The organism is Mycobacterium sp. ITM-2016-00317, assembly GCF_002968295.1.
Lineage (GTDB): Bacteria > Actinomycetota > Actinomycetes > Mycobacteriales > Mycobacteriaceae > Mycobacterium.
Map to the genome: position 1 here is coordinate 854,451 of NZ_CP134399.1, position 57,671 is coordinate 912,121.

Genomic DNA, 57,671 nt, shown 5'->3' on the forward strand with positions numbered 1-57,671 from the left:
TGCGCCGGCTTTCCAGCCTCGCGTCGGCCCGCGAGCCGGCGGCCAAGGAACTAGTCCTCACTGCTCGTGAGGTCGAGATTCTCCGGTTACTCGAGATGGGCATGTCCAACCGGGACATCGCCGACCGGCTGTGCATTGCCGTCCACACGGTGAAGAACCACGTGCACAGCGTGCTGACCAAGCTAGGCGTCACCAATCGGGCAGAGGCCGCCGCACGCTTCCGGACGGTACGCTTCGCGGGCGCCGGAGCAGAGAACTAGTCCTCTGCCGGGCCGAGATTGGCTCCAAAGGTCTATGTACCCCTCATCGCTATCGCCGGATAGTGGGCATGGTTGGTTGGGTCGTTAGCTGAGACATTCGCAAGGGCGTCGCTCACGGATCCACTCGGATCGGCTTGCAGGAGAGGGGTTTCGCCCAGCATGGAATGTCCCACGTGTTTGCCGGGCGGCTCCGCCGATACCGATGGAACGGTCTGAGCACGGATGGCGCGGATCGCGGTCTTCGGCGCCGGCCACCTCGGTGTCACGCACGCGGCCTGCATGGCCGAACTCGGGCACGACGTCGAAGTGGTCGACGCCGATCCCGCCCGGCTGGGGCGTCTACGCGACGGTGAATTCCCTTTCTACGAACCAGGATTGCAGGAGCTGCTGCGGCGGCACCAGGCGGATGGCCGGCTGTGTTTCACATCCTCCTACGACGAGGCGACTGCATTCGCGTCGATCCACTTCATCACGGTGGCGGTCCCGCCGACGCCCGGTGGCCCCGGCGCGGACCTCAGTGGACTGCATGAGGTCGTCGAGAATCTGGCCCCCCGATTAACGGGGCCGGCGGTGGTCATCGGGAAGTCGACCGCACCGGTGGGCACGGCCAGGCAGGTGAGCGCCCGGATTCGGCAGCTGGCGCGGCCGGCTACGCCGTCAACGTGGGCTGGAATCCGGGTTTTCTGCGCACGGGTCGTGCGGTGCAGGACGCGTTGGCGCCGGACCGGATCGTGCTGGGCATCGAAACCGACCGGCTGGACTACGCCGAGCGGGCGCTCAGAGGTGTCTACGCCAGGTTCGTCGACGCGGGCACGCCGTTCCTGGTGACCGACCTGACCAGCGCGGAAATGGTCAAGTCGGCCACGAACGCCTTCGTGGCGATGAAGCTCTCCTTTGCCAATGCGGTGGCGGACATGTGCGACGGCGTCGGGGCGGACATCGGCTTCGTCGCGGACGCGGTGGGCCAGGACAGGCGTATCGGGCGGGATCTGCTCGACGCCGGCGTCGGTTACGGCGGAGCGCTGCCCGGCGAGGTCCGCGCGCTCATGGCCCGAGCCGGCGAGGTCGGGTCTGACGAGATGCTGACGCTGCTTCGGATGGTGGACAGCATCAACGTGCGCCGCCGCTCCAAGATGGTGGAGCTGACCCGCGGTGCGCTGGGCGGCCGGCTCGTCGGTTCGCGGATCGCGGTACTCGGGGCGGCATTTACGGCGGACTCCGACGACGTCCAAGAATCGCCCGCGCTCAACGTCGCGGGCCACCTCCACGCCGAAGGCGCCTCGGTGAGCGTCTTCGACCCGCGCGCGATGGACAACGCGCGCCGTGTGTTCCCGAACTTCGACTATGCGGCGGACGCCGTCGAGGCGTGCCGCGGCGCCGACGCGGTGCTGGTGCTCACCGAGTGGCAGCAGTTTCGGGACCTGCATCCGGCAGATCTGGACGGCGTAGTGGCGGGACGCAGGATCATCGACGGCAGGAACTGCCTGGATCCCCAGCTCTGGCGCGGGGGCGGGTGGGAGTACCGCGGGATGGGCAGGCGGGTGGCCGCTGTCGGGGGTGGGAATCCCGTACGGAGCCAGTCGATCTCGACGTCGAAGGTGTGGAGTGAGATCGTCCGGCAGCGCTTCGAATCGTGGGGTGAGACGGCCGACACCGGGTAACCGCTCGCAAACGGAGTTCGTGCGCAGCGCGTCACACCGACAGGACGTGGCCTTCGCGCGCGGGGACCGCTCCGTCCAATAACGCGGTGTAGCAGGCGGTGACGGCGTCAGGGCCGTGGCCCGGCACCACGGTCATCCACGGGTCGTCGGCGCGCGTGACCGGTTCCATGAATGCGAGCCAGGCGCCCGCGAGGCGCTCCAGCAGGCCGGCCGGGCCCCAGTCGGCGGCGCGCTTGGTGGCCCAGTCGGGGACGAAGAACAACGTCGGGGCGGGGCCGGGCAGATTGTCGTCGCCGCCGAGGGCGTCCCAGTGGGTGCCGCCGACCGCGCAGTCGTAGGTCAGCCGGTCGCCCAGCCGGTGGTGGACCGCGGCCCGCACGGATGCGCTGCCGCTGAAATCGACGTAGACCGCGGACGTCTCGGGCAGGGCGCCGATGTCCTCGTAGGTCAGGACGTCGTCGTAGCAGCCCAGCGAGCGGGTGAAGTCCAGGTTCGCCGCCGAGGTGAGCCCGACGGTGCGCGCCGCGCCTGCGCGGCGCGACAGACAGAACGCGGTGCCGTATGCGGTCTTGCTCGACGCGCTGGACAGGATCGCGGTGTCGGCGCCGAAGGACCGGTTCTCGGTCAGGAAGTCGTCGAGCAGGAACGACGTGGAGAACAGCGGCCTCAGCAGGGCTTGTTGGTCCTCGTAGGCGGCGACGTATCCGGGGTCGGTGCTGCAGCGCACGTAGCGGTTGTAGATCGGGTGCAGGCCGTTGCGGTGCTCGGCGGCGTCGGTGAATCCGGTGTCGTCGACCGGGCCGGGCTGGAGGACGACCTCGCCGGCCACGGGGTAGTAGCCGTAGAAGCGGTCTCCCGCTTCCACGCCGGGCCGGCGCGACTCCGCGACGGTGCCGAATCCCCATGCCGGCAGCGAGCCGGTGGCCGGATCGCCGGTCGGGAAGAACTGCCAGTAGTTCATCAGTTCACCGAAGCCGGCGTAGGTGATGTTGTTCGACGTGAGCGCGAACTTGTCGATGCGCATCCGGACCGCGCCGTCGGTCAGGGCGGGGGAAGGGACGTCCCGCCAGTGCGTCTGTCGGATATCACCGCGCTGGATCTCAAGCCGGGTCGTCATCGACCCGATGGTAACCCCGATGTGCCCGACGAAACAGGACGTAGACCGGTATCCCGGACCCGCCGTACCGTGGTCGGACTATGACCACCGCACAGAATCGATCCGTTCTGCAGGTCGGGCCGCTGATGCCGTCGCTGGCCCGCACACTGGCCGACGACTACGCCGCGTGGCGGCTGCCCACCGACACCGCCGAACGCACAGCCTTCCTCGCCGAGCACGGCCCCGAGATCACCGCGGTCGTCACGTCGGGGCGCACCGGTGTGGATGCCGCGCTGATGCAGTCGCTGCCCAACCTGGGTGCGGTGGTGAACTTCGGCGTCGGTTACGACACCGTCGACGTCGACGCCGCGGCGGCCCGCGGGATCGCGGTGAGCAATACGCCGGACGTGCTCACCGACTGTGTGGCCGACACCGCGGTGGGACTGATGATCGACACGCTGCGCCGGTTCTCGGCCGCGGATCGCTATGTGCGGGCTGGGCGTTGGCCGCTCGACGGTATGTATCCGTTGACCCGCCAGGTCAGCAACACCAGCGTCGGCATCATCGGGCTGGGCCGCATCGGCACGGCGATCGCGTTGCGGCTCAATGCGTTCGGCTGCGCCATCAGCTACCACAACCGCCGCGAGGTAACGGATTCGCCGTACCGCTACGCGGCGTCGCCCGTGGAGCTGGCCTCGGCAGTGGACGTGCTGATCGTGGCCGCCGCCGGCGGTGACGGCACCAGGGGGCTGGTCGGCCGCGATGTGCTCGACGCGCTCGGCCCGCAGGGGTACCTGATCAACATCGCCCGCGGCAGCGTCGTCGACCAGGACGCACTCGTCGCGGCGCTGGTGCAGGGCAGGCTGGCCGGGGCCGGTCTCGACGTCTTCGCCGACGAACCTCAGGTGCCCGAGGAGTTGTTCGCCCTCGAGAGCGTCGTGTTACTGCCCCACGTGGGCAGCGGCACGGTGCAGACTCGGGCGGCGATGGAGGCGCTCACCCTGCGCAACCTCGACAGCTACCTGAAGACGGGCGAACTCGTCACCCCCATCTGACCCCGCCGCCGAAATTGCATTCCAGTCGGCGCAAACCGGCGAAAGTCCACGGGGAATGCAATTTCGGCGGAGATCGCCCCGCCGTCAACCCGCGCGACGCCGCACGGTCACCGGCAGTCCGTCCGCCGGTGTCGGTCCCGTACCCCACGTCAGCCGCGGGTAATAGCCCTCCGGAACCGACCATTCGAAACGTCGCAGTATCTGATGCATGGTCGCCTTGACCGTCATGTCCGCGAACTGCTGACCGATGCACTTGTGCGCGCCGCCGCCGAACGGCGCGAACACGTACCGGCTGACGGCGTGGCCGGCGCTGCCGTCGGTGAACCGCCCGGGATCGAACTGATCCGGGTCGTCCCACCAGTCGGGCAGCCGCATCGACGCATAGACGCTGATGGCCACCTGGCTCTTTGTCGGAATGTAGTGTCCGGCAACCTCGGTGTCCTTGACGGTCTGACGGAACAGGGTGCCCGCCGGCGCGTACATGCGCAGGATCTCCTTGAACGCGGCGTCGAGCAGCGGGTAGTTCTCCAGGGCGGACAACGTGGGGGAGTCGTCGGGGCGGCCCAGTGCCTCGTCGCGTAACGCATTCTGCCACTCGATGTTGCGACCGAGTTCGTAGGCGAGCATGGACAACGCGATCGCGCTGGTGTCGTGGGCGGCCATCAGCAGGAAGATCATGTGGTTGACGATGTCCTGGTCGCTGAAGCGCAGGCCGTCGTCGTCTCGGCTGCGGCACAGCATCGAGAACAGGTCGGTGCCGTCGCTGCCGCGGCGGTCGGGAAGCTGGGCGTGGAAGTACTTTTCGAGTCGTTCGCGCGCCCGGAGGCCGCGGGCCCATAGGCCGCCGGGGACGTCGACGCGCACGACTGCCTGCCCGCCGCGCACCGTGGCGTGGAAATCGTCCGACAGCCGCTCGGATTCGGGACCCAGCCGGGCGCCGACGAACACCTCGGTGGCCTGCTCGAGCAGCAGGCCCTTGATGGCATCGTAGAACGGAATCGTCTGTGCGGCAGGCCAGGTGCGCAGCATTCGGTCGATACTGGGCTGCATGAGCTCGAGATAGCCGTTCAGCGCGGTGCGGGTGAAGGCCTGCTGCATGATCCGGCGGTGATCCCGGTGCTCGTCGAAATCGAGAAGCATGAGGCCCCGGTGGAAGAACGGGCCGATCATCGGTGCCCAGCCGCGGGTGCTGGAGAACGCTTTGTCCTTGTTGATCCACGCGGTCTCGAGTGCCTCGGGGCCCATCAGAGTGACCACGCGGAAGCCGACACCGCCCGCCCAGGACACGGGGCCGTACTGCGCATAGCGGCGCCGTGCGAACTCGAGGGGCTCGACGATCGAGCTCATGATGTGTCCGAGAACGGGGACTCCGTAGTCGCCCATGACCGGTTTGAGCCCGGAACCGGCCGGGGGTACGGCCAACGGGTGTGCGGTGGCGGGATATCGCGTCGCCAAGGACGCGCCGAGTACCTGTAACCGGTGTTTGACGTCGAGGGTGTCGGTGACCGTCATGGCGTCCTCCAGCATCGGTTCGGAGCCGTGTCCGCTATCTGGTACGAAACCGTCCCAAAAAGCTCCGCGGGTGTCAAGAGTGGTTGGCGGACCGGCCTGTCTGGGTGCGACCATCGTGCAATGCACGACACGCCCCAGCGCAGTTACGGCGGGCAGTCTGCCGAGGCCCGCCGCGAGCGCAGACGCGGGCTACTGCTCGATGCCGCCATCGCGGCCATGGCGGCCGGTGAGTGGCGCGCGGCCACGGTCGAGAAGCTCTGCGCCGCAGCCGGATTGAACAAACGCTACTTCTACGAGAGCTTCGCCGGTCTCGACGAGGTCGGCGCGGCGGTCGTCGACGACATCGCCGACGAGGTGCGGGAGTCGACGTCGGTGGCGTTGGCGGGAGCCCCCGCCGACGACGTCGCGGCACAGGCGGCCGCGGTGGTCGACGCACTGGTGCGCGCGCTGGTCGCCGATCCCCGCCGCGCGCGGGTGCTCCTCGGCGGCGTGGCGAGTTCATCTGTGCTGCACCAGCATCGCAGCGCGGTGATACGCGACCTGACCGGGATCCTGATGGCGCACGCCCGCACGATCCACGACGTCGAACTGGAACGGGACCCGTTGGCCCAGGTCGCCCCGGCCTTCCTGATCGGCGGGACCGCGGACGCCATCCTGGCCTTCGTCGACGGGCGGGCGAAGGTCTCGATCGACGATTTGATCAGCAGCCTGACCGCGCTGTGGCTGATCACCGGCAACGGCGCCGCCGAGGTGGCCCGCCTCCGCCTGTCGGACTGACCTCTTTCGCCGAAATTGCATTCCACGCGGCCTCCAGGCGCAAAACCCCTGCTTGGATGCAATCTCGGCGAGAACGCGGACAGGGGCGACGGGGGCCGGGGTGACGGCGACTGTGCGGTCGCGGGCGGTCGCGGTAATGTCGAGGACCAGTCTCAGGAAGATTGGTAGCTAATACATGGACCTCGTACTCGGTTTGTCGATGACGCCGTCATCGATCCGCTGGGTCCTCGTCGACGACGCTGCGGGCGCAGAGAGCCGCACCGTCGACCGCGGCACCGCCCCCGTCGACCCCGATTTCAGCGCTGACGCCCTGGTGGGCGCGCTGCTGGACCGGCCGGTGCACGCCATCGGGTTGACCTGGACCACCGACGCGGAGCGCGTCGCGAGCGCAGTCTGGCAGGCGCTGACCGATCGCGCGGTCGAGAACGTGATCGCGGTGTCCGACGTGGAGGCAGCCGAAGCGCTGGCCTGCGGTATCGCCGACCTCGCCGGCCTGGAGCGGGTCGTGGTGTGCGTCGCCGAGCAGGGCGCCTCGGTGATCGCCGCGGTGACCCCGGACGGGGTGACGGCCGACCGTGTGGACCCGTCCGCGCTCGCCGAGGTCGACGGGCTGGATCCCGACGCGGTCTTCGTGCTCGGTTCCGGTGACGTCGCGGGTGTGATGGCCGCCGTCGAAGAGCGTCTCGAGGTTCCGGTGGTCTCCGCCGACGAGGCCGACCTCGCGCTGGCCCGCGGCGCGGCGCTGGCATCCGGTTCGGCGGTGTCGCTCCTGGACGCCGAGGCCGCGCCCGGTCGGCGCAGGTTGTCGCCGACGGCGACGCTGGTGTCGGTGCTGGCAGCCGCGGTGGTGACGTTCGTGGTGTCGCTGTCGGTCGCGGTGGGCATGAGCCTGGCGCCGGACGATCCGGCCCCGCAGATGGCCCGCGCGGTGACCGAGCCGACCGTCGAGCGTGTCGCGCCGCCGAAGCCCGCCACCGCAGCTCCGCGTGCCCCCGAGCCGGAGGCGCCACCGCCGCCGGCCGCACCCCCGGTCGCCGAACCTGTCGCCGTTGAACTTCCGGCCCCCGCCGCGGTGCCGCCGCCACCGCCGGAGGCGCCGCCCGTGTACGAGGAGCCCGCCGCCCCGCCGCCGGTGATCCCGCCAGCGCCGGCCTATGTGCCGCCGCCCCCGCCGGCCAACTTCGTGCCGCCCGCCCCGGCGGCGCCGGCCTACGTTCCCCCGCCGGTCCAGGCTCCGGCGCCGATTCCGCCGGTGCCCCAGCAGCCGCGTCTGCGCGACCGCATCATCGAGCGCCTGCCGATCATCAACCGCTTCCACGAACCGCAGTTCTGAGCTGCGGCCGCATCGCGGCGCCCAGAAGACCGATCATCTCCGGTGATGACGGCTGCCCGCTTCATGGTTTAGGCTCACCGAAACATTGATATCGTCTACTCGAAAAGTGGGCGGGACGTGTCGGAGGTGGCGTGCGGGTGCGGATCCGGTTTCGGGCGGCCAGAGGCGTGGCGGCGCTGGTCGCCGCCGCGGCGGTGGTGGCGGCGTGCGCACCGGACGGCGACTCTGGAGCCGACCAGCGGCCGGTGGTCCTCACGACGTTCACGGTGCTGGCCGACATCGCGGCCAACGTGGCCGGTGAGCATCTGACGGTGGAGTCGATCACCAAGCCGGGCGCGGAGATCCACGGGTACGAGCCCACCCCGGGTGACATCAAGAAGGCCGCCAAGGCGGACCTGATCCTGGACAACGGCCTGAACCTGGAGGCATGGTTCGCGCAGTTCGTCGACGGTCTCGACGTGCCCCATGCGGTGGTCAGCGACGGGGTGCAGCCGATGGACATCGCCGACGACGCCTATGCAGGCATGCCCAACCCGCATGCGTGGATGTCGCCGCTGAACGTGCAGATCTACGCGGACAACATGGCGGCCGCGTTCGCCGAGCTCGACCCGGAACACGCGCAGGATTACCGGGCCAACGCCGACGCCTACCGCGCCGAGTTGCAGGCGGTGCAGGACGACCTCGTCGGACGCCTCGAGGGGCTTCCCCCGGCGCAACGGGCGTTGGTCACCTGCGAAGGCGCGTTCTCCTATCTCGCCCGCGACGCCGGGTTGACCGAGAAGTACATCTGGGCGGTCAACGCCGAGCAGCAGGCCACGCCGCAGCAGATCGCCTCGACCATCGAGTTCGTCGACGCCAACGACGTCCCGGCGGTGTTCTGCGAGTCCACCGTCTCCGACGCGGCGATGCAGCGGGTGGTCGAAGCCACCGGCGCCCGGTTCGGCGGCGTGCTGTTCGTCGACTCGCTGTCCGGGCCTGACGGGCCGGTACCGACCTATCTGGATCTGATCCGCCACGACGCCGCCACCATCGCCTCGGCTCTGACCGCGCCGCGCAGCCCGTGACAACGCCTGCGCTACAACTGGATTCGGTCACCGTCCGCTACGGACCGGTGCTGGCCCTGCAGGACGCGACGGTGACGGTGGCCCCCGGCCGGGTATGCGGGCTGGTGGGGATGAACGGCTCGGGGAAGTCCACGCTGTTCAAGGCGGTCATGGGACTGGTGCGGCCCGAGGCCGGGTCGGTGGCGGTGCACGGCCACAGCTCGGCGCGGGCCCGCAAGTCGGGCGCGGTGGCCTACATGCCGCAGAGCGAGGCCATCGACTGGGCGTTCCCGCTGTCGGTGCGTGAGGTCGTGCTGGCCGGCCGGTACGGGCGGATGGGCCCGACCCGGCGCGCCCGCCCCGCCGATCAGCAGGCAGTGGACGAGGCGCTGGACCGCGTCGAGCTCACCGACTACCAGCACCGCCAGATCGGGCAGCTCTCCGGTGGACAGCGCAAACGCGCGTTCCTGGCCCGCTGCATCGCCCAGGGCGCCGACCTGCTGCTGCTCGACGAACCGTTCGCCGGCGTCGACAAGCGCAGCGAAGCGACCATCAGCCGCCTGCTGCGCGAGCTCGCGGCCGGCGGGGCCACCATCGTGGTGTCCACCCACGACCTGCATGCGCTGCCCGCGCTCGCCGACGAGGCGATCCTGCTGATGCGCACCGTGCTGCTGCACGCGGCGCCCGACGTGGTGCTGCAACCCCGCAATCTGGCCCGGGCGTTCGGGCTCGAGACCGTCGACGACCCGGCGGATACGCCGTGAACATCCTGGAGTTCCTGCTCGAACCGCTGCGGTTGGAGTTCATGGTCCGCGCCACCGTCACGACGCTGATCGCGTCGGTCGTGTGCGCGACGCTGTCGTGCTGGCTGGTGCTGATCGGCTGGTCGCTGATGGGGGACGCGGTGTCGCACGCCGTGCTGCCCGGCGTGGTGCTCGCCTACATCGTGGGCGCCCCGTTCGCGTTGGGGGCCATCCTGTTCGGCTTCGCCGCGGTCGCGCTGATCGGCCTCGTCCGCGACACCAGCCGCACCAAGGAGGACGCCGCCATCGGGGTGGTGTTCACCACGCTGTTCGCGCTCGGGCTGGTCCTGATCTCGGTGACGCCGAGTCAGGTCGATCTCGGGCACATCATCTTCGGCAACCTGCTCGGCGTCTCCCGCGCCGACCTGATTCAGGTCGTCGTCCTCGGCGCGGTGGTGCTGGCCGTGCTGATCGTCAAGCGCCGGGACTTCACGCTCTACGCGTTCGACCCCAATCACGCCCATGCCATCGGCCTCAATCCGCGCCTGCTCGGCGCCGCGCTGCTCGGGCTGCTCGCGATGACGGCCGTGGTGGCGCTGCAGGCCGTCGGGGTGGTGTTGGTGGTGGCCCTGCTGATCACCCCCGGTGCCACCGCCTACCTGCTCACCGACCGGTTCGGCCGGATGCTGTTGGTCGCGCCGACGATCGCCGCGGCCTGCGCGCTGATCGGGCTGTACTCCTCCTACTACCTGGACACCGCGTCCGGCCCGATGGTGGTGCTGGCCAACGGGGTGGCGTTCGCGCTGGCCTACCTCTTCGGCCCGCGCCACGGCCTGCTGGTCACGCGCGGCCTGCTGCCGACCCTCGGGCGCTGACGCCGACTTGCATGGTCAGCCAGGTGGCAGCGCGTGCCGTTCGGTACCTCAGCGTGGTAAGAATGCTGCACCCATGAAGCACGCCGCCGTGTCGCACTGACCCCGGTTCGCCCCCGACGGGCAACCGATCACAAAGGCGACTGAGAGGCGTCCGGGCAGCCCCGGCAAACGTGACGTCACTCCGATCGACAGACCGATTGGCCGCAGCCGAGGAGAACACCGGTGAATGCGACACCTTTCGGGCGCTACCGGCTTGAGAAGCTGATCGGCCGCGGCGGCATGGGCGAGGTCTACCGGGCCTACGACACCAAGACCGACCGCGTCGTCGCCCTCAAGGTGCTGCCGCACAGCATGGCCCAGGACGAGACGTTCAAGGCGCGCTTCCGCCACGAATCACAGGCCGCCGCGGGCATCAACGATCCGCACGTCGTCCCGATCCACGGCTTCGGCGAGATCAACGGCCGGCTCTACCTCGACATGCGCCTGATCGAGGGCCGCAACCTCGGCACGATGCTGTCCGAGTCCACCAAGCCGCTCGGCCCGGCGTTCGCCGTGTCGATCATCGAGCAGGTGGCCAACGGCCTGGACGCGGCGCACCGGCTGGGCCTGATCCACCGCGACATCAAGCCGTCGAACATCCTGATCACCGGCCGGGATTTCGTGTACCTGATCGATTTCGGGCTGGCGCGCAGCGCGGGGGAGCAGGGGCTGACCACGGCGGGAAGCACGCTGGGCACGCTGGCTTACATGGCCCCGGAGCGGTTCGAGGGCGGCGAGGTCGACGCCCGCTCCGACATCTACGCGCTGACCTGTGTGCTCTACGAATGTCTCACGGGCTCAAGGCCTTACCCCGCAGACAGCCTGGAGCAGCAGATCGCCGGGCACATGGTCTCGCCGATCCCGCGCCCGTCCGACGTCGACCCGAGGCTGGAGGCCTTCGACGAGGTCGTCGCCAAGGGCATGGCGAAGAAGCCGGCGCAGCGGTACCAGAGCGCCGGCGAACTGGCCCAGGCCGCCAGACGCGCCCTCACCGCGCCGGTGCGCCGCGACGGCCGCACCTCCCGGCACGCCGCCCGGCCGAAACGCGTGCGGGTGCCCAAGGTGGCGTGGGCCGTCGCGGCGGCGGCCGTGGCCGTCACGGTGGCCGGGATCGGGTTGTGGCAGTGGGCGCCGTGGCAGGGCGGCGACGGCGCGGGGTCGGCGCCCGCCGGTGCCGTGCCGGAGATCGCCGCATCGGTGCCCGCCGACATCCGCGACACCGGTCGCCTGGTCATCGGGGTGAACGTGCCGTACGCGCCGATGGAGTTCAAGAATGCCGACGGGCAGCTGGTCGGGTTCGACGTGGAACTGATGAACGCGGTGTCGCGGGTGCTCGGCCTGGTTCCCGACTACCGCGACACCCCGTTCGACACGATCCTGCCGTCGGTGGTCGACGGCACGTTCGACGTCGGGGTGTCCTCGGTGACCGACACCCGGGAACGCGAACAGCTCGTCGACTTCGTCACCTATTTTCAGGCGGGCACCCAGTGGGCCCGCAGACCGGGGGTCTCGCTAGGTCCGGCCGCCGCGTGCGGGCTGCGAGTCGGTGTGGCAGAGGGGACGCTGCAGGAGACCGAGGAACTGCCCGGCAAGAGCGACCAGTGCACCGCCGCCGGGATGGCCCCGATCGAGTTGGTGGTGTTCCGCAGCCAGGACGAGGTCACCACCGCGCTGATCAAGGGCGAGGTGGACGCGATGTCGGCCGATTCGCCGGTGACCGGGTTCGCGATCAAGCTCAGCCGCGGCGGGCTGGTGCAGGCCGGCGACGTGTTCGACTCGGCGCCGTACGGGTGGCCGGTGGCCAAGGGGTCGGGGTTGGTCGAGTCGCTGACGCGAGCGCTGGAGCACCTGATCGACACCGGCGAATACCGGGCCATCGCGACGATGTGGGGCGTCGAGCGCGGCATGGTCGATGCTCCAGCCGTCAACGGCGCCACCCGCTGATCCGTCACACTGCCGTGTAAACGGCTCCCTGGGCGGGTACGTCGGCAGTTCACGACGATCCCGAGGAGACGCCGATGAGCGACGACAAGGCAGCCCAGACCCGCGAGAGCTTTGCGGATTCTGTGAAGGGCAAGGCCAAAGAGGTGGCCGGGGCGGTCACCGGAAACGATTCATTGACTGCCGAAGGCCAGCTGCAGCAGGCCGAGGCCAAGGAACGGCGCGCGGCCAGCCGAAACGAGGCCGAGGCAGACGCCGAGGCCGCGCAGGCGCACGAACGCGCCAGGGAGGCCGAACTCGAGGGTGCCCAGCAGCGTGCCGCGGCGGAAGTGCAGGCCGCGGCCGCCGAAAGCCAGGTCCGCAGCGAGCAGGCCGCACAACGGCAACGCGCCGAGGAGGCCGGCCGCCAAGACGTCGCCCGGGCCCAGAACGCGTTCGACGCGCAGGCCGAACAGCAGGCGCGGCAGGCCGCGGCGGAGCGGCGCGCTGAGGTCGCCGAAGCCGCCGAGGAGTACCAGGAGGCGGCCGCCGACTACCAGCAGGAGACGGCAGAGGCCGCCACCGCCGAGGCCCAGGCGGAGCGGCTCCGTGCCCGCGCCGAGGGCAACGACTGACACGCAGACGACATCAAGGAGATGACGATGAGGATCACGGACATTCCGTTCGCCGTACTGCGGTTTCAGTACCGGCTGGCGCGCACGCCGCTGCGGGTGCTGGAGAGCACGGTCATGACGAGGGTGGACGACGAGGCCCCGGCGAAGCTGTTCTACGAACGCGCGATCGGCGCGGTGGACGCCGGCGCCGGAAGCTTCCTGCGCGACAGCGAGTTGGAGCAGGAGGGCATCGTGCGGATCGAGAAGGCCGCGGCGCTCGGTGAGGCCGCCCGCCTGGAGGAAGTCGCCGCGCAGAAGAAGCAGCAGGCCGCCGAGGACCTGAAAGACAAGCAGGAGAAGGTCGTCACCGCGCCGCAACGGGCGGGTCAGGAGGCGCGCCGTAAGGCGCAGGAGGCCCAGGACAAGGCCGACCAGCGGACCCAGGATGTGGCCGAGAGCGTCGCGTCGCGCACCGCGCAGGCCAAGCAGAACGTCGACCAGGCGGCCGCCCAGCGAGTCGAGGCTGCCGAGAAGGCCAAGCGCAGCGCACAGAACCGGAGCCGGGCCGCCGAGAAGGTGGTCACTTCGGCGGCGGACAAGGACCTCGACGACGCCGCGGCCAAGCGCGGTGAGGCTGCGGAGGCGTTGGCCCACGCAGAGCGTCTCGACGATTTCGCGGACACCGAGAAAGAGAAGCGGCAGGCGGCCCGGAAGAGCCAGCTGTGACCGCGCTGCCACCGGATCCAGATCCGAAGGACACCCCCGGCGTGGAGACCGCCGGGGGTGTCCGCCCGGGTGACACCCCGCCGGACTCCGCGCAGACCCGCGCGACCGCCAATCCCGATCCGACGGCCGGGCGCAACCTGAATCCGCGCGCGGTGATCACGTTCGTGGTGATCGGGCTGTTCGTGCTGCTGTTCGTGGCGACCGCGGTGTACCTGCTGGTCGACGCACTCGGCTGAGACGGGCCGGCTTACGGCCTTTTACCTTTTACGGCTTTTCACGGGCCGCAGCGGTAGTCGAGGCACACAATGGTGCCGTCCTCGCGTCCGCTGATGGTGCAGTGGTCGGCCAGGGCGTGCATCAGCGCGACCCCGCGACCGCGACGGTTCAGCAGGCGCTGAGGTGCGTGCGGCGGGGGTCGCCAGCATCCGTGGTCGGTGATGCACACGCTCAGGCAGTGGTTGCTGGGTTCGTAGTCCGCCCGCACGGTCATCGGGCCTGCCACGGCTTGATCGGCGTAGGCGTGGTCAACGCAATTCGCCAGAGCTTCGTTGACGGCCATCAGGATGTCGTTGCGCAGCAGATCGGAGATCCCGCGGTCGCGCAGCCACTCGCTGAACTGCCTGCGCAGCTGTGCGGCCTCCGTGGCTGTCGCAGCGCGGCTGACCGTCAGCTGTTCGGAGGTCTGTGCCGTCAGCGGCGCTGTAGCAGTCATGAGTTCGGGCTACCCGACTTGCCGCGTCTCTAGTCGCTCGCCGCGGGAATTCCCGCAGCCGTCACCGGACTGCGATGTTTGGCCTCCAGCGCGGTGCCCTCGATGTCGAGATCGGGCACGTATTTGTCGAACCACTTCGACCGAACCCACATCTTGTCGCCGAGCATCGCCATCACCGCCGGGATCAGCGTCAACCGCACCACGAACGCGTCCAGGAACACGCCCACCGCCAGCGTCAGGCCGATGGACTTGATGATCGGATCGCTGCCGGCCAGGAACGCGATGAACACGCCGAACATGATCAGTGCCGCGGCCGTCACCACCCGGGCCGACAGGCCCACGCCGTTGCGGACCGCGGCCAGCGCGGCCTCCGGTCCCGAGCCGCTGCCCAACTCCTCCTTGATCCGCGACACCACGAACACCTCGTAGTCGCTGGAGAGGCCGAAGATGATCGCCAGCACGATGATCGGCAGGAAGCTGATGGTCTCGCCCGGGGTGATCCCGAGAAGGTCAGCGCCCCAGCCCCATTGGAACACCGCGACCTGTACCCCGAGCGCGGCGAACACCGACAGCAGGAAGCCCACGATCGAGGTCAGCGGCACCATCGCGGTCCGGAACGCGATCGCCAGCAGCAGGAACGCCAGCCCGACGACCACGACGACGAACACCGGCAGCGCGGCGGCCAGTTTGTCGGAGGTGTCGATGTTGGAGGCGGTGTTGCCGCCGACGAGGATGGTGGCGCCGGTCTCGGCCTGGATCGCATCGCGGTCGGCGCGGATCTGATTGACCAGGTCGGCGGTCTCGGTGTCGTTGGGTCCGGTCTCAGGGATCACCTGGATGACCGCGGTGCGTGCGTCACCGCCGGCCGGTGCGGCGGCGACGACGCCGGGTTCGCGGCTCAGGTTCGCGGCGATCGTCTGGGCCGCGGCGGGGTCGGTCGCCTCGGACAGGTCGGCGACCACCACCAGTGGTCCGTTGAACCCGGCGCCGAGGTGCTCGGCGGTCAGGTCGTAGGCCTGCCGCGAGGTGTTGGTCTCGGGTTGCGAGGACCCGCTGGGCAGACCCAGCTGCATCGACAGGGCGGGCAAGCCGATCACGAGCAGCGCGACGGCTCCGCCGAGCAACAGCGGCTTGCGGAATCGCACCACGAACCGGGCCCACGCCGCGCCCAGCGTGCGTTGCGGGGTGTAGGCCGCCACCTGGGCGACCTCCCGGGGACGGTTGGGCTGCAGCGGTGGTTCGATGAACTTGGCGACCTTGCCGCCGGCGAACCCGAACATCGCGGGCAGCAGCGTCAGCGCGATCAGCATCGCGATCAGCACGGACGCCGCCGCGGCGACACCCATGTAGGTCAGGAACGGGATGCCGACCACGGACAGCCCGCACAGCGCGATCACGACGGTCAGCGCGGCGAACACCACCGAACCGCCCGCCGTGCCCACCGCCAGTCCGGCGGCCTCTTCGCGGGGCATCAGCAGTAGCAGGTTGTTGCGGTACCGGTTCAGGATGAACAGCGCGTAGTCGATGCCGCAGGACAGGCCGAGCATCAGGGCCAGCGACAGCGATGCGGTGGGCATCTCGACGAACGCCGCGACCACGAAGATGCCGAGCGCGCCGACGCCGACACCGATGGCGGCGGTCAGGATCGGCAGTCCGGCGGCGACGACCGCGCCGAAGGTGATCACCAGGATCAGGAACGCCACGCCGAGGCCGATGATCTCCGGCAGGTGCGGGACGGCGATCTTGTAGCCGGGGAACACGGCGCCGGAGTACTCGACCTGCACACCGGCGTCCTGCACCGGCTGCATCGCCTCCTCCAGCGCGGTGAGCGCGGGATCGCTGACCTCGCCGATCGGGGCCTTCCACTGCACGGTGCCCAGCGCGACCCGGCCGTCGGGGGAGACCTGCCGGGTCTGGGCGGGGCCGGCGGCGCCGGCGACGTCGGGGATCTCCGACAGGCCGGCGACCGCCTGCTCGATGGCCGGCGCGAACGCCGGGTCGGTCACAGAGCGTCCCTCCGGAGCGGCGAACGTGATCTGTGTCTGCGCCCCGGCGAACGCGGGCAGGTTCTGCTGCAGCTGCTCGACGGCGCGCTGCGATTCGGTGCCCGGGATGGTGAAGTTGTCGCTGGGTTCACCGCGGAACCCGACGAAGGCCACCGCGACCGCGGCGAGCACCGCCAGCCAGGCGCCGAGGACGACCCAGCGGCGGCGGAAACTGAACGCTCCGAGCGCATAGAGGTAGCGCGACATCGTGTTCCTCACGTCTGTTCACAACGGATGAAGATGCCTGTAGGTGCCCACTGTGCTGGGTGTTCATGCGCACATGTCCTGTGATTTCTGCGACCGCGTTCGTCCGCCGCGCCCTTGTTCGCTGGTTTTCCCCCCGTCCACCCAGTTGCCGAAGGGCGGGATGGACGCGCAGTTCGCGTGCGGGGCGCATTGTGCGCCCGGTCGAGGGGCATCGCACCGCCGCGGGACGCATTAACCCGGGTCAGGGGCCGGATGCCGACTCCCTGGACGGTGGACACGATCGCCCCGACTTGTCCGGTCGGCCCTCGCGAATGAGGGAGGGCGTGTACTCTCGAGAGCAGGCCGAGTTCGCGGACAATGTGTCCGCCCTCACGATGTGACAGAAAAGCACTCGACCCGCGACGCGATTTTCTTCGCGCGGACAATGTGCGGGCACGCCCCGCACCACCCAAGGATTTTCATATGGATACGTCTGACTTGTTCTCGCATCGGCAGACTCCGCAGGCCCAACCGCAGGGCAACACCTCCGATGAGCGGGTGCAGAACCCCGTCTTTTCCGACCTTCAGCAGAACGGGCGTCCCACTGAATCGCGTTCGCAGTGAACGGGATTCCGCTCGCGCGGCGGGCGGCGAAGCCGATCCGGGTCACGCTGGCCAAGGAACTCGGCGCCGGTATCGACGGCGCCTGGTGGCCGCATTCGGCCGCGATGGCAAGGGAACTGCCTGACCTCATCGGTGCACTGCACCCGCAGTTGGGCGAGGTCGTGGCCATTCGGGTGAACTGGTCGGCAACCGAGGGGCAACTCGACCTCGAGACCATCGCCAGCGCGGCGCACCAGAAACTCGCCGGTGAGCATCACCGCCGACCGCGCCTGATGAACATCGACGGCCGCACGGCGTGTGTGCAGTTGCTGGTGATACCGAGTATGACCTCTCAGGCATTGGGCGCCATGATGTTACGCACTGCCGCGGGGTTGCCCACCGGCAGTGGGGTGAGCGACGGCCGGCTGTTCGACACCGCGTGTGTCGTGATGCGGCTCGCCGAAGCCGAAAGTAAGAAGTGGAGCGAGGCCGTCGGTGCATGACGTGCTTGATCCCGTTGCCGCACAAGCGTTTACGTGGCAATAAATAGGAAAACTAGGCGTAGCGCACCTTTTCGTGCTAGCCTGATCATGGGTGTCTGTCTGACATTCGTACAAAGTGAGAGAAGAAATGTATGGCACAGGGAACTGTGAAATGGTTCAACGGCGATAAGGGCTTCGGCTTCATCGCTCCCGATGGCGGCGCACCGGATGTGTTCGTTCACTACTCGGAAATCGGCGGCAGCGGATACCGCTCACTCGACGAGAATCAGCGCGTCGAGTTCGAGGTTGAGCAAGGGAACAAGGGGCCGCAGGCCGTCCGAGTGACCGCGATCTAACAGACTTCAATACCGCAGTGTGGGCTGGCAGGATTTCCTGCCAGCCCACACTCGTTTGTGGGGGCCTGATTCTGGGCGCACGCCAGAACTGACTCGCCGGTAGTAAAAATTTCGGCGAAGGGCTCCGCGTGGCCGCCGTCCGGGGTAGACACGTACGACATGGGGGCCGGATCGTACGTAGGGCGAGTGGGCGGGTTGGCGGTCGCGCTGGGGATCGGAGCGGCGGTCCTCCTGGGCGCGGGGGCCGCGCACGCCGAGGACGACACCGGCGGTGCGGAATCCCGGACGTCGCAGACCGCCGCGACCGAGGCGTCGTCGACAGCAGCGAAGGCTGACGAAAAGGACTCGGCCACATCCGATTCTGAGAATTCGCCGACATCGGAGAACGACGACGATGCCGCCGAGGACACCGACGATGAGGCCACTGACGATGAGGCCACCGACGAAGCTCTTGATGAGGCCGTAGACGAGTCTGAGGCCGACGAAGCCCAGCCCGTCGAGACCGAGCCTGTCGAGACCGAGGTCGTCGAGACCGAACCCGTCGAGACCGAGACCGTCGAAGCCGAGCCCGCACAGACCGAGACCAGGGAACTGTCCGACGCGACCGTCCCCGAACTGCCGGCCACCGAGCCCGACGCGCCCACCGCGCCGGCGCAAGCGTCACTGGTCATGTCGGTCGTGGGCGCCGGCCGGGAGGCAACCGACGAGGCGCCGCAACCGGTCGCGGGCCGGCCCACCACCAGCCTGGCCGCCGACAAGTACCCCATCCCGACCGACGTCGTCGTCGAGGACTTCCGGCCGCCGTTCGAGTGGCTGCAGCACATCCCGCTGCTGGGCCGGTTCGTGGTCACCCCTCTGGTGTACCTGGCGCACGCGCTGCCGTTCGTCGGAGAGTTCCTGCACCCGCTGATCGGCTGGCCGGTCGACCATGACGCGGCGCCGGGCGACCCGAAGCCGCGCACCGTGCGGGTCACGTCGTTCGACGGCGCGAAGATCTACGTGCACTTCATGCCCGCCACCGGCCTGAAGGCCGAGCAGAGTGCACCGACGGTGCTGTCCGGTCCGGGGCTGGGCCTGCCGGGGGCCACCACGCTGGGCATCGACATCGACGGGTTCCTGCCCAACGACGTCGTCGGGGTCGGCATGCTGCGCAAGGCCGGCTACAACGTCGTGACCTGGGACCCGCGCGGCGAATGGCATTCCGAGGGCACCATGTTCCTCGACTCGCCCGACTACGAGGGCCGCGACATCTCCCACATCATCAGCTGGCTCTCCACGGTGGACGCAGTCGAGAAGGTCGACGGCGACCCGAAGATCGGCATGGTCGGCGCGTCCTACGGTGGCGGCATCCAATTGGCCGCTGCGGCAATCGATCGACGTATCGATGCGATCGTGCCGACCATCGCGTGGAACAACCTGGTGGACGTGCTGTTCCCGCGCCAGGCCGTCAACAGTGGCTGGGGCACGCTGCTGCCGACCGTGCTGGCGTTGACGCTGGCCCGCGAGCATCCGCGGATCTTCCCGGTGGCGATCGCCGGTGTGCTGTTCGGCTACGCCGACCCCGCCGACATCGCGCTGGTGGAGAGCTTCGGCTATCAGGATCAGTTGGCGGACATCAAGATTCCGGCACTGTTGATCCAGGGCACCGTGGACACCTTGTTCACACTGGATCAGGCGCACCGGAACGCGATGGAGCTGATCGCCAACGGCACCACGACGAAGGTGCTGTGGTACTGCGGCGGTCACGGTGCCTGTCTGAGCAGCTTCAACGACGGCCGCAAGGTGTGGGGCGAGACCCTTCAGTGGCTGGACCGCTACGTCAAGGGCAACGAATCCGTCGATCCCGGACCGCAATTCGAGTGGGTGGACCAGCGCGGCCAGTGGTACTCGTCACCGACGTACCCGGTGGGATCCGCCGGTGCGCCGGTCGAGGCGACCACCACGGACCCCAAGACCCTGCCGTTCGTGCCGTTCATCGGCGGTTCGGGCCCGAACCCGGCGATCCTGTTGCGCGGGTTGGTGCGCACCCTGGTCGGATTGCCCTCGGCGGCCCCGGCGTTGAACGCGGCGAACCTGCACGTGCCCGACGTCACCGAGGACACCCACATCGTGGGCGCACCGGAGCTGACGCTGACCTACTCCGGGACCGGCACGGCCAGGCACGTCTACGCCCAGATCGTCGACGACGAAACCGGGTTGGTGCTCGGCAATCTGGCCACCCCGATCCCGGTCGAGCTGGACGGGCAGTCGCGCACAATCACGGTATCCCTGGAGCAGGTGGCCCATACGCTGAAGCCCGGCCAGTCGGTGACCGTGCAGGTGGTCACCTCGACGTTCTCGTTCCTGAACTTCTACTCCTGGGGCAGGGTGACCGTGGAGGGCATGTCCGTCAGGTTGCCCACGGTGGTGGCCGCCGCGGCTCAGGACGCCGTGGCCGCGGCGTAGCTCGACGCCGTTTGCCGATTGGTATTTCCGGGGTGGTGGCCCGGGTACAGTAGGGCCATCGGCGGAATGTCGTACGCGGCTCTTTTCAGATCGCGTCGTCGCCGGATCAAATCGGGTCAGCACGCCGGCCCAGTCGGGATGCCACATGGCGCAACATGACAGGGGCGCCGGCTTCGGCCAGCCCCACAACGGACCCCAGAACACCCCGCGGCTACGACTCAAGCGGAAGTCCCCCATCACCGGATTCGTCGACGGAGCCTGGTGGCCGCACAGTGACGATCTCGCCGCGGAGCTGCCGGATCTGCTCGCGGTGCTGTCGGTCCGGCTCGGCGCCGTCTCCCGGGTGACCTACAAGCGCTCCGAGTGGGCGACCGCCCCGCGGAAGCTGGTCGTGGACGATCAGTTGATCAGGCTCGACGGCTACGACCGCCAGCCGGCCAGCACCGTCGGCGTCGTCGACTCGCGGGGAGCATCGATCGTGCTGCTCGTCGTTCCCGCGCACACCGACAGCGACCACGCGCATGCGGTGCTGATGGCCGCGGCCGCCCCCGACGACGCCACCACGGTGGACATGCTGCTCACGCCGGCAGCTCACTGAGTGCGCGTCGAAACATCGTGATGCTCAACGGGTTTACGGCCGGCCGGAGGCAACGTTTCACGGCCCGGTGCAGAACGTCACCCGCCGCGCCCACCCCGAAACCGGTTACCGCATCGGCGATCTCGATATCCGATACACGCAGGCCCGAGGGCTGGGCGCTGAGCCGCACGCCCACCTCCAGAACTGACGTCATGGAAGTGAGCGCGACGGTACCTCAGGTCAGCGCTTCTTGGCGTCCTGGATCGAATCGGCGGCCGAGGTTTTGGCTGCCGACTTCGCGTGCTTGTCGGCGCGCTTCTCTTTGAGAGACTTGCCGGACTTTTTCGTCATCCCCTGACGGGGAGATTTATCGGACATTGTTGGCCCTTCATCAGAGGCCCTGAGTGGTCCCGATAGCCCGACCCTACTCCAGCCGGAGGGCTCCGTCGGGTGTAACCTGGGAGCATTGGGAACCCAGCCGGTCTGGGAGGTCCAGCCGACCGCTGCTGATCTCGACGAGCAACCGCTCACTCCGCCGCGCCGGAACCACCGTACGTCTGGATTGTCTTGAACGCTCTGTCCGCCTTTGATTCTCTTTACCCGCCATCGGGGCGAACGCCGTCCGGCAAGGCCAAGTTCGGTCTCCTCGGCGCCTACCCTCCCACGCAGGGAGGGCTCGCGAACTACAGTGCGTCGCTGTCCGACGCGTTGCGCGCCCGCGGGTCCGAGGTCGACGTCATCCGGGTCGCCGACAGCGCGCCGTCGACCGGCGCCGGGGTGGTCGGTGAGCTGGTCAACGGCTCTGCCGGCTCGGCTGCCGACTGTGTGGAAATGCTCAACCAGAACGACGTCGTCGTGGTCCAGCACGAGCACGGACTCTATGGGGGCGCGCACGGCGACGACGTGCTCGAGATCGTCGAGGGGCTCCGCGTTCCTACGGTGACCATCGCCCACTCCGTTCTGAAAAACCCGGCACCACACCAGCGTTGGGTCATCGAGCGGCTGGCTGCCACCACCGGGCAGATGGTGGTGATGTCCGAGGTGGCACGCGAACGGCTGTGCAGTGAGTACGGCGTGGACCGCCACAAGGTCGTCAAGATCCCGCACGGCGCTGTTCTTCCCAAGGGGCCGAGGGCCAAGCGCGGCAGCAGGCCGATCATCCTGACGTTCGGCATGATGGGACCCGGGAAAGGCGTCGAGCGCGTCATCGATGCGATGGCCTCGCTGCAGAGCGTGGCCGGTCGCCCCCGGTATCTCGTGGTGGGCCGGACGCGTCCGGAGGTGCTGGCGCGCGACGGCGAGGCCTACCGCGAGGCGCTGATCGAGCAGGCCCGCCGCAACGGCGTCGCCGACTCGGTGTCCTTCGACGACCGCTACCACGACCGGGCATCGCTGGCAGCGCTGCTGCAATCCGCTGCGGTGATCGTGCTGCCCTACGACTCCACCGACCAGGTCACCTCCGCGGCCCTGGTCGATGCGGTCGCCAGTGGGCGACCGGTGGTCGCCACCGCGTTCCCGCACGCGGTGGAGATGCTGCGCGACGGTGCGGGCATCCTCGTTCCCCACGACGATCCCGACGCGATGGCATCCGCGCTGCGGACGGTGCTGACCCAGCCGCGACTGGCGGGGACGATGGCCGCGGAGGCGCGGCAACTGGCTCCGGCGATGGCATGGCCGGTGGTGGCCGACAGCTACCTGCAGTTGGCCGGCCGTCTGCTGGCGGCGCGCCGGGCCAGGGTCTGAGCCCAGGCCGGAGGCCGCCGCGAAAGTTGTTCTTCCGGGCGACTTCTGATATTGCAGCCGGGGCGTCCGCGAGAGGCGTTGACGCATCCGCCCGTCCTTATTAGGCTGAGGGACGCCGACGCGCTGCGGTCACCCGTCGGGGTGCCGTATGTGGTCCGCAATAACGGGTTCATCGCACAGCCCAGCCGCTTCACCCACCACCAAGGATCGGCAGGACACCTAAATTGGCAATCGCCGATCTCGCTGCGTACGCACATCTCAGTGGAGACGACATCGAAGCCCTCGGGCAGGAGCTCGATGAGATCCGCCGCGATGTCGAGGCGTCGCTGGGGGAACGCGATGCGGCCTACATCCGGAACACGATCCGGTTCCAGCGTGCGCTCGAGATAATCGCGCGGGTGACGGTGGCCTGCAGTCGTTCCCGGACCGGCTGGCTGGCCGGCACCGCCGCGCTGGCCGTCGCCAAGAGCGTGGAGAACATGGAGATCGGGCACAACGTGTGCCACGGTCAGTGGGACTGGATGAACGATCCGGAGATCCACTCCACCACGTGGGAGTGGGACATGGTCGCGGTCTCCTCGCAGTGGAGGTACTCCCACAACTACCGCCACCATGTGATGACCAACATCGTGGGCGTCGACGACGATCTCGGGTTCGGCATCATGCGCGTCTCCCGGGACGAGCCGTGGCAGCCCGTCCACCTGATGCAGCCGCTGCGGAACGTGCTGCTGGCCGTGATCTTCGAGTGGGGTATCGCGCTGCACGGCGTGCACTCCGAGCGTGATCGCGTGCTGCCGGACACTGTTCGGCTGGCGGAGGTCAGAGCGTCGCTGGGGCGCAAGATCGCCCGGCAGGTGGTCAAAGACTATGTGGTCTTCCCGGCGATGAGCGTCACCCAGTGGCGCAGGACGCTACTGGCCAACGTGGTGGCCAACCTCGCGCGCAACCTGTGGGCCTACGTGGTGATCTTCTGCGGCCATTTCCCCGATGGAGCCGAGAAATTCGCACCGAGTGTCATCGAGCAGGAGTCCAAGGGCGAGTGGTATCTCCGGCAGATCCTCGGTGCCGCGAACTTCAAGGCGGGCCGCGTGCTGGCCTTCGCGAGCGGCAATCTCTGCTATCAGATCGAGCATCACCTGTTCCCTGATCTGCCGAGCAACCATTACGCCGAGATCGCGGTCCGGGTGCGGGCGATCTGCGACAAGTACGGCCTGCCGTACACCACCGGTTCACTTGTGCGCCAGTACTTTCTGACGCTGCGCACCATTCACAAGTTGGCGTTGCCCGACTGGCTCCTCACCGCCACGAGCGACGATGCACCAGAGACCGCGTCGGAGAAGAAATTCGCCGGTGTGCCCGGCTCAGGGAGCGGATTGCGCGCCGCGCTGCGCAGGAACGCCCGCCGGCGGCGGCAAGCCGCCTGACCTGGCCGGCGCGACGGCAGGATTGTCATAGCCGCTCGACCGGAGCGAGAGCAGCGTAGGGTTGGCAGGTATCGGGCAGCTCGATTGCGAGTGAATTCGCCTGACTTCAAAAGGAAATCACATTGGCTTCGCCACAATCATTCCGGACTCCCTACGACAGGCGTGTCGAGCTGGTCTCGCACGCCATCAAGGACAACTCCAAACTCAGCGGCAACGCGGCAGACGAACTGGCTGTGCATGTCCTGCGCGCGCTGAATTCGATACCGGAACAGATGCGTTGACCGGCGGGGCCCGCCACTGACCTGACGTCGCGCCCGCCGCCCCGGTGGGACTTTCGCTCAGGAAAGGCGCCAGGCATGTACGAGGTTCGGCGACGACGAATGGCTTCGGGCTCGGCCCGGGTGCGTTTGCGTTGAACGCGTCGATCGCCGAGCAGTTACTCGAAGCCGTCAGCGGCTGCCGTGGAGTCGATGCGGCCGACCGGCTGTGTGAGGCGTGCGTGACGCTCCTCGACGTCGACGCGGCGGCCATCTCATTGGTGTTCGACGGCACCAACACCGGGACTCTCGGATCGAGCGGCACACGGGCCAGGGAGTACGACGAGTTGCAGTTCACCGTCGGGGAGGGGCCGTGCCTGGACTCGGTGACCAACCGGTCCCCGGTGCTGGTGGAGGATCTCGGTGACACCGCAGGCAGGCGCTGGCCGATCTACGGACCCGCGATGCTCGATATGCAGATCCGCGGCATCAGCGCCATGCCCGTCGTGGTGGCCGGCGAGTACGTCGGCGCGCTGGATCTGTTCCGGGCAGAACCCGGGCCCCTGACCTCGGCTCAACTGGGCGGCGCGGCCGCCGCCGCCGAGTTGGCCGGTGTTCCGCTACTGGATCTGCTCGACGTCGACATGCAGGCCGCGGCCAGCGACCCCGGTAGTAGCGCCTGGGCAGAGCTCAACGCGCTCTCCCGCGCCGACGTCAGCCAGGCCACCGGCATGCTCGTCGCCCAGCTGGAAGTGGAGCCGGCGGAGGCGCTGGTTCGGTTACGCGCCTACGCCTACTCGAGCGGCCGGGCGGCCACCGACGTCGCCCGCGACATTCTCGAGCGCACACTGAAGTTGGAGGCCGGCTGATGTACATCCGCGAACCCCAGCGAGGAGGGCGTCGTGACTGAGAACGTGCGAGAGACGCAGGTGCTGGACGCGGTGGTGTCCTTCGTGGATCGCCTGCTCCTCGACTTCGACGTGGTGGACCTGCTCACCGAGCTGACTGAACGCTGCGCCGAACTGCTCGATGTGGCGGCGGCGGGGTTTCTGTTCGCCGATTCGTTCGGCAAGCTCAACCTGATGGCGGCGACGTCCGAGCAGGCCCGGGAGCTGGAGTTGTTCCAGCTGCAGGCTCACGAGGGCCCGTGTCTGGATTCCTATGCCTCGGGTGAACCGGTTTCAGTGGCCGACCTGCAGGTTGCTTCCGGCCGGTGGCCGAAGTTCGTTCCCGCCGCGCTCAACGGTGGGTTCGCCTCGGTGCATGCGGTGCCGATGCGGGCGGCCGGCGAAACCCTGGGCGCCCTGGGCCTGTTCGGCGCGACTGCCGGCGAGCTCACCGACGGTGACCGGCTGATCGCCCAGACACTGGCTCACATCGCATGTGTCACGATCCTGCAGGAGCGGGCGCCGACACCGACGACGATAATTCCGCAGCTGCGCAACGCCTTCGCCAGCCGCATCGTGGTGGAGCAGGCGAAGGGCTTCCTGCGGGAACTCCTCGACATCTCCGTCGAGGATGCATTCAAAGTTCTGCGGGGTTACTCGCGGGCCAACGGCGAACACCTGACCGAGGTCGCGCGCCGGTTGATGACCGACCGCCATTCCCGCCCCGTGCTGGTCGCGGCAATCCTCGCCTTCGCCGGCGAGGCCGACGGTTAACGGCCGTTCCTGGCCCGGGCGCGGCGCACGGCCTCGTTCACCAGCTGCTCGGCCACGACGACGAGTTTGACGTTGTCGGCCTGGCTCAGCCGCTTGAGCCGGTCGAACGCCTCCTCCGCGGTCGCCCCCGAGCGGCTGCGGAGAATCCCGATAGCCTGGTCGATCACCGCACGGCTACCCAACGCCCGTTGCAGCCGTTCGGTCCGCTCCCGCGCACCTGCGAGCAGTTGCGCGTTGTACACCGACACCGAGGCCGACGCGGCGAAGCGCGAACCCAACTCCACGGCGTGGTCACCGAACGCGTCCCGGGCACGGGCATAGGAGTTGACCGCGCCCACCACCGTCTCGCCGACGACCAAGGGCAGCGACAGCGCCGAGTGCACCCCCATGCGCGCCACCCTGCCGCCGAAGTGCAGCCAGCGGTCGTCACTACCGAGCGAGCCGCTGACGGCGGCCCGGCCGGTCCGCATCGCGGTGATGCAGGGCCCCTCGTGCAGGATTTCGTACTGGACACCGTCGATCTCGGCGACGAAGTCCGCCGTGGCCGAGAACATCTGGATCTGTGGTCCATCGAGTTCCGGCTGCAGCAACGCGATGCTCACGCCGTCGACGCCGGGAATGGCGTGCGCGGCGAACTCCGCGACGTCGCCCAGCAGTTGCCCGACGGGGCGGGCGTCGGCGACGAGTCCCGCGACGCCGGTCAGTCCCGCGCGCAGGTCCATCTCGTCGGCTTCGCGCTGCGTAGCCGACAGATCTGACGGGGTGGCCCGGCCGGGCTGTGCGTCGAAATCAGCCATCTATGTTCGTGGAGGGTACTCGCTTCAGCTCACCAGCGAGAGCGCATGCGCGCGCCGCAGCTTTCCCGACGGTGTCTTCGGGATCGTTCCGGGCGCCAGCACCACCACGTTGCGCGGCCGCACGTCGACCTCGGCGAACACCTCGTGGGCGACCTGCCGTTCGACACGCCGCAGCTGTGTTTCGTCGGCATAGTCCTTGCATTCGACAGCAACTGCGAACGTCTCGCGTGAGCGGCCCGCGTCCAGTCGCACCGCGACGGCGCACCCGGGACGTACGCCGTCGACGCGGCCGGCGGCCCGTTCGATGTCGGTGGGGTAGATGTTGCGGCCGGCCATGATGATGACGTCCTTGAGGCGACCGCACACCACGACGTTGCCGTCCTCGGTGAGGTAGCCGATGTCGCCGGTGTCGTACCAGCCACGCTCGTCCTGGGCGGCGATGAACCCGGCGACCGTGGTGTACCCCCTGGTGACCGGTTCCCCCCGTACCTCGATGACGCCCACACCGCGGGCGGGCAGCTCGGCGCCGTCCTCGTCGACGACACGAAGCTCCAGCCCGTGCAGGGGCCAGGCCCAGGCTCACCAGGCGGCGGGTGTGGCCCTTGGTCGTCGGTACCGCCCGGTGCAGGACGGCGAGCAGGTCGGCGTCCACCTCGTCGACGACCATGCCGCCCCCGCATGCGGAGAACGACACCGCGACCGTGGTCTCGGCCATGCCGTAGGCGGGGATGACCGCTCCCGGGTCGAGGCCGAAGGGGGCGCCGGCGGCGCAGAGATCCTCCACATCGTCAGGGTCGACCTGCTCGGCGCCCGACAGCGCCCACCGTAGCGACGACAGGTCGAATTCCCCGGGGGTGGCCTGTCGGCGCAGCCGCCGCGCCAGCAGGTTGTACGCGAAGTTCGGCGCAGCGGTCATCGTGCCGCGGTACTTGTGAATCAGCCTGGGCCACAACAAGATATCGTTGAGAAAATCCATGGGTGTGGCCTTGACCAGTTCGGCGCCGAAGTACATCGGCACCGTCAGGTAGCCGGTCATGCCCATGTCGTGGAAGCAGGGCAGCCAGCTGACGATCACGTCGGTGTCGATGTCGAAGTCGCAGCCGGCGGTCATCGCGTCGGCGTTGGCGACGATGTTGGCGTGGCTGATCTGGACGGCCTTGGGGGAGCCGGTGGAGCCGCTGGTCAACTGCATCAGGGCGATGTCGTCGTCGTCGGTGTCGACGGGGTCGATCGGATCTTCGGCGAGCAGGTCGGCGATGGTCAGCACGGTCATGCCCGAGCCCGACAGCACGGGGGCGGCGGCCATGAACGGATCAGAGACGACGACGGCCTTCGCGGCGATCATGGTGATGACGGCGGTGGTCTCCTCGGCCCAGCGCACCAGGTCGGTGCGAGGGGTGGGTTGATGCAGCATGGTCACGCTGGCGCCCCGCATCCAGACGCCCTGGGCCGCCGGGGCGATCTCCACGGGAGCACCGGCCAGCATCGCCACCGCGTCCCCGGGGCCAACGCCGGCGGCAGCCAGACCGCCGGCGATTCTGCGGGCACGCTGGTGGACCTCCTCCCAGGAATGCCGCACCGGCGAGTGCGGCTCGCCGGTGTTGAAGCCCTTGGTGCTGCGGTGGGCGTTGGCGTACATGGTTTCGGTGAATCGGCTCATAGGCAGCCCTTTATCGCAGTAGCGCGCACGCGCTGGTGAGGTGAATGCACGGCCCTCCTCAAAAGGGCTGTGCTGTCGGGTGATGCGAGGGAGACGCGATGTCGGACGTACCGACTGTACGAGCAGTGCAGTCGGTGACGGCGTAAGCGCGCCGGGTTCGGGACATAACTGTGAGCGTCTCGATACCGGACTCCCGCGTGTCTAGCACACCGTGACATGCCGGCTGACGTCGAATTAGGTTCGACGGGGATGTGATCGCCGTCGTGACGTGACCGGGAGGCTGGAGGATCAACCTGGCTAGACCGTAGCGTGACCGAGTCCGGTGTAGTGCATTAAACCCTTAACCCGGTCCTTATGGGCCTCGAGGCGTAGACTCGAATCAGCTGGTGATCCCAGCAGTCCGGTTGAGATCAGTTTCTGCGCTTGTGCGCTGATCCCCCGAGTCTTCACCTACGCCGGTCACGCCGGTGGCAATAGCCCTAAGTCGGGATAATCTTGAATGCTCCAACGTTAGTCAACCATTTGTCCGCGCCGTTCGGGATGCAAAGTTTTTCCTACGTACCGAGATTCGGCATCCTGAGTACCTACGCGCCGACAGTCTGTGGGCTGGCAACCTTCAGCGCCGCGCTCGGCGCCGGTCTGTCCGCGCGCGGTGTCGACGTCGAGGTCGTGCGCATCGCGGACGGGCCCTCCTCAACAGCGAATGCCGTCGTGGCAGAGCTCGTCAACGGTTCGGCGGCCTCCGTCGCGGCCGCGGCACAGGCGCTCAACAGGAGCGATGTCGCCGTCGTCCAGCACGAGTACGGCATCTACGGCGGACCCGACGGTGACGAGATTGTCGAGGTCATGAAGAAGCTCACCGTCCCGTCGATCGTGGTCGCGCACACCGTCCTCAAAGATCCGACGCCGCACCAGCTCTCGGTGCTCAACGCGGTCCTCGAACTCGCCGATCAAGTGGTCGTGATGACCGAGGCGGCCCGCTCACGCCTGCGCGCCGGCTTCACCGTCGACGGCCGCAAGGTGAGCATCATCCCGCACGGCGCGGCGTTGCCCACGGCTGTCGCGGCGAAGCGGGGCGGCCGGCCGGTGATCCTGACCTGGGGTTTACTCGGCCCGGGCAAGGGCATCGAGCGCGTCATCGACGCCATGCCGTTGCTGAAGGATCTGCCGCAGCGGCCGCGGTATCTGGTCGCGGGCCGCACCCATCCGAAGGTGCTCGCCGCCCAGGGTGAGGAGTACCGCGAGGGCCTCATCGCCCGCGCGCAGCGTCTCGGGGTCGGCGACGCCGTGTCCTTCGACTCCGCGTATCGCACTCCGGCGCAGCTGACCGAACTCATGCAGTCCGCGTCGGTGGTGGTCCTGCCCTACGACTCCAAAGACCAGGTCACGTCCGGTGTGCTGGTGGACTCCGTCGCCAGCGGGCGACCCATCGTCGCCACCGCGTTCCCGCACGCCGTCGAACTGCTCTGCAGCGGCGCGGGCACTGTGGTGGCGCACGACGATCCCGACGCACTGGCGACAGCCCTGCGACGGACACTGACCGACCCGCGCGCCGCAGGCACCATGGCCTCCGAGGCGCGCGGACTGGCGCCGGCGATGGCCTGGCCCGTCGTGGCCAAGGCGTATGTCGGCCTGGCGCAACGCCTGGTCGCGGCACGGCTGGCCGCTGCATGACCGACGTTGTGGCACAGCCCGTTTTCACCCATCTGCTGCGAATGACCGATCATCGCGCCACTTTCGAGCATGCCGACCTGGCCGAGCCGCGGCGCGAGCACGGCTACTGCACCGACGACATGGCCAGGGTGCTCATCGTCGCCACTCGGGAGCCCCACTCGACGGGTGAGCTGAACGGCCTGGCAGGCAAAGCCCTGATGTTCCTCAACGACGCCCAGTCCCACGACGGCACCTGCCGCAACCGGTTGAACGTCGGGGGTCACTGGACAGACACCCCGAACACCGACGACCACTGGGGTCGCATGGTCTGGGGTCTCGGCACCGCCGCCGCCCACAGCGACGTCAGCATGGTGCGCCGGCTGGCGACGATCCAGTTCGAACGAGCTGCCCAGACCAGGTCACCGCACCCGCGGGCGATGGCCTTCGCTGCGATCGGCGCCGCAGAGCTCCTCGCCGTCACCCCGGGGAATGCCCAGGCACACAGACTCCTGACCGACTACGCCGGTTCTCTCGGTGAGCCGACCGGCAATCCCGAATGGCCCTGGCCTGAACCGCGTCTCACCTATGCGAACGCTGTGCTGGCCGAGGCGATGATCGCCGCCGGGGTGGCTCTGGACGACGCGGCGTTGCGTCAACGCGGGCTCGACCTGGTGGAGTGGCTGCTGACCGTCGAGACGATCGACGGGCACCTCTCGCCCACCCCCGTCAGCGGGCGTGGACCGGGCGACGCACAGCCCGCGTTCGACCAGCAACCGATTGAGGTGGCCAGCCTCGCCGATGCGTGCGCGCGCGCCGCCGTCATCGATCCGCGCGCACTGTGGCCCGAGGCCATCGCCTCGGCTGCGGCGTGGTTTGCGGGTGACAACGACCTGGGCCTGCCGATGTGGGATCCCGACACCGGTGGTGGTTACGACGGATTGCACGTTGACCGGGTGAATCTGAACCAGGGCGCGGAATCGACCTTGGCCGCTTTGTCGGTGATGCAGCAGGCGCGGAGATTCTCGCCTGTCCCACAATGACGTCGACGCGCGCGGAACTGGTGACCCGTAGCCCGCAGCGGGTTGCGGCGGACCCCCGCCGAGTGGTCACGCATCTGTTCGTGCCCGGCCAGGAAGGCTTCGAGCACCAGGAGTCACGAGCCGGCCTGGTGCTGTCCAGGATCCTCGCGTTGAGCGACGAGGACGTCCAGGCGACGCTGCACGATGTGCTGACCCGGTTTGCGGACCGTCATCGCGACCTGGAGGGAACGTGGCGCAGCCATGCCGACGAGCTCGCCGACCGCCTGGATCCGCACCGTGAGCTCAGCGATTCGCGAATGTTATTGCTGGGCGCGACATTCACCAACGAATATGCGATCGAGGGCGCGGCGCTGTGCAATCCGAGCATCGTCGCTCACCCCGACCAGTCCGGCATCGCCGAGGGAAACCTGAAGTTCGTGATGAGCGTGCGCGGGATCGGGGAGGGCCACCGTTCCACCATCGGCTTCCGAACCGGTGTCGTCGACGCGGCGGGTCGCGCCACCGTCGACGAACCCGCTCCGTTCGCCTCCACCGGACGCATCGAGTCCACCCTGCTGGACGCGGCGTTCTTCCGGGCCGAGCTCGACCGCCACGACCAGGCAGGCGAGGTGGCAGATTACGTGTTCGACGCTCTCGGTGCACTGTTCACCAGATCCGATCTGGACGAGCGCCTCGACAGGCTGGGTGCCCACCTGAGCACCCGCGGACACGCCGAAGACACGATCGCGACGATCCGCGGTATCGCGTCCCGCTGCTACGCTGTCGAATTCGACAGTGCGGGCGCGCTTTCCGAACGGGTGCTGTGGCCGGCCATGGAAGCCGAGCAGGCCGGCATGGAGGACGCGCGCTTCGTCCGCTTCGTCGATGACGACGGCTCGTTCACCTACTACGCCACCTACACCGCCTACAGCGGATCGCACATCAGTCAGCAGCTGCTCGAGACCACGGATTTTCAGACGTTCACCTCCACGCCGCTGGTCGGGCCCGCCGCCGCCAACAAGGGCCTGGCGCTGTTCCCGCGAAGGATCAACGGGCGGTACGCCGCCATGTCACGGTCGGACCGCGAGACCAACACCGTCGCGTTCGCCGACCATCTGTCGGTCTGGCCTACGGCGTCGCCGTGTCAGCAGCCGATCGAGGCCTGGGAGACGTTGCAACTCGGAAACTGCGGGCCGCCCATCGAAACCGACGAGGGCTGGCTGGTACTGACCCATGGAGTCGGGCCGATGCGCACCTACAGCATCGGTGCCATCCTGCTCGACCTCGACGATCCGACGCGGATGATCGGTCGTCTGCGCCGGCCCTTGCTGACGCCTTCCAGTGACGAGCAGGACGGGTATGTGCCCAATGTCGTCTACTCGTGCGGTGCACTCGTCCACGCGGGGACTTTGGTGATCCCGTTCGGCATCTGTGACAGCGCCATCGGCGTCGCCACGGTACCGCTTGCCGACCTGTTGGCCGAGCTCGCCGAGGAGCCCGTGTCCCCGCAGTGGTAGGTCCGGCGTTCTTTCGGGGTAGGCTGGGACAAACCCGCCGATGTGATGCATTGTCTCGCTCGACCGGTTGTCGCACATTTTCGGTTTCAGGGTCTGTCGCCACGCCCTTCGGCTGGACCGACTTCTTAGGACCGCATGGCCATCACTGATATCGCCCGTTACACCCATCTGAGCCCCGAAGACATCGACGGTCTCGGGCGCGAACTCGATCTGATCCGCAGCGACATCGAGGAGTCGCTCGGAACCCGGGACGCCAACTACATCCGGCGCACCATCCTGTTCCAGCGCTCACTCGACGTCGCAGCCCGCGTGCTCATCGCTGCCACCCGGTCGAAGGCCGCCTGGGCCGTGGGCACCGCGGCGCTGGGCTTCGCGAAGAGTGTGGAGAACATGGAGATCGGCCACAACGTCAGCCACGGCCAGTGGGATTGGATGAACGACCCGGAGATCCACTCCAGCACCTGGGAGTGGGACATGGTTGCGGTCTCGTCCCAGTGGAGGTCGTCGCACAACTACCGCCACCATGTGTTCACCAATGTGCTGGGCGAAGACGACGACCTCGGCTTCGGCGTGATGCGGGTGACGTCTGACCAACCGTGGACCAAGGGGCACCTGCTGCAGCCGCTGCAGAACCTGATCCTGGCGCTGGGGTTCGAATGGGGCATCGCGCTGCACGGTATCGAGGGCCGCACCCGGCCCGAGAAGATCGCGCAGATGAAGACGGTGGTGCGTAAGGTCGCCCGCCAGGGCGTCAAAGATTATGTCCTGTGGCCGGGGCTGAGCCTCAAGCGCTGGCGCCGGACCCTGCGAGCGAACGCGGTCGCCAACCTGCTGCGCAACCTGTGGGCGTATGTGGTGATCTTCTGTGGGCACTTCCCCGATGGCACACAGAAGTTCCTGCCGGAGGTGCTGGAGACCGAGACCAGGGCCCAGTGGTATCTGCGGCAGATGCTGGGCACGGCCAACTTCAGGGCCGGTCGGCTGCTCGGGTTCGCCAGCGGCAACCTCTGCTACCAGATCGAACACCATCTGTTTCCGGACCTGCCGAGCAACCGCCTCGCCGAGATCGCCGCACGGGTGCGGCCGTTGTGCGAGAAGTACGACCTGCCCTACCTCACGGGTTCGCTGGCCCACCAGTACGCTTCGACGTTGCGGACCATCCACCGACTGGCACTGCCGGACCGGACCGCGGCCACGGCTTAGCCACGGTCCGGTGCCACCGGGTCACCTCAGGCCGTCGCCTCCTCGGTGACCGGCTCGACCCGCGGCCACGGCTTCGGCTTCGGGCGGGGACGGACATGGGTCGGCCACCAGAACCACTTGCCCATCAGGGCGGCGATCGACGGTGTCATCAGCGAACGTACGACCAGGGTGTCGAACAGCAGGCCCAGACCGATGGTGGTGCCCACCTGCCCGATCGTGATCATGTCGCTGACGACCATGCCGATCATCGTGAAGGCGAACACGAATCCCGCTGCGGTGACGACGGATCCGGTGCCGGCCATGGACCGGATGATCCCGGTGTTCAGCCCGGCATGGATCTCCTCCTTCATGCGCGACACCAGCAGCAGGTTGTAGTCGGCGCCGACGGCGAGCAGCACGATCACCGACATCGGCAGGACCATCCAGCTGAGCGGGATGCCGATGATGTGCTGCCAGATCAGCACTGACAGACCGAAGGACGTGCCCAGGCTGAGGACCACGGTGCCGACGATGACGGCCGCTGCCGCAACGGCTCTGGTGAGGATCACCATGATCAGGAAGATCAGGATCAGCGACGCGACGGCGGCGATCAGCAGGTCGTAGTCGGCGCCCTGTTGCATGTCCTTGTACATCGCCGCGCTGCCGCCGACGTAGACGGTGGACCCCTCCAGCGGGGTGCCCTTGATGGCGTCCGCCGCGGCGATGCGCAGCGGTTCGATGTGGGCGGTGCCGTCCTCGGTCAGCGGGTCACCTTGGTGGAACACGGTGAAGCGCACCGCTTTTCCGTCCGGTGACATGAACAGCTTGATGCCGCGCTGGAAGTCGGCGGTCTGGAAGGCCTCCGGCGGCAGGTAGAAGGTGTCGTCGTTGCGGGCGGTGTCGAACGCCTCGCCCATCGCCGTGCTGTCCTCCTGCATGGCGATGTTCTGATCCTGCTGCATCTTCTGAGCCTGGTACTGGTTCAGCATGATCTGCTTCTGGTTCTTCATCGTCTGGATCATCGCGGGCATGAGCGCCGCCATCTGCGGGGTCAGCTGCGCCATGCGCTCGATGTCGGGAACGAGTTCGGTGAAGTCGTCGGCCATCGTGCCGATGCCGTCGAGGCTGTCGAAGATCGAGCGCAGCGCCCAGCACATCGGGATGTTGTAGCAGTGCGGTTCCCAGTAGAAGTAGTTGCGCAGCGGGCGGAACTGATCGTCGAAATCGGCCAGGTGGTCCCGTACTTCGGTCAGGTTCACCGACGTGTCGTTCATCTTGTCGGCCATCCGGCGGCTGACGTCGGCCAGTTCCAGGGTGATGCGCTGCATCTGCTCCATTGAGTCGATGGTCACCTGCATCTCGTTGGCCTGCTGCAGCGTGTTCTCCAGCACGGTCTGCTGGAAGTCGTTGTTCAACAGCTGGCCGGTGCCGCTTTGGCCGAGGGTGTAGGCCAGCGATGCGTGCTTGATCGGTTTGCCGTCCGGGCGGGTGATCGTGGTGACCGACGCGATGCCGTGCACCCGGACCAGTGCCTTGGCGATCTTGTCGATCACCAGGAAGTCCGCCGGGTTGCGCATGTCGTGATCGGATTCGACCATCACCAGGTCGGGGTTCATCTTGGCGTCGGAGAAATGCCGGTCGGCCGCCGCGTATCCGACGTTGGCGGGCACGTCGTCGGGCAGGTAGATCCGGTCGTTGTAGGTGGTGTGATAGCCGGGCAGGGCCAGCAGGCCCACCAGGCACAGCACCATCCCCATCACCAGGATGGCGCCCGGCCAGCGGACCGTCGCCGCGCCGAGCCGGCGCCAGCCGCGGGCGCGGCCGTTGCCCTTGGGCTCCAGTACTTTTCCGAATCGGGTGACGATCGAGATCAGCGCCGGACCGAGGGTCAGTGCGGCGGCCACCACGATCGTCATGCCGATCGCCAGCGGGAATCCCATGCTCTGGAAATACGGCAGGCGGGTGAAGTGCAGGCAGGCGGTCGCGCCGGCGATCGTCATTCCCGAGGCGAGGACCACGTGGGCGGTGCCGTGGAACATGTCGTAGTAGGCCGATTCGCGGTCCATCCCCGACCGCCGGGCTTCCTGATAGCGGCCGATCAGGAAGATCGCGTAATCGGTGGCGGCGGCGATCGCCAGCGTCACCACCATGCTGGTCGCGAAGGTGGTGAGCCCGAAAACCTCGTGGTAGCCGAGGAAGGAGACGATGCCCCGGGCGGAGAAGAGCCCGATGAACACCATCGTCATGGTGACGAGCATCGTGACGAACGACCGGTAGATGATCAGCAGCATCACGATGATGATCGCGATCGTCACGCCCTCAATGGTTTTCATGCTGGCGTCGCCGACGATGTTCTGGTCGGTGGTCAGTGCCGCGGGCCCGGTGACGTACGCCTTGACCCCCGGCGGAGCCTGGTTGGCCTCGACGATGTCGCGGACAGCCTGCACGGATTCGTTGGCCAGCGCCTCGCCCTGGTCACCGGCGATGTAGACCTGCACGTAGGCGGCCTCGCCGTCGGTGCTCTGGGCGCCGGCCGCGGTGAGGGTGTCACCCCAGAAGTCCTGGACGTGCTGCACGTGGGTGGTGTCGGCGTTGAGTTCGCGGACCACCTCGTCGTAGAACGTGTGCGCGTCCGGCCCGAGCGGTTCCTCGCCTTCTACGACGATCATCACCGAGCTGGAGGTGTCGTATTCGTCGAACTTGTCGCCGACGTGCTTGGTCGCGATCAGCGCCGGGGCATCGTTGGGGCTCATCGACACCGCGCGGAGCTTGCCGACCTCTTCGAGCTGCGGCACAGCGGTGTTGAGGAACGCGACGATGCCGATCCAGACCAGGACGATCGGGATGGCGAACGTTCGGATGAAGCGCGGGAGCTTCGGGCGCGAGGGGGCCGCGTGCCGCGCCGGCGGTATGGCGTCGGTGGGCGCGTCGTCGGTGACTGTCATGCGGCCTTCACCAGGCAGTAGGTCGCGGCGTTCAGACCCTCAGCCGTCCTTTCGTCCTTGACCTCGTCGTCGACGGTGACGCGGCAGCCGATGGAATGACCGTCGCCCTGGGCCATGATGTTCGGCATCACGGACGGCAGCGTCGTCTCCAGCGTCAGCGACCAGGGCAGACTCACCTGACCGGTGCGCTGCGGCTTACCGTCGAGGTCGACGTAGTTGATGGTGGCCGACGAGCCGGAACCGAAGATCTCGTAGGTGACGACCTTGGGGTTGAACGACTCTGCGGTGTCCGCGTCGACCGGGGTGACGATCGCGCCCTCGGATCCGAACACCGAGCGAAGGTGCGAGACGCTCAACGCACCGATCGCGACCGCGGCCACCACCAGGACGGGCAGCCAGACCCGCTTGACCGCGGTGATCACCGCACGCTCCGCGCGCGATCGGCATGGCCGATCGACGACTTCCCGGGAGTTTTTGCGCGCATGACAGCTGCAGGCAAGGTCGTGCCTTTCGATGAGAGAGAGACGCCGCGGGCCGCCAGATGGCATGCGATCGCGTAGGGAATCTAAGCCGGTAAGTGGATAGCGTCAATCCGGTTATCGCGGTTTGGTAAGGCACATCACTAAATTGGGCTTTGTGATTGACAAGCACTGCCGTGGTCTGCGCAAGGAGGCCGAACTGTGGCAGCGATACGTCCGGGCGGCGACGCGGCCGTCCGTACACTCGGCGCCATGAGTGCAGCGCCCGGGGCGTCGAGCCTGCGCAAGGACGCCGAGCGTAACCGGCGGCGGATCATCGAGGCCGCCCGCGAGCTGTGTGCGACGCGCGGGTTGGAGGCCACGCTCAACGAGGTCGCCCACCACGCCGGTCTCGGCGTCGGCACGGTGTACCGGCGCTTTCCGACCCGGGAGGCGTTGTTCGCAGCGATCTTCGAGGACGGGATCGACCAGCTCGTCGTGTTGGCCGAGTCCGCACTGCAGGCCGAGGATTCCTGGGACGGCTTGTCCTGGTTCGTCTGGCAGATGTGCGAGATGACGGCCACCGACCGCGGTCTGCGCGAGGTCGCGTTTAGCAGGGCGTACTGCGGTGGGCGGGTGGACGCCGGGCGTACCCGGCTCGAACCGTTGGTGTCGAAACTGATGACGCGGGCCGCGCGTGACGGCTATCTGCGGCCTGAGGTGTCGTCGACGGACATGCCGCTGCTCGGGTTGATGGCGGGCGCGGTGAGCGAGTACTCGGGCGACGTGTCGGCCGATCTCTGGCGACGCTATGTGGCGGTGCTGCTGCAGGGCATGCGCTGTCACCCTGGTCAGGAGCGCTTGCCGGTCAGCGCACTCACCCAGACCGAAATGGAATCCGCGATGAACCGGTGGCCGCCGACCGGCGCCGGCGAGTAGGCGGGTCGACGGGTTCGAGTTTCCTCCTACGCACGAGATTGCGCTGACGGTCGTGGCCCGGGCCTTAGGCACAGATCGCACTTGTTCGCGGCGGCAAGAACGCGCCGGTTTGATCCAGATCACACCGGGGGTATCTCGGGGGGATGGAACGGCTGAGTGGGCTTGATGCGGGATTGTTGTACAGCGAATCGTCCACCGTGCCGCTGCATGTGTGTTCGATCGTCGAGCTGGACACCTCGACGGTCCCGGGCGGCTACAGCTTTCAGCGATTCCGCGACGAGCTGGCCAAGCGCATCCCCGCGGTGCCCGAGTTCCGGGCGAAGCTGGCCGACAGCGATCTGAATCTCGATCACCCGGTCTGGGTGGAGGACAAGGACTTCGACCTGTCCCGCCACCTCCACCGGGTCGCGCTGCCCGCTCCCGGTGGACGGGAGGAACTCGCTGAGGTGTGCGGCCACATCGCGTCCGTCCAGCTGGACCGCACCAAACCGCTGTGGGAGATGTGGGTGATCGAGGGCGGCGCGAGGAAGAACAGCCTCGCGCTGATGATCAAGGTGCACCACGCCGCCGTCGACGGTGTCTCTGCGGCCAACCTGCTCAACCAGTTGCTCGACGCCGAGCCTGACGCGGCGCCGCCGGACCCGGTCGAGGGCCCCGGTGACGCGTCGTCGCTGGGCATCACCGTCGACGGGCTGGTGCGGTTCGTGACCCGGCCGCTGCAGCTGACCCGGGCGATACCGGTGACCGCGGCAATGCTGGCCAAGACGGTGAACCGGGCTCTCACCGGCACCGCGATGGCGGCGCCGTTCTCCGCGCCGACCACGCCTTTCAACGACCGGCTCACCTCCGAGCGCAACATCGCGCTGATCCAGCTGGACCTCAACGACGTCAAGGAGGTGAAGGAGCGGTTCGACATCAAGGTCAACGACGTCGTGATGGCATTGTGCGCGGGGGCGCTGCGCGGGTTCCTGGCCGAACGGGACGAACTGCCGGACAAGGCGCTGGTCGCGGTGGTCCCGGCGTCGGTACACGGCCAGTCTGGCCGGCCCGGCCGCAACCAGCTCTCCGGCATGTTCTGCAATCTGCACACCGACATCGCCGACCCGCTGGACCGGCTGCTGGCGATCGCCGAATCGGACCAGAACGCCAAGGAGCACAGCGGGTCGCTGGGGCCGACCCTGCTGATCGACCTGGCCCAGAGCATCTCTCGCACCGGGTACGCCTGGCTGCTGGGCCTGCTGTCGCGTACCCCGCTGAGCCGCACCCCGATCCTCAACGCCGTCATCTCCAACGTCGCCGGGCCGACGAACACGCTGTACAGCTGCGGCGCCGAGGTCACCGCGCTGTATCCGCTGGGCCCGATCTTCCACGGGGCCGGCCTGAACATCACCGTGATGTCGCTCGCCGACAAGCTCAACGTCGGCATCATCTCGTGCCCGAACCTGGTCAGGGATCTGTGGGACCTGGCCGATCGCTTCGAGTTCGAGCTGAAGGAGCTGGTCAGCCGCTGTTGACCCCCGCCCGGTTAGGCGGCGCCGCGATCGGGAAGCCTAATCGGCGGCCGGTCGACGAAAGGATTGCATGTTGAGCACCCCGAAGGGCGGCTCTCGCTTGGGCACCCGGTTCGGGCCCTACGAGCTGCAGTCGGTGATCGGGGTCGGGGGAATGGGCGAGGTGTACCGCGCCTACGACACCGCACGCGAACGCATGGTTGCCATCAAGTTGCTGCGCCCCGAGATGGCCGCCGACCGCAGTTTCCAGGACCGGTTCCGCCGCGAGTCCCGGGTCGCGGCCCGGCTACAGGAACCCCACGTCATCCCGGTGCACGACTTCGGGGAGATCGACGGCGTCCTCTACATCGACATGCGGCTGGTCGACGGCGCCAGCCTCAAGGAGGTGCTGCGCGCCGAAGGGGCGCTGCAGCCCGCCCGGGCGGTCGCGATCATCCGGCAGGTCGCCGCGGCGCTGGACGCCGCCCACGCCAACGGCCTGGTCCACAGGGACATCAAGCCCGAGAACGTGTTGCTGACCCCGGACGACTTCGCGTACCTGGTCGACTTCGGTATCGCGCACGGCGGCGGCGAGGCGTCGGTGACGTCGACGGGCCTGGTGGTCGGGTCGAGCGCCTACATGGCGCCGGAGCGGTTCAGCGGGGACCGCGGCGGCCCCGCCTCTGACGTGTACTCACTGGCGTGCCTGCTGTACGAGTCGCTGACCGGCAGGGCGCCGTTCGAGGCAGCCGACGTGCGGCAGGTGTGGAGCGCGCACATGTTCGCGCCGCCGCCGCGGCCGAGCATCATGCGCCGCGGTGTCAGCCGGGCCTTCGACGACGTCGTCGCCCGCGGCATGGCCAAGCAGCCTCACGAGCGCTACCCCACGGCCGGCGAGCTGGCCCGCGCGGCCGAGGCGGCCGTCGGCGCAGCTGGTGACGGGGCGCCGGGCGCGGCACCGGTCGCCCCGGCCACCCCGCCGCCGACGCGGCAGTACTCCGCGGTGCACCCGGCCCCCGCGCCGCCGATGCCGACGCCTCCTGTTCCGCCGCCCGCCCGGCGGTTCAGCCGCGGCCAGGTCGGCTTGGTGGTCGCCACGATCGTGCTGTTCACCGCCGCGCTCGTGTTGGCCGCGGTGCTGGTGTTCACCGGCGGCGGGTCGGGGACGTCGGCGCCGAGGATCGCCGCCCCGCCGTCGTCGTCGCCGTCGTCGTCGCCGGCCACCCCGACGACCACGACAAGGTCAGCCGTGGAAGGGGTGTCGGGCACGGATTCGCAAGGCTTCGTAGGGCATACGGCACGGTGTGACTCGCAGAGCACGCCGGCCGCGCTGATCCGCACCTCGCTGTCGCTGGCGGTCATCTGCGAGACGGCCGACGGCGACTTCTACTACCGCGGCGAGCGGCTGCGCGACGGCGCCAACCGCGAGATCCGCGGCGCCACGCGCTCCGGTGACGGCTTCGTCGTCACCGGTTCGGATGGTGCGCGCTACGACGTGCAGCCCGATCAGCTGACCATCTCCAGTGGTGGCAGCGTGGATTCGGCCGAGCCGGCGCTGGAGTACGGCGCATCGCGCTGACTTCGTCCCGAGCCCTCAGTCGCCTCACCACCCTCACGGCGGTGGCGGTGGCGGCGGCGGTGGTGGCGGGGGTGGAGGCGGCGGCGGAGGCGGCGCAAAAAACGGTGGTGGCGGTGGGGGTGGCGCTCCGAACGGCAACCCGATCGGTGGCAGCCCCGGGATCTGGATGACGTTGGGCGGCGGGGGCGGCGGCGCCCCGGGCGGTGGCGGCACGATCTGGGGTGGCGGCGGCCGGTAGACCACCGGCGGGATGCCGTTGCTGGTGATGATCGTGACGATGGAACCCGGGATCGTCTTGCCGCGCGGCGACGTCCCCACCACCGCGCCCTTCGAGGAGTTGCTGTTCACCGACGTCGGCTGCGCGGCGACCTGAAAACCGATCTCCTCCAATTTCTTCCGCGCCTCGTCGAGCTTGAGCCCGGAGACGTCGGGCACCTGGCTGTTCGGTCCGCCGTCGACGTAGCGGGGCTCGGTGGGGGGCATCGCGATCGGCCCGAAGTCGTCGGCGATCGGTTTCATCGCCCGGTACCAGGTCAGCGCCGGTTCCGTGCCGCCGTAGAGATCTCCCTCGCCGCACTGGCGCAGCGGATAGGAGCACAGGCCCGACGGCGACGGGGAGTCGTCGAAGATGTAGTTCACAGCGGCGTAGCGGTTGGTGAAGCCGAGGAACCCCGACGAACGGTGGGACTCGGTGGTGCCGGTCTTGCCGGACATGGGCAGGTCCCATCCCACCGAACTCGCTGCGCCGGTGGCGGTTCCGCCGGTGTGGTCCTGGCCGAGCGCGTTGGCCAAGGTGTTGGCGAGCCCTTCGGGGACCACCTGCTCGCAGCGCGGCGCCTGCAGCTGGACCTCGTTGCCGTCGCGGTCGAAGACCTTGTCGATCGGGCTGGGCGGACACCACATGCCGCCCGAGGCCAGCGTGGCCGCGACGTTGGTCAGCTCGAGGGCGTTGACCTGGAACGGGCCCAGCGTGAACGAGCCGATGTTCTGCCGTTTGATGAAATCGGCGAGGCTCTCGTTGCTTTCCGGGTCGTAGACGCGGGCGGTGCCGGGTTCGGCGTAGGACCGCAACCCGAGCCGGACGGCCATGTCGACCGCGCGGGGCACCCCGATCTGCGAGATCAGTTTCGCGAACGCGGTATTCGGCGATTTCGCCAGCGCATCGGTGACGCTCAGCCGGCCCGCGTATCCGGAGACGTTGCGCACGCACCAGGTCTTGCGGGGACATCCGCGTTCGGTGGTGTCGCCCAGGCCGGTGGCCTGGAACGACCCGGGCACGTCGAGCTGCGCGCTGATGCCCAGGCCCATCTCCAGCGCAGCGGCGGTGGTGAACACCTTGAAGATCGAGCCGGCGCCGTCGCCGACGAGCGAGAAGGGCTGTGGCTGCACGGTTTGCCCGGCATTGAGGTCCAGTCCGTAGCTGCGGTTGTCGGCCATCGCGACCACGCGGTGGTCGTTCTTGCCCGGCAGGATCACGCTCATCACGCTGGCCACGCCGGGGGTGGTGGGTTTGGCGGCGTCGCTGATGGCGTTCTTGACGCTGGCCTGGATCTCGGGGTCGAGCGTGGTGCGGATCAGGTAGCCGTTGCGGGCCACGTCCTCCATGCTCAGGCCGGTTTGGGCCAGGTAGCGCATCGCGTACTCGCAGAAGAACCCGCGGTCGCCGGCGGCGATGCAGCCCTGGGGCAGCGGGTCGGGCTGCGGCAGCACCCCGAGCGGCCGGGTCTTGGCGGCGCGCAGCTCGTCGGCGCGGTCGGGCAGGTTCTGGATCATCGTGTCGAGCACGACGTTGCGCCGCGCCAGGGCGGCGTCGGGGTAGGTGTACGGGTCGAGAAGGCTGGTGGACTGCACCATCCCGGCCAGCAGGGCCGACTGCGACCAGGTCAGGTCGGCGGCGTTGGTACCGAAGTAGGTGCGCGCGGCCTCCTCCACGCCGAAGGCGCCGTTGCCGAAGGACACCAGGTTCAGGTAGCGGGCCAGGAGTTCGGCTTTCGGCAGCAGCTTGTCCAGGGCCAGGGCGGCCCGGATCTCGCGCAGCTTGCGTGCCGGGGTGACCGCGATCGCAGCCCGCCGCTCGGCGTCGGTCTTGGCTCTGACCAGCAGGTTGAAGTTCTTGACGTACTGCTGCTCCAGCGTCGAGCCGCCCCTGGTGGTTTTGTCGCCGCGCACGTAGCCGGCCAGTCCGGTCAGCGTGCCCTGCCAGTCGACGCCGTTGTGCTCGGCGAAGCGCTTGTCCTCGATCGAGATGATGGCCAGCTTCATCGTGTCGGCGATCTGATCGCTGGGCACCGGCCAGCGCCGCTGCTCGTAGATCCACGCGATGGGGTTTCCCGCGGCGTCCACCATGGTGGACACGATGGGCGCGTGGCCCCTGACCAGGTCGGCGGACTCGTCGGTCGCCGACTCGGAGACGCGCATCACGGCGGTGCCGGCACCGCCTACGAACGGGAACATCATTGCGGCGATGAGCAGGCCCATGATCAGGCAGCAGCCGGCCAGTTTGGCGGCGGCGCTTGCCTGTGCCCGACGTCGGTCGTGCATGGCGCCAGCCTAAGACGGACCGATGTCCGTGGTGACCGGTTCGGTGGCCTCCGTCATAGATCTCCACCACGCAGGCGCCGGTCACTACACGGCCCGTGCCTGCCCAGGACGACTGACCTGCGACCGGGTAGCGTGCTCACACGTCGCGAGCCCGGGAGCGGCGAATTCGTTGAGTGTGCAAAGACTTCGGCGTCGGGCGTGTCGCGCCGATCGGAAAGGACGAGGATGACCACGAGCACCGATGCGTCGCCGCCGCGGTCCAGTGCCGCTGAGACCCGGCGGGCCATCTGGAACACGCTGCGCGGGTCCTCGGGCAACCTCGTCGAGTGGTACGACGTCTACGTCTACACGGTGTTCGCGTCCTACTTCGAGGGCCAGTTCTTCGACGAGACTGAGAAGAACTCGACCGTCTACGTGTATGCGATCTTCGCCATCACGTTCGTGATGAGACCGGTCGGGTCGTGGTTCTTCGGCCGGTTCGCCGACCGCCGGGGACGACGCGCGGCGCTGACGGTCAGCGTGTCGCTGATGGCGTTGTGTTCGGCGGTGATCGCGCTGGTGCCGTCGCAGGCCAGCATCGGTCTCGCGGCGCCGGCCATCCTGATCCTGGCGCGCTTGGTACAGGGCTTCGCGACCGGCGGGGAGTACGGCACCTCGGCGACCTACATGTCGGAGGCGGCGACGCGGGAGCGGCGCGGGTTCTTCTCGTCGTTCCAGTACGTGACCCTGGTCGGCGGGCACGTGCTGGCGCAGTTCACGCTGCTGATCCTGCAGACGTTCCTGTCCGACGACCAGATGCGCTCGTTCGGGTGGCGTATCGCCTTTGCCATCGGCGGCGTGGCCGCGGTGGTGGTGTTCTGGCTGCGGCGCAGCATGGACGAGTCGTTGCCGCAGGACGTGATCGACGCGGCCCGCTCCGGCAAGAATCAGGGCGCCGGGTCGATGCGCGAACTGCTGACCGCCTACTGGCGGCCGCTGCTGCTGTGCTTCCTGATCACCATGGGCGGCACCGTCGCGTTCTACACCTACAGCGTGAACGCGCCGGCGATCGTGAAGTCCACCTACGACGGTGCGATGACCGCGACCTGGATCAACCTGGTCGGCCTGATCTTCCTGATGCTGCTGCAGCCCGTCGGCGGGATCATCAGCGACAAGGTCGGGCGCAAGCCGATGCTGGTGTTCTTCGGGGTCGGCGGACTGTTCTACACCTACGTGCTGATCAACTTCCTACCCGAAACCCATTCGCCGCTGGCCTCTTTCGCTCTGGTCGCCGGCGGCTACATCATCTTGACCGGCTATACGTCGATCAACGCGCTGGTGAAGTCGGAGCTGTTCCCGGCGCACGTGCGCGCCCTCGGGGTGGGCCTCGGGTATGCGCTGGCGAACTCGATCTTCGGCGGCACTGCGCCGCTGATCTACCAGGCGGCCAAGGAGCAGGGCCAGGTCCCGCTGTTCATCGGATACGTGACGGTGTGCATCGCGGTGTCACTGGTGGTGTACCTCTTCTTCCTGAAGAACAAGAGCGAGACGTATCTGGACCGGGAGCGGGGCTCGGCGTTCCTGAAGTAGTCAGGGGTCCAGCACGGTCGCGCCGCCGCGCCACGCGTCGAGGATGTTGTCGACGCGTCCCTGCACCCGCTGCCGGGACTCGTCGTGGTCCGACCCGGACAGGTAGAGGTCGTCGTAGTCGGTGTCGACGCGGCGCACGGAGTTCGTGACGGCCAGCGCGACGGAATCGGGTTGGGCGGCGCTGCTGCGGCCGCGCCGGCGGCCACCGCCACGCACCGCGGCGTAGTAGCCGACCGCTTCGGCGCGACTCGGCGGGCAGCCGGGGAACTGGTCCCGGATCCCGTCGGTGATCTCCCGCCGCAGCTGCTCGTTCACGCTCGCTTTGCGTCGGGGCCGGTCGGGGTCGGCCAGACAATGGCCGGCCGCGAGCTCGACGGCGCGCTGCTCGGTCAGGATGCCCAGGCGCTCGCGGCGCATCCGTTGGGTGTTCATGCGCACCACCGTCGCCGACACCCGGGCGGCTTTCTTCGCGTGGCGGGTGAGCGCGGCGTCGCCGGCGGGAAGGAACACCAGGTGGCCGAGCCCAGCGCAGGCCGGGCAGATGCCGCCCCTGGTATCCCGCAACATCAGGTCGCCGGGCTCCCCGCAGGTGCCGCATTCCCAGGAGTGCTCCGCGGCGAGCACCGTCGGCTCACCGGACCGCGGCGCGGGTGCTTTCGGCGCGGGGTCCTGCGCGGGCGCCCACCGGGTCCGGAAACCGTGCTCGATGCGGGGGTCGCCGTCTGCGGTGAACGCGAAGCCGGGATAGGGGGTGTCCCAGGGCTTCATGTCGTGCTGTTGCGCCCAGCTTCGCAGGGCGTCCAGTGCGTCGGCGGTCTCGGCCTCGGTGGCGCGGATGCACCGGTCGAGGGAGCTCACCACACCCAGCAGCCACAGGTCGGCTTTGGCCGGCAGGAGCCAGCCCACGCCGATCATCACGTCGATCGGCGTGACGAAGCCCTGATCGGCGAGCGTGGCTTCGGCGATCTGCGCGACGCGGGCGGGCAGGCGTGTCATGGTGAGCCCGACAGTAGATCCGTGCTCCGACAGGTCACCGTTTCGGTCGTCGGTGCGCTGGGTAGCCGGTGCCGGTGTTTGGGCAGGACCTGGTGACCAGGGCATGAGTTTCAAGGGCGCGGTCAACAGGGCCACCGGCAGCCGCACCGTGGAGTGGATCGCGCGGGCGGGTTATCCCGTCAGCGGGCTGCTGCATCTGCTGATCGCCTACATCATCGTGCGGATGGCGTTCGGGTTCAGCGGTGACGCCGACCAGACGGGGGCGCTGGCGACGCTGGCCGAGCAGCGGGGTGGGGCGCTGTCGCTGTGGGTGGTTGTCGTGGGGCTCGTCGCGTTGGCGATGTGGCGGTTGGCGGAGACGGTGGTGGGCCTGCATCCCGGCGAGCACAGCCACGCCCATCTGCGGGAGTCGCCGCTGATCAACCGGCTCAAGGCTTTTGGGCTGGCGGTGGTGTACCTGGCGCTGGCGTTCGCGGCGGCGCAGTTCGCGCTCGGGGTAGGCAGGCAGGGTAGTGAGCGGGCCGAAGGCCTGAGCGCACGGTTGATGCAGTCCGACGGCGGAAAGGCTGTGCTGGTGGCGGTCGGGTTGGCGATCGCCGCGTTCGGCGGCTACTTCGTCTACAAGGGCGCGGCGCGGAAGTTCCTCGGCGATCTCACGGTGCCCGGCGGCCGGCTGATCACGGTGCTCGGGGTGTGCGGCCACGTCGCCGAGGGCGTGGTGCTGTTCGCCGCGGGGATGTCGGTGATCGGGGCGTCGTTCCTGCAGGATCCGACGCGCGCCACCGGTTTGGACGCGGCGGTCGAGGCGCTCGGTCAGGCGCAGCACGGGCATGCGATTCTGCTGGTCGCGGCAACGGGTTTCGCGGCATACGGGTTGTACAGCTTCGCGTTGACGCGGTATTCACGGATGTGAGGCTGTTGTGCTCGCTCTGCTTGAGGTGCTGGCCGCGAGATTGCGGTGAGGGCTGTGCTCTGGTTCGTGCGCACGACCGTAGGCGCAATCTCGTGGTGTCAGCGCTTCGTCGACCAAATTGCCGAACCTGCACCGGGGACAGGTCGAGAACGGTAAGCAAGAAGCCGTGACTGCGGGGACATATGTGGGTCGAGTCGGCGGATTGGCGGTAGCTCTCGGTATCGGAGCTGCGGTGCTGGCAGGTGCGGGCGTGGCGCTGGCGGATGACGGCGCCGCATCGGGAGCCTCGCCGGCTGCGTCCAGCACATCCGAGACGACGGACACCGGGCCGGCCAACCCCGCCGCTGACGGCACGGACGACTCCGCGGACGACGCCGACGATGCGGACGAAGATCCTGCCGAGGACACCACTGAGGCCGACGAGACTGCCGAGGTCGAGGACGACGACGCCGAGGACAGCCTCGACGAGGACGACATCGAGGACGAGGTGTCCGACGATCCGGTGCCCGCCGACGAAGCGGTGCGCGACGAGCCCCCGGTCGACAAGGACGAGGCGGTCGACGACGAGCCCGAGGTCGTGTCGCGGGACATCTCCAACGTCGTCCACACGGACTTCAAGACCGACACGGACGACGAACCCGCCGCGCCGGCGGAGTCCGCGCTGGCGTTGACGGTGATGGCCACGGCGCGGGACAAGGCCGACGAGGACCCCACCTCGGCGGCTCCGCAGGCGACGACCAGCCTGGCCGAGGATTCCTACCCGATTCCGACCGACGTCGAGGTCACCGAGATCAAGCCGCCCCTGGAGTGGTTGCAGAAGATCCCGGTGCTCGGCCAGTTCGTGGTGACCCCGATCGTGCACCTGATCCACGCGATCCCGTTCGTCAGCGAGATCCTGCATCCGTTGATCGGCTTCCCGATCGACCACAATGCGCCGCCGGGGACGCCGAGGGCCCGCACGGTGCGGGTGAAGTCGTTCGACGGCACCGAGATCTACGTGAACTTCATGCCGGCCAAGGGATTGCAGGCCGGGCAGTCGGCGCCGACGGTGCTGTCCGGTCCGGGTGTCGGCCTGCCGGGGTCGACGACGCTGGGTCTGGACATTGACAGCTTCCTGCCGCACGACGTGGTCGGGATCGGGATGCTGCGCAAGGCGGGCTACAACGTGGTCACCTGGGATCCGCGTGGGGAGTGGCATTCCGGCGGCCGGATGCAGTTGCAGTCACCGGATTTCGAGGGCCGCGACATCTCGCACATCATCAGCTGGCTGGCCACGCTGGACTCGGTGGAGAAGGTCGACGGCGACCCGAAGATCGGGATGGTCGGCGTTTCCTACGGCGGTGGCATCCAATTGTCCGCAGCCTCAGTCGATCGACGGATCGATGCCATTGTGCCGACCATCGCGTGGAACAGCCTGGTGGATGCGATCTTCCCGCAGCAGGCGGTCAGCAGCGTGTGGGGGACGTTCCTGAGCGCGCTGTTGGTGGGGGTGGGGGCACGGCCCAACGAGCGGGTGCTGCCCGCGGTGATCGGGGCGGTGCTCACCGGCAAGGCGAAGCAATCCGACATCGACGAGTTCAACAGGCTTAACTTCGCCGATCGGCTCGCCAACATCAAGGCCCCGACGTTGCTGATCCAGGGCACGGTGGACACACTCACCACGCTGGCCCAGGCCGACCTGAATGCTCGGGCGTTGATCGACGCGGGCACCACGACGAAGGTGGTGTGGTTCTGCGGGGGCCACGGCGCGTGCCTGGGCAGTTTCAACGACGGCCGCAAGGTGTGGGGCGAGACGATGGAGTGGCTGGACCGCTACGTCAAGGGCGACGAAACCATCGATCCCGGACCGCAATTCGAGTGGGTGGATCAGCGCGGGGACTGGTACTCCTCGGAGGTCTATCCGGTCGCGGCAGGTGAGTCGGTCACCGCGACGCTGGCCAACGGAGGCAAGACAATCCCGTTCGTCCCGTTCGTCGGTGGGTCCGGGCCGAACCCGCTGATCGTGACGCGGGGTGTGATCCGCGCGGTGATGGGGCTGGGGGCGGGAGCACCGGCGCTCAGCGCGGTGAACCTGCGCGTGCCGGACGCGGCGCAGTTCACGCATCTGCTGGGCGCTCCGGAGGTGACGTTGACGTACTCGGGCACCGGTAACGCCACGCACGTGTACGCGCAGCTGGTCGACGACGAGACCGGCTTGGTGCTGGGCAATCAGGTGACACCGATTCCCGTTGTGCTGGACGGGACCTCGCGCACAGTGACGTTGTCGATGGAGCAGATCGCGCACACGCTGCGGCCGGGGGAGTCGGTGACCCTGCAGGTGGTCACCTCGGCGTTCGGGTTCCTGAACTTCTACTCGTGGGGGCGCATCACGGTTGAGGGGATGTCGGTGAGGCTGCCGACGATGGCGGCGGCGCAGGTGGTTGCGGTCGCTGCGTAAGGGCTTCCAGAACACCGCCTACGAGTCGCTGTCCTGGAGGCGTTGTTCGAGGTAAAAGGTGGCATGGGGTACGTACGCTTGCTGCCGTCTGTGCCGTGCAGCGCGCTTTCGAGTTCGAGTGCTCGACGACCACCGTGTGCAGCGGGTCCACGCCGATGAGCGTTCCGTAGTGTGGCAATGCGGAGGAAGGGCGCCTTGCGCCAGCGCCGACTTCTGCTACGTAGAACTGGTCGTATCCGAACGGTCGAGAGCTGAACCAATTGCTTCGAGGATCGACCCGGTATCCTCGTGTTCCCAGAATCGAAGCACAGTCCAGCCATTTGCCTCGAGCGCTTGGGTTTGCTGTGTATCGCGGCGCGAGTTGCTCTTGAGTTTGGGTGCCCAATAGCTCTGGTTAACCCCCGGCTTTCTTCCATGCTCAGGACAACTGTGCCAGAAGCACCCATCGATGAAGATGGCTACGCGGCGTCTTGTGAATGCGATGTCCGGTCGAATCAATCTTCCGTCTAAACGGATCGGATAGTCCTTTCTGAAACGAAAGCCACGGCGGTGTAATTCAGAACGTAGGCGGATTTCAGGCTTTGTGTCTCGGCGCCGGATAGCGGACATATTCCGGGACCGGCCTACGGAGGTCACGTATGGATCTGCGGCGGTTTCTAGCGGAGCGCGGAAGTCGTGGGCATGCCCCATGCCGCAACAATACTTGTCGGATCGCAAACTTAGCCTGCCCAAGGCAACGCTGTGTCCGGCAGTTGTCCCGCGAGGGGTGACGAGTTCGGCGTGCATCAGCTGACCCGTGCACGAAGCCGATCTTCGGCGAAAACTACGTGCCGTTCGTGGTTGTCTTGCCCGCGGAAGGCTCGCCACGGGCCCAGCCGATAGGTTGGGGCGCCTGCGTGAGTCCGCTCCTCAACTTCGAAGTCACGTTTGATGAATTCGACGCGGCGTGCAATCTCTTCTCGCGGTATCGATTTGCCCAAGGCGCGGTCTATTCCGGCGATGGATATGAAGGATCCCTTTTCCTTTAGGACGCGGTACACCTCGTCATGAAATGTTGCAGCGGTGCCGTGCGTACCGATGGGTTCTCCCTCTTCCCGCAGCGCAGCCGCGATGGCAGTAGCGATAGCACGAGCCATTGGCGGGGGGAACGCGTTGCCGATCTGCCGGTAGGTTGCAGTCTTCTTGCCTTTGCGGTCTCCAAAATTCCAATTAAAGCTGGGCCCTGACCATCCCTGTAGACGGGCGACCATGGCGTTTGTTAGCCGCGGTATGTGATTGATAGGCGTCTCTGGGCCTGGGGCCGCGTCTGCGATACCGAGACCGTCGACGCTCAGCTGGCGCCATTCACGCTTCGCACGAGTGGGGCCCAGATCTGGGCCTCCATGTTTCTTTGAGCCACCAACTATGGTGGGCGCAACGCGGTTCGCCCGCTCTGACCAAGCCTCAGCTCCCGGCCAGCCATTGGCGGCCATCAGGTCGTAGAGCGCCGTTCCCACCGTCTGCACAGTCGGTGTCGGTTCAGGCCAGGCGAAGTAAGGAGCGAACTCCTCCCGCAGGGCGACGAGGATAAAACGGGGCCGCAATTGCGGCACTCCGTAATCCTTCGCCTCGAGCAGGCGCCAGTCTGCGCGATACCCGAGTTCGCTGAACCGGTCTAGGACCGCCTGCCGGTATCCGGCGAATCGGGGCATCGACAGCCCTCTCACATTTTCCAAGAGGACGGCGTCTGGCATCATTCGGCCAGCGGCCTCAACGGACCACGCAAACAGGTCCCGTTCGTCGGTGGCGCCCTTTTGCTGGCCGGCGATGGAGAACGGTGGGCAAGGAACGCCACCGGCGAGTAGCGATACGCCCCGGTAGTCCTCCGGCCGCCACACGTTTTCGTCCGCAACATCTCCTACCGCGATTTTGGGCACCGGTTCGCCGGCCTTCTTCGCCAGCCTCGTGAGGTTGCGGCGCAGCGTGTCCGCGGCGTCAGTGTCGAGCTCTACTGCTAGCTGGTGCCGGAATCCCGCCAAATGCAGGCCGAGGGATTGTCCACCGGCACCCGCGCAAATCTCGACGACGCTCAGGTCGGTCATCTATTGCTCCCCTTTTACAAAGCTCTGGGTCATTTTGCCAGTTACCGACGTGGCTGCTTGGTGCCACGCCCAGGCATTGGCAACATCGTGACTTAAAGCTCTGACAAGTGGGTGGACCGTCCGGCTCTGTACATCGACAACGGGATGAAAGATGCCGTGTCCTTATCTGCGAGAGTCCAGCGAGTCCCCTGAATCTGAGGTCCGGTGCCCGATGGTCTCAGATAGGCGCTGACGAACTGGCCGTCGGATGGCACCGGCAGCCCGAGCGCCTCGGCAGCTTCGCGCTGCCAGGTGAAGTCGCCGCCGAAGATGGCGATACCTTCGGGTGCGAGAAGTTGTCGGGCGCCTCCATTGGTTCGGACTCGCTTCATCGGGTCCAGCTGCTGGGCGACTGTTTCGACCGCGGCTCTGCTCACAAGACGCCCGGCTGCTCTGCGGAATAGTTCATTGACTCGCTGCTGGCCTGACCGCAGAGCGAAGATGCCCGCCACCTCGGCCTCGGGCAGCTGGAGCAGGATATTCGGCGGCATCGGGTGGTTTCGGTGCAGCCAGACGACGCAACCTCGGCCGACTGCCGACAGGGTCTTCTTGGAATCCCGGTTGTTCCCTATATTGAGGAGATCGGGTAGAGCCCGAACGAGACCCATCGAGAAGCAGCTGTTTTCGTCGCTCGCTGACAGGAGCAGGCACAATTCGCCCACCGCTTCGGGCGGCAGCATCCATGCCCACATAGTTTGGCTATATTTCGCATCTACTTCGTGTCCATTGATGCAGTAGTCAAGCTTGGCGCCGTCGTGGAACTTGAATTCACGTTGGAGATTAATTTCGATCAGTGTTCCAAAATGGGTCTTTTCCGTTTTGTATAGCTGACTCAACTTGAAGCGGCCAGTGCGTCCGCCGTCATACAGCTGATCGAACGTTCGGCGCAGAGCAGAACCGGTTCGTTCACCGTCGGGATCTAGTTGGAGGAGATCCGCAGCGACTTCGTCGCGGGCTACGTCCGGTTGGCTGCTTTTCACCGCCTGGACTTTAGGCCTAGTGCATTCGAGGCGATCGCGGGGTGTGCTCATCGTGATTTGTGGGCTATGTGCTGATATGCATCCACGTTGTCGGACGGGTCAATTATTCTCTGGCAAAGTTCACTCGCTTAGCGGTGACGGAGTTAGGGGTGGGAAGTCATGTCGACAGAGCAAGGAATCGCAGGCGTCACGGGGCGCGGCGGGAGCGCGGCGCAGGCCTGGTCGAAGTACCTCGAATGGAACCAGGCCATAGCCGACGTGATTTACCCAGGTACCGAGGATCCGGGGCCTGCCTATATGGACCTGGAGGAGGAAGAACTCCAGAAGATCGCCGCGGCCGCCGGTTACTTTGGTCTAAACGCTGCTGCTGAGCTGGCTTCTGTCGTGCGGGCGGTAACGGTGGGGTCCGACGGCAAGTTCTCGCTGCTTAGCGTCAACGCCAACACCCGGCGGTGGGCCTTGCGTAACGTGAAGCAGCGAAGCTTAAAGCCCCCGCCTTGTTTGGCGTTCCTGGCTGTCACTGTGCTGGCGGCAGAAGAGATGGGCCGCGATGAGGATCTTGCGGCCCACGCTTACTACGCGCGGCTGGCCCGGCTGTTGCAGCTGTCGGATAACGATAGTTCGCTCCGCAATCAGTACTCGCGGCACGCCGAGTACTTGTGGCGCTGCCTGAATCGGTGGCTGGAGGACCTCGATGGCGTCCGAGGGCTGCCGACGGCCTATGCCCTGACGTACCGATTCGTTGGTCTGCCGATGTCGCAGGCACTTGTCCGGCATCACGACCGGCGCAAATTTCCGTCGATGTTCGCCGAGTACGGACTGAGCGCAGGCATGCGATTGGCGCCCGAGGATCTCGTTCAGTATTTGGACGCCTGGCTGGCGGCCGAGGGGACGTCGGCGACAGCTAACCTGCGCAGGCTCTGGGCCCGGCAGGACTCCCACGAGCGGGTCGCATCCATCACCGCTGTCGAGCTGGCGAACTGGGACGGTACGGTCGCGTCCGAAATTGCGGCGACTGTGACTTCGATGGGCGCTCGTGCGGCGGTGGTGGCGAACCTACGAAGTGGGTTCCTGGGAGAATCCCTGGATCTCTTTCTGGGGATACGCCCGATTAAGAGCGACATGGATGGCTCCATGGAGGTCCGCGCAGTCGATGGAACATGGCTTTCGCTGGGATTCGCGCCGGGCTCGGCCGGACTCTGGCGAACTGCTTATACCGCGGTAATCGACTTCCGCTCGATGCTGGACGGTGTCGTTCAGGTCCGCCACGCGGGCGACGATCATGGCCAAATTTACCGACATACTCCCCGGATGGTGGTGCCCCTCATCTACGACGAGCTGCAGTCCGCGTTCGTCGAAGCAGAACGGCTCCAGCTTGGTGTCGACGCGCTGTTGCTTGTGCGGAGTGCTGGCACGACCAAGCTGGCCGCTGGCGCCGTAGAAGAGGTTGACGCCATCCTTCGGCGGTATGCGCGTCCCGGGTTCAGGAAGGTGGAATCGATCTCGGGGCTGCCCGAGGGATGGGTGCTCTTTGCTGACGTGCAGATGTTCGGGGCACCGTCCGCATCGACCAGATTCAACGAACTTCTCCCAATGGCCCGTAATCAGCTCACTATTGCGGGCGGATTGCGAATCCCGTCACGAATCCGGAAGTGGTCCAGCCTGAGCCCTCCGGAAATTCGTGCGACGACACAGAGCGACACGCGCCTCAAAGTCACCCTGAGTGGGGCTTTGGGCGAAGACAAGATTGCCGAATGGTCCTCGGAAACCGGTGCTTTGGTGATTTCGCTGGACGAACTTGCACTAGCAGAAGATGACTACCAGGTCGCCCTCTACTGCGGCACCAGGACGACAGCGGTTCAGCAGGCAACGATACGACTGCGGTCAAGTAACAACGTCGATACCCAGTGGAGCGAGGTGCCGAGGTTGACTTACTCCCTCTCCGGCCCCCTTGGCATCCTGACGGCGACTGAGGATGGCCCCGGAGATCGATTCGTCGATGGTCTTGTTGCAGAGGGCACTTCAAATGTGCCTCTCACAAAGAGTGCCACCGCGAAGATCTCCTGGAGTGAGCCCAAGATCGCTGTCTCAACCGAAAAGGTCGAGATCGGCAGTCCAGATCCAAAGTCGTGTGTCGTCACCGGAGCTCACCGTATTCAACTTCCCCCGGCCCTTGGAGGGTGGGCGCCGAAGTTCATCCACGGCGAATGCACCTCGTGCGGATTGGTGAAAAGATACCCGGGCTGGCTGCCGAGTACTGGAAGCCGCCGACGAGCTGACGGAACGCAGGCCGTGGACGACGCGCCCGCAGTGCGCGTCGAGGATCTGCGGGAGGTTCATGACCACGAGGTGAACTGGGACGCTGCTCTGGACGCCCTGATGCATCTCGGCGGAGGATCCATTAGCTCTCTGCAGTCAATTGCGATGCAACTCGAAGGTTCCGCCTTGTTTGTCGATAACTTCATTCGCGCAATGGAACTCCTAGGGCACGTGTCGATCGAGCGCGACGAACGTTGGCGCCCCATTCGATGGGAGATCGCGCCGTCCTGTCTCGGACAACAGTCAGACAGTGCATTCCGTCTGGCTGGTTTCTGGCCGTCGTCCTTGCGTATCGAGGTCGAGAAGTTCGCCGCTGCGAGCGGCGGAGAACTGCTCCGTAAGCGATCGGCGGGAAACCCGGAGTCGACAGTTCTGAAGGGATTTACCGACGACGCCGTCGCGGATTTCGCGCTTGACTCCGTGGTCGCTGTCGTCACGCAGGCCGGCTGGTCGATGCTGCAGGCGTTGCCCAGGATGTCAGAGGTGGGTGCCGCGATACCCAGGACAACCATGCCCGGATTCAAAACCGCAGCTCAGTTCGATCTGGCGTCAGCCTGCTGGGCGCCCACGAGCGACGTCCACAGGAGCGGCGCATACCGAATTCGTCGTGGCTTTGAGACAACCTATGTCTACCGCTCGGACTCAGACGTTGAAGCCGGGACGGCCGCAATCGCGCCCGTGCACCTGGCCAAGCATCTCGCCGCGAATGATCGCGGAAAATCACTGGTCGGCTACCAAGAGAAGCCGGAGTTGGTCATCGTGCCGCAAGGGTGTGACCTACCCGGCCTGTTCGGGCGTGCGGCTGTCGCGACGGCGGGCCAACTTCCAGGTCTCAAAGATGTGTCGGTAAAAGGTCGTCGTCGAAAGTGTCTCGTATACAAGGGTATCGACCGAACCTCTGCTGATCTGCTTGTCACTCTCCTTTCGACGTAATGAGGTATGAACACATATGAGCACGACACCGATCGCACTTGCCAGAGAGCTTCGGGACGCATATCTCCGGTACTTCGACACCGCGTTCTGGCTCAACGACGAGTCAGTGATGGAGGAGCGGCGCCGCCTGCTAGAGCAGCCAGGTGCTCTGCTGGGCCGCTTGATGATTGAGCCAATTGTTCCCTACGCAAGCTCTGCGAAGTTGATAGATATTGGCCAGAAGGCCGGGTTGCCCGCCGAGGTCACGTCGGCGGTCGGCGCCGCATTGTTCCCCGCTGTCCCTCCTGAGGAGCTGGTGCTGCGTGAGCATCAAGCCCAGTCCGTCTTGCATCACTTCCGGGACGGCAGATCTGAAGGACGCAATGTCGTCGTCACATCTGGCACAGGTTCGGGCAAGACGGAGTCTTTCTTGCTTCCGCTGCTGCTAAGGATTGCGGCTGAAGCGCGGGCTTGGGATCCGCAGCCTGAGGCCGATTGGTGGTGGGAGAGGCAAGACGATTGGACACCTTTGAGGGGCGGAGAAACGCGGCCATCGGGCATGCGGGGATTGATTCTCTACCCGACCAACGCGCTGGTAGAGGACCAGATGACTCGACTTCGCCGCGCTGTTCGCGCAATGAGAGACAAAGATCCGCGCCGCCCGATCTGGTTTGGGCGATACACCGGCAACACGATGGGAACAGCGGCCCGTTCTCGAACGGCGGTGGCTGAAGCCGCCGCCGACCTGCGCGGGTATCGCCGACAGTACGACGAGCTCATCGTGGCCCGTGACCGCGGCCAGAATGTCGATCTCAGTCAGTTCCCCGATCCTCGGTCGGGGGAGATGCTCACCCGGTGGGACATGGTCAGCCATGCGCCCGACGTGCTGGTCACGAACTACTCGATGCTGAACACGATGATGATGCGCCACATCGAGACTCCGATGTTCGAACAGACCGCCAGCTGGCTCCGTTGTGATGACCGACGTGTCTTCACGCTCGTGGTGGACGAGCTCCACTTGTACCGCGGTACGCAAGGCAGCGAAGTTGCGATGATTCTAAGAGCGCTACTGCGACGGCTGGGACTGACACCGGACAATCCCCAATTGCGGGTCATCGCGACATCAGCGTCGCTCACGGATTCTGCAGGCGGGCGGAAGTACTTGGAAGAGTTCTTCGGACTTGCTGGGGACAGTTTCACGATCCAGCCCGGCAAGCAGATAGCGCTCGATCCGCCAAAGCGCATCGACCCGGATGAACTTCGCTCCGGAACGATCTCGGCGGCCCATCTGTCCCACGCTGTGGCGCAATCTTGTCACGATCCGGAGGAGGATCGTCTCCGAGCCACCGCGGCCGACGTCGTCGCGCGTCGCTTGTTCCCCGAAAATCCTGAGGCAGACGCCCTCGTCGAGACTTTGCTTGAGCAGCTAGCTACCGCCGACACTTCGGCATCTACAGAATCGGTGATCGCGCTGAGGGCGCACGCGTTCGTCCGCGTCCC

The 57,671-nt window shown here is 67.3% G+C and carries 45 protein-coding genes and 2 pseudogenes (2 of these 47 cut by a window edge); 33 read left to right on the forward strand and 14 right to left on the reverse strand.

Annotated elements, in window-relative coordinates; translation table 11 throughout:
* Both C6A87_RS04190 and C6A87_RS04195 read left to right on the forward strand, forming a co-directional pair.
* Positions 1-260: the end of a response regulator transcription factor gene (locus C6A87_RS04190; protein WP_311116117.1), read on the forward strand. The gene continues 526 nt to the left of window position 1, outside the view; only the last 260 of its 786 coding nucleotides appear in the window; the start codon falls outside the window, past its left edge; its stop codon occupies positions 258-260.
* 222 nt (positions 261-482) lie between these two features.
* Positions 483-1,921: pseudogene (locus C6A87_RS04195) on the forward strand (UDP-glucose dehydrogenase family protein).
* 31 nt (positions 1,922-1,952) lie between these two features.
* Here the strand turns inward: C6A87_RS04195 and C6A87_RS04200 are convergent.
* Positions 1,953-3,038, reverse strand: a complete 1,086-nt coding sequence (locus tag C6A87_RS04200; protein WP_311116118.1) for a DUF2855 family protein — start codon at positions 3,036-3,038, stop codon at positions 1,953-1,955.
* Positions 3,039-3,118: 80 nt separating this feature from the next.
* On the opposite strand from C6A87_RS04200, the gene C6A87_RS04205 reads away from it, so the two are divergent.
* A complete protein-coding gene (locus C6A87_RS04205) occupies positions 3,119-4,072 on the forward strand; it encodes a 2-hydroxyacid dehydrogenase (RefSeq protein ID WP_311116119.1) in 954 nt (317 codons plus the stop codon).
* Positions 4,073-4,156: 84 nt separating this feature from the next.
* On the opposite strand, the gene C6A87_RS04210 is transcribed toward C6A87_RS04205, so the two are convergent.
* Entirely contained in the window at positions 4,157-5,584 is a 1,428-nt protein-coding gene (locus tag C6A87_RS04210) for a cytochrome P450 (protein ID WP_311116120.1), read from the reverse strand.
* Positions 5,585-5,704: 120 nt separating this feature from the next.
* On the opposite strand from C6A87_RS04210, the gene C6A87_RS04215 reads away from it, so the two are divergent.
* The 9 genes from C6A87_RS04215 (at position 5,705) to C6A87_RS04255 (ending at position 13,890) form a co-directional block, all read left to right on the forward strand.
* Positions 5,705-6,361, forward strand: coding sequence for a TetR/AcrR family transcriptional regulator (locus C6A87_RS04215; RefSeq protein WP_311116121.1), 657 nt, complete (start codon positions 5,705-5,707; stop codon positions 6,359-6,361).
* A gap of 175 nt (positions 6,362-6,536) precedes the next feature.
* Entirely contained in the window at positions 6,537-7,694 is a 1,158-nt protein-coding gene (locus C6A87_RS04220) for a hypothetical protein (protein ID WP_311116122.1), read from the forward strand.
* Between the two features lie 137 nt (positions 7,695-7,831).
* Positions 7,832-8,758: a metal ABC transporter substrate-binding protein gene (locus tag C6A87_RS04225; RefSeq protein ID WP_311116123.1), complete on the forward strand. Its 927-nt coding sequence runs from the start codon at positions 7,832-7,834 to the stop codon at positions 8,756-8,758.
* Positions 8,755-9,501, forward strand: a complete 747-nt coding sequence (locus C6A87_RS04230) for a metal ABC transporter ATP-binding protein (RefSeq protein WP_311116124.1) — start codon at positions 8,755-8,757, stop codon at positions 9,499-9,501. The genes C6A87_RS04225 and C6A87_RS04230 overlap by 4 nt, the downstream gene beginning before the upstream one ends.
* Positions 9,502-9,542: 41 nt before the next feature.
* The gene (locus tag C6A87_RS04235; RefSeq protein WP_396837067.1) at positions 9,543-10,355 is read left to right on the forward strand and encodes a metal ABC transporter permease; all 813 of its coding nucleotides are present in this window, start codon (positions 9,543-9,545) and stop codon (positions 10,353-10,355) included.
* 222 nt (positions 10,356-10,577) lie between these two features.
* A complete protein-coding gene (locus tag C6A87_RS04240) occupies positions 10,578-12,338 on the forward strand; it encodes a bifunctional serine/threonine-protein kinase/transporter substrate-binding domain-containing protein (RefSeq protein ID WP_311116126.1) in 1,761 nt (586 codons plus the stop codon).
* Positions 12,339-12,412: 74 nt separating this feature from the next.
* The gene (locus tag C6A87_RS04245) at positions 12,413-12,949 is read left to right on the forward strand and encodes a CsbD family protein (protein WP_311116127.1); all 537 of its coding nucleotides are present in this window, start codon (positions 12,413-12,415) and stop codon (positions 12,947-12,949) included.
* A gap of 27 nt (positions 12,950-12,976) precedes the next feature.
* Complete coding sequence (locus C6A87_RS04250) at positions 12,977-13,654, forward strand: IF2 family translation initiation factor (protein ID WP_311116128.1); 678 nt, start codon at positions 12,977-12,979, stop codon at positions 13,652-13,654.
* Positions 13,651-13,890, forward strand: a complete 240-nt coding sequence (locus C6A87_RS04255; protein WP_311116129.1) for a DUF6480 family protein — start codon at positions 13,651-13,653, stop codon at positions 13,888-13,890. Before C6A87_RS04250 ends, C6A87_RS04255 begins: the two co-directional genes overlap by 4 nt.
* Before the next feature lie 38 nt (positions 13,891-13,928).
* On the opposite strand, the gene C6A87_RS04260 is transcribed toward C6A87_RS04255, so the two are convergent.
* Together C6A87_RS04260 and C6A87_RS04265 are read right to left on the reverse strand one after the other, a co-directional pair.
* Entirely contained in the window at positions 13,929-14,366 is a 438-nt protein-coding gene (locus tag C6A87_RS04260) for an ATP-binding protein (RefSeq protein ID WP_311116130.1), read from the reverse strand.
* A 29-nt stretch (positions 14,367-14,395) separates the two neighbouring features.
* Positions 14,396-16,618 (reverse strand): MMPL family transporter, encoded by a 2,223-nt coding sequence (locus tag C6A87_RS04265; RefSeq protein WP_311116131.1) that lies wholly within the window; start codon positions 16,616-16,618, stop codon positions 14,396-14,398.
* A 599-nt stretch (positions 16,619-17,217) separates the two neighbouring features.
* On the opposite strand from C6A87_RS04265, the gene C6A87_RS04270 reads away from it, so the two are divergent.
* From C6A87_RS04270 to C6A87_RS04285, 4 genes are all read left to right on the forward strand, one after another.
* On the forward strand, positions 17,218-17,703 hold the full coding sequence (locus tag C6A87_RS04270; RefSeq protein WP_311116132.1) for a DUF5994 family protein: 486 nt from the start codon (positions 17,218-17,220) through the stop codon (positions 17,701-17,703).
* 131 nt (positions 17,704-17,834) lie between these two features.
* The gene (locus C6A87_RS04275; RefSeq protein ID WP_003929859.1) at positions 17,835-18,038 is read left to right on the forward strand and encodes a cold-shock protein; all 204 of its coding nucleotides are present in this window, start codon (positions 17,835-17,837) and stop codon (positions 18,036-18,038) included.
* 159 nt (positions 18,039-18,197) lie between these two features.
* Positions 18,198-20,483: a CocE/NonD family hydrolase gene (locus C6A87_RS04280; protein WP_311116133.1), complete on the forward strand. Its 2,286-nt coding sequence runs from the start codon at positions 18,198-18,200 to the stop codon at positions 20,481-20,483.
* A gap of 145 nt (positions 20,484-20,628) precedes the next feature.
* The gene (locus tag C6A87_RS04285; RefSeq protein ID WP_311116134.1) at positions 20,629-21,081 is read left to right on the forward strand and encodes a DUF5994 family protein; all 453 of its coding nucleotides are present in this window, start codon (positions 20,629-20,631) and stop codon (positions 21,079-21,081) included.
* Here the strand turns inward: C6A87_RS04285 and C6A87_RS04290 are convergent.
* On the reverse strand, positions 21,062-21,274 hold the full coding sequence (locus C6A87_RS04290; RefSeq protein WP_311116135.1) for a hypothetical protein: 213 nt from the start codon (positions 21,272-21,274) through the stop codon (positions 21,062-21,064). The genes C6A87_RS04285 and C6A87_RS04290 overlap by 20 nt on opposite strands.
* Before the next feature lie 353 nt (positions 21,275-21,627).
* Here C6A87_RS04290 and C6A87_RS04295 point away from each other — a divergent pair, with 353 nt between their 5' ends.
* The 5 genes from C6A87_RS04295 (at position 21,628) to C6A87_RS04315 (ending at position 26,145) form a co-directional block, all read left to right on the forward strand.
* A complete protein-coding gene (locus C6A87_RS04295) occupies positions 21,628-22,803 on the forward strand; it encodes a glycosyltransferase (RefSeq protein WP_396836996.1) in 1,176 nt (391 codons plus the stop codon).
* A 224-nt stretch (positions 22,804-23,027) separates the two neighbouring features.
* Positions 23,028-24,227: an acyl-CoA desaturase gene (locus tag C6A87_RS04300; protein WP_311116136.1), complete on the forward strand. Its 1,200-nt coding sequence runs from the start codon at positions 23,028-23,030 to the stop codon at positions 24,225-24,227.
* Between the two features lie 122 nt (positions 24,228-24,349).
* Positions 24,350-24,508, forward strand: coding sequence for a DUF6307 family protein (locus C6A87_RS04305; protein WP_311116137.1), 159 nt, complete (start codon positions 24,350-24,352; stop codon positions 24,506-24,508).
* 131 nt (positions 24,509-24,639) lie between these two features.
* Positions 24,640-25,353, forward strand: a complete 714-nt coding sequence (locus C6A87_RS04310) for a GAF and ANTAR domain-containing protein (protein WP_311116138.1) — start codon at positions 24,640-24,642, stop codon at positions 25,351-25,353.
* A gap of 33 nt (positions 25,354-25,386) precedes the next feature.
* Positions 25,387-26,145 carry a GAF and ANTAR domain-containing protein gene (locus tag C6A87_RS04315; RefSeq protein ID WP_311116139.1) on the forward strand — a complete coding sequence of 253 codons (759 nt, stop codon included), beginning with the start codon at positions 25,387-25,389 and terminating at the stop codon, positions 26,143-26,145.
* Here the strand turns inward: C6A87_RS04315 and C6A87_RS04320 are convergent.
* Complete coding sequence (locus tag C6A87_RS04320) at positions 26,142-26,942, reverse strand: GAF and ANTAR domain-containing protein (protein WP_311116140.1); 801 nt, start codon at positions 26,940-26,942, stop codon at positions 26,142-26,144. The genes C6A87_RS04315 and C6A87_RS04320 overlap by 4 nt on opposite strands.
* 24 nt (positions 26,943-26,966) lie before the next feature.
* Positions 26,967-28,602, reverse strand: a pseudogene (locus C6A87_RS04325) (fatty acyl-AMP ligase).
* Positions 28,603-29,142: 540 nt separating this feature from the next.
* Here C6A87_RS04325 and C6A87_RS04330 point away from each other — a divergent pair.
* From C6A87_RS04330 to C6A87_RS04345, 4 genes are all read left to right on the forward strand, one after another.
* On the forward strand, positions 29,143-30,276 hold the full coding sequence (locus C6A87_RS04330) for a glycosyltransferase (protein ID WP_311116141.1): 1,134 nt from the start codon (positions 29,143-29,145) through the stop codon (positions 30,274-30,276).
* Positions 30,273-31,295 (forward strand): glycosyltransferase, encoded by a 1,023-nt coding sequence (locus C6A87_RS04335; protein WP_311116142.1) that lies wholly within the window; start codon positions 30,273-30,275, stop codon positions 31,293-31,295. Before C6A87_RS04330 ends, C6A87_RS04335 begins: the two co-directional genes overlap by 4 nt.
* A complete protein-coding gene (locus C6A87_RS04340; protein ID WP_311116143.1) occupies positions 31,292-32,791 on the forward strand; it encodes a glycoside hydrolase family 130 protein in 1,500 nt (499 codons plus the stop codon). Before C6A87_RS04335 ends, C6A87_RS04340 begins: the two co-directional genes overlap by 4 nt.
* A 135-nt stretch (positions 32,792-32,926) precedes the next feature.
* Complete coding sequence (locus C6A87_RS04345; protein ID WP_311116144.1) at positions 32,927-33,994, forward strand: acyl-CoA desaturase; 1,068 nt, start codon at positions 32,927-32,929, stop codon at positions 33,992-33,994.
* 26 nt (positions 33,995-34,020) lie between these two features.
* On the opposite strand, the gene C6A87_RS04350 is transcribed toward C6A87_RS04345, so the two are convergent.
* Both C6A87_RS04350 and C6A87_RS04355 read right to left on the reverse strand, forming a co-directional pair.
* On the reverse strand, positions 34,021-36,918 hold the full coding sequence (locus C6A87_RS04350; RefSeq protein ID WP_311116145.1) for an MMPL family transporter: 2,898 nt from the start codon (positions 36,916-36,918) through the stop codon (positions 34,021-34,023).
* On the reverse strand, positions 36,915-37,340 hold the full coding sequence (locus C6A87_RS04355) for an MmpS family transport accessory protein (protein WP_311116146.1): 426 nt from the start codon (positions 37,338-37,340) through the stop codon (positions 36,915-36,917). Before C6A87_RS04355 ends, C6A87_RS04350 begins: the two co-directional genes overlap by 4 nt.
* A 309-nt stretch (positions 37,341-37,649) precedes the next feature.
* Between C6A87_RS04355 and C6A87_RS04360 the strand changes: the two genes are divergently transcribed.
* From C6A87_RS04360 to C6A87_RS04370, 3 genes are all read left to right on the forward strand, one after another.
* Positions 37,650-38,315: a TetR/AcrR family transcriptional regulator gene (locus C6A87_RS04360; RefSeq protein WP_311116147.1), complete on the forward strand. Its 666-nt coding sequence runs from the start codon at positions 37,650-37,652 to the stop codon at positions 38,313-38,315.
* Positions 38,316-38,458: 143 nt separating this feature from the next.
* Positions 38,459-39,829, forward strand: coding sequence for a wax ester/triacylglycerol synthase family O-acyltransferase (locus C6A87_RS04365; RefSeq protein WP_311116148.1), 1,371 nt, complete (start codon positions 38,459-38,461; stop codon positions 39,827-39,829).
* Positions 39,830-39,899: 70 nt separating this feature from the next.
* Positions 39,900-41,384 carry a serine/threonine-protein kinase gene (locus C6A87_RS04370; RefSeq protein ID WP_311117815.1) on the forward strand — a complete coding sequence of 495 codons (1,485 nt, stop codon included), beginning with the start codon at positions 39,900-39,902 and terminating at the stop codon, positions 41,382-41,384.
* 33 nt (positions 41,385-41,417) lie between these two features.
* Here C6A87_RS04370 and ponA2 read toward each other — a convergent pair whose 3' ends face one another.
* Complete coding sequence (gene ponA2 / locus C6A87_RS04375) at positions 41,418-43,925, reverse strand: transglycosylase/D,D-transpeptidase PonA2 (RefSeq protein ID WP_311116149.1); 2,508 nt, start codon at positions 43,923-43,925, stop codon at positions 41,418-41,420.
* Between the two features lie 225 nt (positions 43,926-44,150).
* On the opposite strand from ponA2, the gene C6A87_RS04380 reads away from it, so the two are divergent.
* On the forward strand, positions 44,151-45,494 hold the full coding sequence (locus C6A87_RS04380) for an MFS transporter (RefSeq protein ID WP_311116150.1): 1,344 nt from the start codon (positions 44,151-44,153) through the stop codon (positions 45,492-45,494).
* Here the strand turns inward: C6A87_RS04380 and C6A87_RS04385 are convergent, their stop codons facing one another.
* Positions 45,495-46,490: a DUF2293 domain-containing protein gene (locus tag C6A87_RS04385; RefSeq protein WP_311116151.1), complete on the reverse strand. Its 996-nt coding sequence runs from the start codon at positions 46,488-46,490 to the stop codon at positions 45,495-45,497. It lies immediately after the preceding gene.
* A 103-nt stretch (positions 46,491-46,593) separates the two neighbouring features.
* Between C6A87_RS04385 and C6A87_RS04390 the strand changes: the two genes are divergently transcribed.
* Together C6A87_RS04390 and C6A87_RS04395 are read left to right on the forward strand one after the other, a co-directional pair.
* Positions 46,594-47,403 (forward strand): DUF1206 domain-containing protein, encoded by an 810-nt coding sequence (locus C6A87_RS04390; RefSeq protein WP_311116152.1) that lies wholly within the window; start codon positions 46,594-46,596, stop codon positions 47,401-47,403.
* Positions 47,404-47,587: 184 nt separating this feature from the next.
* Positions 47,588-49,840, forward strand: coding sequence for a CocE/NonD family hydrolase (locus C6A87_RS04395; RefSeq protein WP_311117816.1), 2,253 nt, complete (start codon positions 47,588-47,590; stop codon positions 49,838-49,840).
* A gap of 216 nt (positions 49,841-50,056) precedes the next feature.
* Here C6A87_RS04395 and C6A87_RS04400 read toward each other — a convergent pair whose 3' ends face one another.
* The 3 genes from C6A87_RS04400 to C6A87_RS04410 all read right to left on the reverse strand — a co-directional run bounded on the left by C6A87_RS04400 (position 50,057) and on the right by C6A87_RS04410 (position 52,940).
* Positions 50,057-50,449 carry a very short patch repair endonuclease gene (locus tag C6A87_RS04400; protein ID WP_396837068.1) on the reverse strand — a complete coding sequence of 131 codons (393 nt, stop codon included), beginning with the start codon at positions 50,447-50,449 and terminating at the stop codon, positions 50,057-50,059.
* 176 nt (positions 50,450-50,625) lie between these two features.
* Entirely contained in the window at positions 50,626-51,921 is a 1,296-nt protein-coding gene (locus tag C6A87_RS04405) for a DNA (cytosine-5-)-methyltransferase (protein ID WP_311116154.1), read from the reverse strand.
* A 92-nt stretch (positions 51,922-52,013) separates the two neighbouring features.
* On the reverse strand, positions 52,014-52,940 hold the full coding sequence (locus C6A87_RS04410) for a NaeI family type II restriction endonuclease (RefSeq protein ID WP_311116155.1): 927 nt from the start codon (positions 52,938-52,940) through the stop codon (positions 52,014-52,016).
* A 159-nt stretch (positions 52,941-53,099) separates the two neighbouring features.
* Here C6A87_RS04410 and C6A87_RS04415 point away from each other — a divergent pair, with 159 nt between their 5' ends.
* Both C6A87_RS04415 and C6A87_RS04420 read left to right on the forward strand, forming a co-directional pair.
* Positions 53,100-56,192 carry a hypothetical protein gene (locus C6A87_RS04415; protein ID WP_311116156.1) on the forward strand — a complete coding sequence of 1,031 codons (3,093 nt, stop codon included), beginning with the start codon at positions 53,100-53,102 and terminating at the stop codon, positions 56,190-56,192.
* Between the two features lie 16 nt (positions 56,193-56,208).
* Positions 56,209-57,671: the start of a DEAD/DEAH box helicase gene (locus C6A87_RS04420; RefSeq protein WP_311116157.1), read on the forward strand. Its footprint extends 3,799 nt past the window's final position; 1,463 of the gene's 5,262 nt are visible here — the first part of the coding sequence; its start codon is at positions 56,209-56,211; its stop codon lies beyond the right edge, outside the window.

Coding starts and splice junctions, on each gene's coding strand:
- C6A87_RS04245 (WP_311116127.1), top strand. CDS start 12,413: ATGAGCGACGACAAGGCAGCCCAGACCCGCGAGAGCTTTGCGGATTCT.
- C6A87_RS04380 (WP_311116150.1), top strand. CDS start 44,151: ATGACCACGAGCACCGATGCGTCGCCGCCGCGGTCCAGTGCCGCTGAG.
- C6A87_RS04220 (WP_311116122.1), top strand. CDS start 6,537: ATGGACCTCGTACTCGGTTTGTCGATGACGCCGTCATCGATCCGCTGG.
- C6A87_RS04385 (WP_311116151.1), bottom strand. CDS start 46,490: ATGACACGCCTGCCCGCCCGCGTCGCGCAGATCGCCGAAGCCACGCTC.
- C6A87_RS04265 (WP_311116131.1), bottom strand. CDS start 16,618: ATGTCGCGCTACCTCTATGCGCTCGGAGCGTTCAGTTTCCGCCGCCGC.
- C6A87_RS04285 (WP_311116134.1), top strand. CDS start 20,629: ATGGCGCAACATGACAGGGGCGCCGGCTTCGGCCAGCCCCACAACGGA.
- C6A87_RS04365 (WP_311116148.1), top strand. CDS start 38,459: ATGGAACGGCTGAGTGGGCTTGATGCGGGATTGTTGTACAGCGAATCG.
- C6A87_RS04215 (WP_311116121.1), top strand. CDS start 5,705: ATGCACGACACGCCCCAGCGCAGTTACGGCGGGCAGTCTGCCGAGGCC.
- C6A87_RS04340 (WP_311116143.1), top strand. CDS start 31,292: ATGACGTCGACGCGCGCGGAACTGGTGACCCGTAGCCCGCAGCGGGTT.
- C6A87_RS04400 (WP_396837068.1), bottom strand. CDS start 50,449: ATGTCCGCTATCCGGCGCCGAGACACAAAGCCTGAAATCCGCCTACGT.
- C6A87_RS04235 (WP_396837067.1), top strand. CDS start 9,543: ATGGTCCGCGCCACCGTCACGACGCTGATCGCGTCGGTCGTGTGCGCG.
- C6A87_RS04350 (WP_311116145.1), bottom strand. CDS start 36,918: ATGACAGTCACCGACGACGCGCCCACCGACGCCATACCGCCGGCGCGG.
- C6A87_RS04275 (WP_003929859.1), top strand. CDS start 17,835: ATGGCACAGGGAACTGTGAAATGGTTCAACGGCGATAAGGGCTTCGGC.
- C6A87_RS04330 (WP_311116141.1), top strand. CDS start 29,143: ATGCAAAGTTTTTCCTACGTACCGAGATTCGGCATCCTGAGTACCTAC.
- C6A87_RS04205 (WP_311116119.1), top strand. CDS start 3,119: ATGACCACCGCACAGAATCGATCCGTTCTGCAGGTCGGGCCGCTGATG.
- C6A87_RS04250 (WP_311116128.1), top strand. CDS start 12,977: ATGAGGATCACGGACATTCCGTTCGCCGTACTGCGGTTTCAGTACCGG.
- C6A87_RS04320 (WP_311116140.1), bottom strand. CDS start 26,942: ATGGCTGATTTCGACGCACAGCCCGGCCGGGCCACCCCGTCAGATCTG.
- C6A87_RS04200 (WP_311116118.1), bottom strand. CDS start 3,038: ATGACGACCCGGCTTGAGATCCAGCGCGGTGATATCCGACAGACGCAC.
- C6A87_RS04415 (WP_311116156.1), top strand. CDS start 53,100: ATGTCGACAGAGCAAGGAATCGCAGGCGTCACGGGGCGCGGCGGGAGC.
- C6A87_RS04345 (WP_311116144.1), top strand. CDS start 32,927: ATGGCCATCACTGATATCGCCCGTTACACCCATCTGAGCCCCGAAGAC.
- C6A87_RS04335 (WP_311116142.1), top strand. CDS start 30,273: ATGACCGACGTTGTGGCACAGCCCGTTTTCACCCATCTGCTGCGAATG.
- C6A87_RS04390 (WP_311116152.1), top strand. CDS start 46,594: ATGAGTTTCAAGGGCGCGGTCAACAGGGCCACCGGCAGCCGCACCGTG.
- ponA2 (WP_311116149.1), bottom strand. CDS start 43,925: ATGCACGACCGACGTCGGGCACAGGCAAGCGCCGCCGCCAAACTGGCC.
- C6A87_RS04405 (WP_311116154.1), bottom strand. CDS start 51,921: ATGACCGACCTGAGCGTCGTCGAGATTTGCGCGGGTGCCGGTGGACAA.
- C6A87_RS04260 (WP_311116130.1), bottom strand. CDS start 14,366: ATGACTGCTACAGCGCCGCTGACGGCACAGACCTCCGAACAGCTGACG.
- C6A87_RS04290 (WP_311116135.1), bottom strand. CDS start 21,274: ATGACGTCAGTTCTGGAGGTGGGCGTGCGGCTCAGCGCCCAGCCCTCG.
- C6A87_RS04210 (WP_311116120.1), bottom strand. CDS start 5,584: ATGACGGTCACCGACACCCTCGACGTCAAACACCGGTTACAGGTACTC.
- C6A87_RS04360 (WP_311116147.1), top strand. CDS start 37,650: ATGAGTGCAGCGCCCGGGGCGTCGAGCCTGCGCAAGGACGCCGAGCGT.
- C6A87_RS04280 (WP_311116133.1), top strand. CDS start 18,198: ATGGGGGCCGGATCGTACGTAGGGCGAGTGGGCGGGTTGGCGGTCGCG.